52 protein-coding genes and 2 tRNA genes are annotated in these 57,671 nt (G+C 37.1%); 42 read left to right on the top strand and 12 right to left on the bottom strand.

The annotated features are described in order from the left end of the window. The first annotated feature begins 84 nt into the window (after positions 1-84). The 11 genes from ACLJX0_RS05815 (at position 85) to ACLJX0_RS05765 (ending at position 14,536) form a co-directional block, all read left to right on the top strand. The gene (locus ACLJX0_RS05815; RefSeq protein ID WP_410879140.1) at positions 85-450 is read left to right on the top strand and encodes a 3-hydroxyacyl-ACP dehydratase; all 366 of its coding nucleotides are present in this window, start codon (positions 85-87) and stop codon (positions 448-450) included. Positions 451-456: 6 nt separating this feature from the next. Beyond that, positions 457-933 carry a hypothetical protein gene (locus tag ACLJX0_RS05810; protein WP_410879139.1) on the top strand — a complete coding sequence of 159 codons (477 nt, stop codon included), beginning with the start codon at positions 457-459 and terminating at the stop codon, positions 931-933. Positions 934-944: 11 nt separating this feature from the next. Next, positions 945-2,135, top strand: a complete 1,191-nt coding sequence (locus tag ACLJX0_RS05805; protein ID WP_410879138.1) for a DUF2062 domain-containing protein — start codon at positions 945-947, stop codon at positions 2,133-2,135. Positions 2,136-2,137: 2 nt separating this feature from the next. Further along, positions 2,138-5,815 carry a 1-acyl-sn-glycerol-3-phosphate acyltransferase gene (locus ACLJX0_RS05800; RefSeq protein WP_410879137.1) on the top strand — a complete coding sequence of 1,226 codons (3,678 nt, stop codon included), beginning with the start codon at positions 2,138-2,140 and terminating at the stop codon, positions 5,813-5,815. Further along, positions 5,805-7,343: a phytoene desaturase family protein gene (locus ACLJX0_RS05795; RefSeq protein WP_410879136.1), complete on the top strand. Its 1,539-nt coding sequence runs from the start codon at positions 5,805-5,807 to the stop codon at positions 7,341-7,343. The genes ACLJX0_RS05800 and ACLJX0_RS05795 overlap by 11 nt, the downstream gene beginning before the upstream one ends. After that, complete coding sequence (locus ACLJX0_RS05790) at positions 7,324-8,991, top strand: C45 family autoproteolytic acyltransferase/hydolase (RefSeq protein WP_410879135.1); 1,668 nt, start codon at positions 7,324-7,326, stop codon at positions 8,989-8,991. The genes ACLJX0_RS05795 and ACLJX0_RS05790 overlap by 20 nt, the downstream gene beginning before the upstream one ends. Further along, positions 8,982-10,277, top strand: a complete 1,296-nt coding sequence (locus ACLJX0_RS05785) for a phenylacetate--CoA ligase family protein (RefSeq protein WP_410879134.1) — start codon at positions 8,982-8,984, stop codon at positions 10,275-10,277. The genes ACLJX0_RS05790 and ACLJX0_RS05785 overlap by 10 nt, the downstream gene beginning before the upstream one ends. Before the next feature lie 106 nt (positions 10,278-10,383). Further along, positions 10,384-11,895 (top strand): glutamate--tRNA ligase, encoded by a 1,512-nt coding sequence (gene gltX / locus ACLJX0_RS05780; RefSeq protein WP_410879133.1) that lies wholly within the window; start codon positions 10,384-10,386, stop codon positions 11,893-11,895. Positions 11,896-11,972: 77 nt separating this feature from the next. Further along, complete coding sequence (locus ACLJX0_RS05775; protein ID WP_410879132.1) at positions 11,973-12,488, top strand: hypothetical protein; 516 nt, start codon at positions 11,973-11,975, stop codon at positions 12,486-12,488. 79 nt (positions 12,489-12,567) lie between these two features. Further along, complete coding sequence (locus ACLJX0_RS05770) at positions 12,568-13,533, top strand: lipocalin family protein (protein ID WP_410879131.1); 966 nt, start codon at positions 12,568-12,570, stop codon at positions 13,531-13,533. 64 nt (positions 13,534-13,597) lie between these two features. Further along, positions 13,598-14,536, top strand: coding sequence for an SPFH domain-containing protein (locus tag ACLJX0_RS05765; RefSeq protein WP_410879129.1), 939 nt, complete (start codon positions 13,598-13,600; stop codon positions 14,534-14,536). A gap of 86 nt (positions 14,537-14,622) precedes the next feature. Here ACLJX0_RS05765 and ACLJX0_RS05760 read toward each other — a convergent pair whose 3' ends face one another. The 4 genes from ACLJX0_RS05760 to ACLJX0_RS05745 all read right to left on the bottom strand — a co-directional run bounded on the left by ACLJX0_RS05760 (position 14,623) and on the right by ACLJX0_RS05745 (position 17,390). Beyond that, positions 14,623-14,868: a DUF6327 family protein gene (locus tag ACLJX0_RS05760; RefSeq protein WP_410879128.1), complete on the bottom strand. Its 246-nt coding sequence runs from the start codon at positions 14,866-14,868 to the stop codon at positions 14,623-14,625. Positions 14,869-14,887: 19 nt separating this feature from the next. After that, positions 14,888-15,238, bottom strand: coding sequence for a hypothetical protein (locus ACLJX0_RS05755; RefSeq protein WP_410879126.1), 351 nt, complete (start codon positions 15,236-15,238; stop codon positions 14,888-14,890). 22 nt (positions 15,239-15,260) lie between these two features. Beyond that, on the bottom strand, positions 15,261-15,602 hold the full coding sequence (locus ACLJX0_RS05750) for a YtxH domain-containing protein (protein ID WP_410879125.1): 342 nt from the start codon (positions 15,600-15,602) through the stop codon (positions 15,261-15,263). Between the two features lie 105 nt (positions 15,603-15,707). After that, positions 15,708-17,390 carry a glutamine--tRNA ligase/YqeY domain fusion protein gene (locus ACLJX0_RS05745; RefSeq protein ID WP_410879124.1) on the bottom strand — a complete coding sequence of 561 codons (1,683 nt, stop codon included), beginning with the start codon at positions 17,388-17,390 and terminating at the stop codon, positions 15,708-15,710. A gap of 128 nt (positions 17,391-17,518) precedes the next feature. Here ACLJX0_RS05745 and folB point away from each other — a divergent pair, with 128 nt between their 5' ends. From folB to ACLJX0_RS05730, 3 genes are all read left to right on the top strand, one after another. Beyond that, the gene (gene folB, locus ACLJX0_RS05740; RefSeq protein ID WP_410879123.1) at positions 17,519-17,875 is read left to right on the top strand and encodes a dihydroneopterin aldolase; all 357 of its coding nucleotides are present in this window, start codon (positions 17,519-17,521) and stop codon (positions 17,873-17,875) included. A gap of 87 nt (positions 17,876-17,962) precedes the next feature. Next, positions 17,963-18,033, top strand: a tRNA-Cys gene (locus ACLJX0_RS05735). A 262-nt stretch (positions 18,034-18,295) separates the two neighbouring features. Next, positions 18,296-18,370, top strand: a tRNA-Pro gene (locus tag ACLJX0_RS05730). Positions 18,371-18,455: 85 nt separating this feature from the next. Here ACLJX0_RS05730 and ACLJX0_RS05725 read toward each other — a convergent pair. The 3 genes from ACLJX0_RS05725 to rnr form a co-directional block, all read right to left on the bottom strand. After that, positions 18,456-19,133: a LysE family translocator gene (locus ACLJX0_RS05725; protein ID WP_410879122.1), complete on the bottom strand. Its 678-nt coding sequence runs from the start codon at positions 19,131-19,133 to the stop codon at positions 18,456-18,458. A 106-nt stretch (positions 19,134-19,239) separates the two neighbouring features. Beyond that, on the bottom strand, positions 19,240-19,908 hold the full coding sequence (locus ACLJX0_RS05720; protein WP_410879121.1) for a head GIN domain-containing protein: 669 nt from the start codon (positions 19,906-19,908) through the stop codon (positions 19,240-19,242). Position 19,909: 1 nt separating this feature from the next. Beyond that, positions 19,910-22,087 (bottom strand): ribonuclease R, encoded by a 2,178-nt coding sequence (gene rnr / locus ACLJX0_RS05715; protein ID WP_410879120.1) that lies wholly within the window; start codon positions 22,085-22,087, stop codon positions 19,910-19,912. A gap of 632 nt (positions 22,088-22,719) precedes the next feature. Between rnr and ACLJX0_RS05710 the strand changes: the two genes are divergently transcribed. Together ACLJX0_RS05710 and rpiB are read left to right on the top strand one after the other, a co-directional pair. Continuing rightward, the gene (locus ACLJX0_RS05710) at positions 22,720-24,333 is read left to right on the top strand and encodes an AMP-binding protein (protein ID WP_410879119.1); all 1,614 of its coding nucleotides are present in this window, start codon (positions 22,720-22,722) and stop codon (positions 24,331-24,333) included. A 47-nt stretch (positions 24,334-24,380) separates the two neighbouring features. Beyond that, positions 24,381-24,812 (top strand): ribose 5-phosphate isomerase B, encoded by a 432-nt coding sequence (gene rpiB / locus ACLJX0_RS05705; protein WP_060874385.1) that lies wholly within the window; start codon positions 24,381-24,383, stop codon positions 24,810-24,812. An 8-nt stretch (positions 24,813-24,820) separates the two neighbouring features. On the opposite strand, the gene ACLJX0_RS05700 is transcribed toward rpiB, so the two are convergent. Continuing rightward, the gene (locus ACLJX0_RS05700) at positions 24,821-25,639 is read right to left on the bottom strand and encodes a DUF4846 domain-containing protein (protein WP_410879118.1); all 819 of its coding nucleotides are present in this window, start codon (positions 25,637-25,639) and stop codon (positions 24,821-24,823) included. Between the two features lie 179 nt (positions 25,640-25,818). Here ACLJX0_RS05700 and ACLJX0_RS05695 point away from each other — a divergent pair, with 179 nt between their 5' ends. Both ACLJX0_RS05695 and ACLJX0_RS05690 read left to right on the top strand, forming a co-directional pair. Then, positions 25,819-27,174: an AAA family ATPase gene (locus ACLJX0_RS05695; RefSeq protein ID WP_410879117.1), complete on the top strand. Its 1,356-nt coding sequence runs from the start codon at positions 25,819-25,821 to the stop codon at positions 27,172-27,174. Continuing rightward, complete coding sequence (locus tag ACLJX0_RS05690) at positions 27,167-27,703, top strand: hypothetical protein (protein WP_410879116.1); 537 nt, start codon at positions 27,167-27,169, stop codon at positions 27,701-27,703. Before ACLJX0_RS05695 ends, ACLJX0_RS05690 begins: the two co-directional genes overlap by 8 nt. 33 nt (positions 27,704-27,736) lie before the next feature. Here ACLJX0_RS05690 and ACLJX0_RS05685 read toward each other — a convergent pair whose 3' ends face one another. Then, a complete protein-coding gene (locus ACLJX0_RS05685; protein WP_410879115.1) occupies positions 27,737-28,000 on the bottom strand; it encodes a DUF1294 domain-containing protein in 264 nt (87 codons plus the stop codon). 56 nt (positions 28,001-28,056) lie between these two features. Here ACLJX0_RS05685 and ACLJX0_RS05680 point away from each other — a divergent pair, with 56 nt between their 5' ends. Beyond that, entirely contained in the window at positions 28,057-30,180 is a 2,124-nt protein-coding gene (locus tag ACLJX0_RS05680; protein WP_410879113.1) for a Tex family protein, read from the top strand. 231 nt (positions 30,181-30,411) lie between these two features. Here ACLJX0_RS05680 and ACLJX0_RS05675 read toward each other — a convergent pair whose 3' ends face one another. After that, entirely contained in the window at positions 30,412-30,630 is a 219-nt protein-coding gene (locus tag ACLJX0_RS05675; RefSeq protein WP_410879112.1) for a twin-arginine translocase TatA/TatE family subunit, read from the bottom strand. Between the two features lie 193 nt (positions 30,631-30,823). Between ACLJX0_RS05675 and ACLJX0_RS05670 the strand changes: the two genes are divergently transcribed. From ACLJX0_RS05670 to purD, 18 genes are all read left to right on the top strand, one after another. Then, entirely contained in the window at positions 30,824-31,699 is an 876-nt protein-coding gene (locus ACLJX0_RS05670) for a murein hydrolase activator EnvC family protein (protein WP_410879111.1), read from the top strand. A 5-nt stretch (positions 31,700-31,704) separates the two neighbouring features. Next, positions 31,705-33,195: a GH3 auxin-responsive promoter family protein gene (locus ACLJX0_RS05665; protein WP_410879110.1), complete on the top strand. Its 1,491-nt coding sequence runs from the start codon at positions 31,705-31,707 to the stop codon at positions 33,193-33,195. Between the two features lie 20 nt (positions 33,196-33,215). Beyond that, the gene (locus tag ACLJX0_RS05660) at positions 33,216-34,895 is read left to right on the top strand and encodes a DUF6909 family protein (RefSeq protein WP_410879109.1); all 1,680 of its coding nucleotides are present in this window, start codon (positions 33,216-33,218) and stop codon (positions 34,893-34,895) included. Position 34,896: 1 nt separating this feature from the next. Continuing rightward, entirely contained in the window at positions 34,897-35,862 is a 966-nt protein-coding gene (locus ACLJX0_RS05655; RefSeq protein ID WP_410879108.1) for a hypothetical protein, read from the top strand. Between the two features lie 3 nt (positions 35,863-35,865). Then, positions 35,866-36,414, top strand: coding sequence for a dTDP-4-dehydrorhamnose 3,5-epimerase (gene rfbC, locus ACLJX0_RS05650; protein ID WP_410879107.1), 549 nt, complete (start codon positions 35,866-35,868; stop codon positions 36,412-36,414). After that, positions 36,411-37,178, top strand: a complete 768-nt coding sequence (gene rfbD, locus ACLJX0_RS05645) for a dTDP-4-dehydrorhamnose reductase (RefSeq protein ID WP_410879106.1) — start codon at positions 36,411-36,413, stop codon at positions 37,176-37,178. The genes rfbC and rfbD overlap by 4 nt, the downstream gene beginning before the upstream one ends. Before the next feature lie 14 nt (positions 37,179-37,192). Next, the gene (locus ACLJX0_RS05640) at positions 37,193-38,713 is read left to right on the top strand and encodes a D-glucuronyl C5-epimerase family protein (protein ID WP_410879105.1); all 1,521 of its coding nucleotides are present in this window, start codon (positions 37,193-37,195) and stop codon (positions 38,711-38,713) included. 34 nt (positions 38,714-38,747) lie between these two features. Beyond that, a complete protein-coding gene (locus tag ACLJX0_RS05635; protein WP_410879104.1) occupies positions 38,748-39,977 on the top strand; it encodes a flippase in 1,230 nt (409 codons plus the stop codon). Beyond that, positions 39,968-40,921: a glycosyltransferase family 2 protein gene (locus ACLJX0_RS05630; RefSeq protein WP_410879103.1), complete on the top strand. Its 954-nt coding sequence runs from the start codon at positions 39,968-39,970 to the stop codon at positions 40,919-40,921. The genes ACLJX0_RS05635 and ACLJX0_RS05630 overlap by 10 nt, the downstream gene beginning before the upstream one ends. 3 nt (positions 40,922-40,924) lie before the next feature. Further along, positions 40,925-42,751 (top strand): asparagine synthase (glutamine-hydrolyzing), encoded by a 1,827-nt coding sequence (gene asnB / locus ACLJX0_RS05625; protein WP_410879102.1) that lies wholly within the window; start codon positions 40,925-40,927, stop codon positions 42,749-42,751. Positions 42,752-42,761: 10 nt separating this feature from the next. Further along, positions 42,762-43,889, top strand: coding sequence for a glycosyltransferase family 4 protein (locus ACLJX0_RS05620; protein WP_410879100.1), 1,128 nt, complete (start codon positions 42,762-42,764; stop codon positions 43,887-43,889). A gap of 13 nt (positions 43,890-43,902) precedes the next feature. Beyond that, the gene (locus tag ACLJX0_RS05615) at positions 43,903-45,138 is read left to right on the top strand and encodes an O-antigen ligase family protein (protein ID WP_410879098.1); all 1,236 of its coding nucleotides are present in this window, start codon (positions 43,903-43,905) and stop codon (positions 45,136-45,138) included. Next, positions 45,131-46,393, top strand: a complete 1,263-nt coding sequence (locus ACLJX0_RS05610; protein ID WP_410879097.1) for an O-antigen ligase family protein — start codon at positions 45,131-45,133, stop codon at positions 46,391-46,393. The genes ACLJX0_RS05615 and ACLJX0_RS05610 overlap by 8 nt, the downstream gene beginning before the upstream one ends. Then, positions 46,369-47,571, top strand: coding sequence for a hypothetical protein (locus ACLJX0_RS05605; protein ID WP_410879096.1), 1,203 nt, complete (start codon positions 46,369-46,371; stop codon positions 47,569-47,571). Before ACLJX0_RS05610 ends, ACLJX0_RS05605 begins: the two co-directional genes overlap by 25 nt. A gap of 3 nt (positions 47,572-47,574) precedes the next feature. Beyond that, on the top strand, positions 47,575-48,318 hold the full coding sequence (locus ACLJX0_RS05600; RefSeq protein WP_410879095.1) for a WecB/TagA/CpsF family glycosyltransferase: 744 nt from the start codon (positions 47,575-47,577) through the stop codon (positions 48,316-48,318). Then, positions 48,315-49,298 (top strand): UDP-glucuronic acid decarboxylase family protein, encoded by a 984-nt coding sequence (locus ACLJX0_RS05595; protein ID WP_410879094.1) that lies wholly within the window; start codon positions 48,315-48,317, stop codon positions 49,296-49,298. The genes ACLJX0_RS05600 and ACLJX0_RS05595 overlap by 4 nt, the downstream gene beginning before the upstream one ends. Next, positions 49,298-50,647 carry an exopolysaccharide biosynthesis polyprenyl glycosylphosphotransferase gene (locus tag ACLJX0_RS05590; protein ID WP_410879093.1) on the top strand — a complete coding sequence of 450 codons (1,350 nt, stop codon included), beginning with the start codon at positions 49,298-49,300 and terminating at the stop codon, positions 50,645-50,647. The genes ACLJX0_RS05595 and ACLJX0_RS05590 overlap by 1 nt, the downstream gene beginning before the upstream one ends. Positions 50,648-50,745: 98 nt before the next feature. Then, the gene (gene purD, locus ACLJX0_RS05585; RefSeq protein WP_410879092.1) at positions 50,746-52,017 is read left to right on the top strand and encodes a phosphoribosylamine--glycine ligase; all 1,272 of its coding nucleotides are present in this window, start codon (positions 50,746-50,748) and stop codon (positions 52,015-52,017) included. A gap of 9 nt (positions 52,018-52,026) precedes the next feature. Here the strand turns inward: purD and ACLJX0_RS05580 are convergent, their stop codons facing one another. Further along, a complete protein-coding gene (locus ACLJX0_RS05580; RefSeq protein ID WP_410879091.1) occupies positions 52,027-52,257 on the bottom strand; it encodes a DUF6341 family protein in 231 nt (76 codons plus the stop codon). A 108-nt stretch (positions 52,258-52,365) separates the two neighbouring features. Here ACLJX0_RS05580 and ACLJX0_RS05575 point away from each other — a divergent pair, with 108 nt between their 5' ends. Continuing rightward, entirely contained in the window at positions 52,366-53,304 is a 939-nt protein-coding gene (locus ACLJX0_RS05575) for a DUF6427 family protein (protein WP_410879090.1), read from the top strand. Here ACLJX0_RS05575 and upp read toward each other — a convergent pair. Continuing rightward, a complete protein-coding gene (upp, locus tag ACLJX0_RS05570; protein ID WP_410879089.1) occupies positions 53,299-53,952 on the bottom strand; it encodes a uracil phosphoribosyltransferase in 654 nt (217 codons plus the stop codon). The genes ACLJX0_RS05575 and upp overlap by 6 nt on opposite strands. A gap of 59 nt (positions 53,953-54,011) precedes the next feature. Between upp and ACLJX0_RS05565 the strand changes: the two genes are divergently transcribed. The 4 genes from ACLJX0_RS05565 to ACLJX0_RS05550 all read left to right on the top strand — a co-directional run bounded on the left by ACLJX0_RS05565 (position 54,012) and on the right by ACLJX0_RS05550 (position 57,644). Continuing rightward, the gene (locus tag ACLJX0_RS05565; RefSeq protein WP_410879088.1) at positions 54,012-54,617 is read left to right on the top strand and encodes a DUF4254 domain-containing protein; all 606 of its coding nucleotides are present in this window, start codon (positions 54,012-54,014) and stop codon (positions 54,615-54,617) included. 331 nt (positions 54,618-54,948) lie between these two features. Next, positions 54,949-55,992 carry a glycosyltransferase family 9 protein gene (locus ACLJX0_RS05560; protein ID WP_410879087.1) on the top strand — a complete coding sequence of 348 codons (1,044 nt, stop codon included), beginning with the start codon at positions 54,949-54,951 and terminating at the stop codon, positions 55,990-55,992. Positions 55,993-56,021: 29 nt separating this feature from the next. Next, positions 56,022-56,534, top strand: a complete 513-nt coding sequence (locus ACLJX0_RS05555; RefSeq protein ID WP_410879086.1) for an adenine phosphoribosyltransferase — start codon at positions 56,022-56,024, stop codon at positions 56,532-56,534. 240 nt (positions 56,535-56,774) lie between these two features. Further along, positions 56,775-57,644, top strand: a complete 870-nt coding sequence (locus ACLJX0_RS05550) for an RHS repeat domain-containing protein (RefSeq protein ID WP_410879085.1) — start codon at positions 56,775-56,777, stop codon at positions 57,642-57,644. The last annotated feature ends 27 nt before the right edge of the window (positions 57,645-57,671 follow it).

Here is a 57,671-nt window from a genome sequence, read left to right as displayed (position 1 = left end):
TTTACATCAATACGAATGGTTTTTCCATTACTATATGTATTTTTTAATTAGTTTTGTGAAATCAAAAACGCAATCTGATATTTTATGTTGATAAAGGATTTTTATCGTGTAGTTTCCATTCAAAATGAGGAAACTGGTTATCAAGCTGTCATTGAACTCAATAAAGAACATGCGGTATTTGACGGACATTTTCCCGACAATCCTGTGATGCCAGGTGTTTGTATGATACAAATAATCAAAGAGTTGGTTGAGAGTACAACACGTAAAATACTTTTTATGCAACAAGTATCAAATGTGAAGTTTATGGCACTCATCAACCCTCAGGTAGAACAGACCTTGGTTGTGAATTTCTCCATTGAAGAACAAGAGGATCTGCTAAAAGTGAAAAGCAGTATTCAATTTCAAGATGTTATAGCGCTCAAAATGAGCAGTGTGTATACCCAAAAATAAGAAAAGATGAAAGTAGCATTGATTTGGATAATCAGTTTTATTAGCTTTTTTCAAGTTTCAACAACTGATTTGAGTAAGAGTTTTCAGCAAGCGAGTTTGTCTGCTGAACAAGCACAAGCGTTTTATGAAAAAACCTTGACCAGTAAGGATGAATCAGCGATAGTTTACAAAGGGGCTGCCTTAGTAACCTTGGCAAAATTTGAAAAGAAAATCCGAGATAAAAAAGAATTGGTGAAAGAAGGAGCATTGATGATTGAAGCGGCTATTGAAAAAGAACCTACCAATGTTGAATTCCGATTAGTGCGCCTGATTATTCAAGAAAATACACCTAAAATTGTCGGCTATTATAAAAATATCGACAGTGATAAAACGATGATTGTCAAAGAGTATAGCCATCAATCGACAGCTCTAAAGAAATGGATTAAATCCTATGCTGAAGAATCGAAAGCCTTTACTGCTGACGACCGGAATAAACTGCTTTAACAAGCAAAACGATGATAACACAAAATCTTGAAAACGATACTAGTAAGCTAAAAGAATGGGGTATTTGTATCCTAATTCCAACCTATAATAACCACAAAACGGTAGCACGTGTTTTAGAGGGAGTATTCGCTTATACAACAGATGTGATTGTTGTAAATGACGGATCTACAGATCAAACGCCTGCTATTTTGGAGGCCTATCAGCAGCAAATGACGCTGATACACCTTCCTGAAAATCGAGGAAAAGGAAATGCTTTACAAGTTGGATTTGCCAAAGCAAAGGCCATGGGATTCTCCTATGTTATTACGATTGATTCCGATGGACAACATTATCCCGCGGATATCCCTGTTTTTGTTCGGGCTCTGGAACAAGCCAAAAATAAAAATCTTTTGTTGATTGGCTCTAGAAATATGAATCAAGAAGGAGTGCCTAGAAAAAGTAGCTTCGGAAACAAGTTTTCTAACTTTTGGTTTTGGTTTGAAACGGGAATTTCCCTTTCAGATACCCAATCGGGCTATCGTTTATATCCTTTACACCAACTAGCAAAGCGATACTATACACGTAAATTTGAGTTTGAAATAGAAGTTATTGTACGTGCCGCTTGGAACAATGTTGAGGTAAAAAACGTACCGGTACAAGTGCTATATGATAGCAGTGAACGCGTGTCTCACTTTCGTCCCTTTAAAGATTTTACGCGAATTAGTATTCTTAACACAATCTTGGTATGTATCACCCTATTGTATAGTATCCCAAGAAACTTTTTTCAAAGCTTTAAAAAAAAAAGTTTTAAAGCCTTTGTAACAGAAGATGTGCTAGGAAGTAATGATACGGCTTCAGTCAAAGCCTTGTCTATTGGACTGGGAACCTTTATTGGTTTATCGCCGCTTTGGGGGTTGCATTCGTTTTTGGCCATTTTTTTAGCCATTACTCTTCGACTGAACAAAGTGTTAGCGTTTGCTTTTTCCAATGTCAGTATACCACCGATGATCCCTTTTATCGTGTATGCCTCCCTGCAATTGGGCTATTTTATGGTGCCAAATGGAACACAGCATATCCTAATCAGTGAATTTAGCTTTACCGCGATTTCAGAGCATCTGTGGCAATATATTTTAGGTAGCTTTGCACTTGCTGTGATGGCCAGTTTTTTCCTGGGCTCTATCAGCTTCTTTATGCTCTCAATCGCTCAAAAACAGAAAAAGTAAAAATGGCAAATTGGTTTTATAAAATATATCAATGGGCAGAGAAAAATAAACTATTATTTTTCCTTAGCGTAGTCTTGTTTATCAGTTGCATGGCATTTGGGGCATGGAAAATTAAATTTGAAGAAGATATTACCCGCATTTTGCCCAAAAGCGAAAAATCCAATGTAACGGCAAAAGTATTGGAACAATTGCGGTTTTCAGATAAGATTACTGTTATTATTGAAAAACAGAATGGGGGGACAACAGATGATATGGTTGAGTTTGCCTCCAACTTACTTGATACTTTAGCCACAAAAGAGGAATATATCAAACATATTCAAGGTAAAATTGAGGATGAAAATATCAATGAAACGATTGCGTTTGTCTATCAAAATTTACCTTTGTTTCTAGATGAAGCTGATTATAACCTATTAGATCAGAAAATCCAATTGGATAGCGTAGCTCCGACAGTAGAAGCCAACTATAAAACCCTTGTTTCTCCTACAAGTTTGGTGGCCAAGCAATTCATTCAACAAGACCCTTTTGGCATCGGATTTATCGCCTTGAAAAAGTTGCAAAAACTCAATATAGGCGATGGATTTCAGTTGATTGATGGGTTTTTGTTTAACAAAGAAGAAGATAAATTACTGCTGTTTATTGATCCCGTTTACAGCGGAAGTGATACGGCGCATAATACGGCATTTATTCAATTTCTAAACGGCGTAAAAGACCATTACAATACCAAACAAGAGCAGGTTACCCTGGATTATTTCGGTGCCTCATTCGTCGCTGTTGCTAACGCTACACAAATTAAAAGTGATATTCAGCAAACCGTAGCAGTTTCCATCACCATTTTGATGATTTTGCTCATCGCCTTTTATCGAAGAATCACCATTCCGATTATTCTGTTTATCCCTACGTTTATTAGCGCCTTAATAGCTCTGTTCGTCTTGTATTTCACCACGGACGCTATTTCTGCTATATCGCTGAGTATTGGGGCAATATTGATTGGTATTACCATTGATTATGCCCTGCATATTATGACGCATTACAAGCATTGTAAGGACATCAAAGTGCTGTATCAAGAAATCACCAATCCGATTATGATGAGCGCTTCAACTACAGCAATTGCCTTTTTGTGCTTGGTTTTCGTCCACTCAGAAGCGTTGCGCGATTTAGGTGTTTTTGCTTCCATTACCGTCATGGGAGCGGGAGTAGTATCCCTTTTACTGATTCCTCATCTCTATAAACCTTCAGAAAAAGATCGACTAAATCAATCTCATTCGCTCTTAGATAAAATTGCTCATTTTCCTTTTGACCGTAGTAAAGTACTTTTAGGACTGTGTGGATTAGTGGTCATTATCAGTCTTTTTACCTTTAATAAGGTCAAATTTAATAGCGATTTATCCTCATTAAACTACTTCCCAGACGAATTAAAACAAGCGGAACAAAAACTAGAATCTACGGTTGATAGTGGTGCAAAATCACTTTATCTGACCTGTTTTGGTGATAATCTTGAGCAAGTGGTTGAACAAAATGTCGCCTTGGCGAAGCAATTAGAACAAGCTAAGGTCAAAGGAGAAATCTTGCATGTCAGTTCCTTAGGTGATTTTGTATTATCCACGCAACAACAGCGGGAGAAAATAGCTCTTTGGGAGTCTTTCTGGACAAAGAAGAACGCTCAGCTATTTCGAGATAAACTAATACAAGAAGGAGCTAAATATGGGTTTAATGAAACGGCCTATCAGCCTTTCTTTGCCTTGTTGAATAACAAGTTTGAACCCATAGGAATTCTCGATTATTCCGCTTTAAATCCAGAGATTATTGACGAATTCTTAATCGAAAAAAAGGGACATTATACCCTGAGTACCGTAGTCAAATTACCCGAAGAAAACAGAGCCGCATTTCTACAGCAGTTTCCTGCTACCGATCACTTTATTGTCATTGATCGAAAGGAGATGAACGAAACCTTTCTAGGTAATATTGTCAACGACTTTAATGACTTAGTTAACTATTCCTTTTTAGCTGTATTTGCAATTTTATGGCTGTTTTTTAAGCGAATTGAAATGGTCATCGTATCGATGATTCCCATCGTTATAACGGGTTTAATTACTGCAGGTTTAATGGGCTTATTTCACATCGAATTCAATATTTTTAGCACCATTGTGTGCACCATTATTTTTGGACAAGGGGTTGATTTTACCATTTTTATCACCAATGCGCTGCAAAAAGAATATACCACAGGAGAAGAAAGTATGCCAACGTATCGCGCTTCGATTATTTTAGCGGTACTAACCACCTTGTTGGCCGTGGGAACACTCGTTTTTGCTAAACACCCCGCATTGAAATCAATCTCGTTAGTTTCCATTATTGGTATGAGTGTTGCTGCGATTAATGCGTTTGTCATCTATCCTCGTCTTTTTAAAATATGCTTCGTCAATAGACAAAATAGAGGTAATTCACCCATTACCTTACGACTGTTTTTACACAGTATGCTCTCTTTTCTATACTTTGGCTTGTTTGGTTTTTTATATTCCTTATTTTCTAAAGTGTTCTTGCTTGTTGCACCCGGAAAAGAGCGAACGAAACTGCGTTTATTTAGCAAAGGAATGCAGGCCTATATGACTTCCGTCTTATACCTAAACGCATTTGTGCGTAAGAAGGTGAGAAACCCACATCGAGAGACCTTTGAAAAACCAGCCATTATCATTGCCAATCATACCTCCTTTTTAGATTCTTTAGTAATGGGTATGGTGTATCCCAATGTGGTGTACCTGGTGAATGATTGGGTATATAAATCGCCTATATTTGGTAAAGCCATTCAATCAGCTGGTTTTTATCGTGTCTCTGAAGGGGTGGACAACAGTATTGACCACCTCAAGAAAAGAGTGGAAATGGGCTTTTCACTTATGATTTTCCCAGAAGGAACACGTTCGCATTCTAACCAAGTACAACGCTTCCACAAAGGCGCTTTTTTCTTAGCAGAAACGCTACAACTGGATGTAGTACCCGTTTATATTCACGGAAATTCGGAAACAATACCTAAAGGAGATTACATCATTTACGATGGACATATTATCGCAACTGTTGGCAAGCGTATTCCACACAATGATCCTGCTTTTGGAACAACATATGCACAGCGAACCAAGGCGATTAGCAAGCATTATAAAGCGGAGTTTGCTCAAATTCGTACGGAGTTAGAAGGCGTGGACTATTTTAAAAAGAAATTATTTTTAGCTTATTTGTATAAGTTTCCTTATGTGGTGAAGGCTGTGAAAACAGACTATAAACAATACCGTCAGACGTATTTTGAATTAAATCAGCACCTTGGCGATGCTGCCCTTATTCATCATATAGCGGATGATTATGGACAACTTGATATGCTACTGGCGTTACAGCAAAGCAAGCGAAAAATTTACTGCTATATTGCAAATCAAGAATGCCGTGCAGTGGCGGCCACCCTCTATATCAACAAGAAAAGAAAAATTTACTATCTCGATCAATTGGAGGTGCACAAAAAATGTGATACTTTATTAATTAGTAGCGCGAATGTTGAATTAACAGCTGATTTTATTGCGGGGTATCAAACGGTCGTTGCCGTGAAAAAAGAAGGAGTACAAGTAGAAATAGAAGAAGGATTTACAAAAATTAGGGAGAATAACCACCTCGTGGTTTGGAATAGAATACAAGATGGAAAATAAATACGATGTAGTCATTGTGGGAAGTGGTATTGGAGGACTTGCTTCTGCCGTCATTCTTGCCAAGGAAGGGAAGAAAGTATGCGTATTGGAAAAAAATAACCAATATGGAGGAAACCTACAAACGTTTTCGAGAGAGAAATCTATTTTTGATACTGGAGTACACTACATTGGAGGGCTAGGAGAAGGACAAAACCTATACAAGTACTTCTCTTATTTAGGCATCATGGACAAGCTCAAACTCAAGCAAATGGATCCCAATGGCTATGATTTAATCTCTTTTGGAGAGGAGGGAATTCAATATCCGCACGGACAAGGATATGAAAACTTTGTTCAACAACTGCTGATTTATTTTCCAGAAGAAGAAAAAGCACTGCGTCAATACGTCGAGAAAATTCAAGCAATTTGCGACAGCTTTCCCATGTATAACCTCGAACAAGGAACAGGCTATAACGATCAGATTGTCTCGTATAAATTAAGCGATTTTTTAGATGAAATCACCACAAATGAAGAGCTTAAAGCAGTATTGGTTGGATCAAACTTTCTCTATGTCGCCAATAAGGAAAAAACGCCTTTGTATGTGCATGCCTTGACCGTTAATTCCTATATTCAAAGTGCTTGGCGCTGCATCAATGGTGGAAGTCAAATCAGTAAATTACTCATTGCCGAATTAAAAAAATACGGAGGTGAAATTTATAAAAATACAGCCGTAGTTAGTTTTGAATTTGACGGAGAAAAAATTATCTCTTGTACAACGAAAGAAGGAAAAGTAGTTGTCGGAAATCAATTTATCTCGAATATGAACCTGAAGGAAACCATCCGAATGGTAGGACCCAATCACTTTTCAAAACCGTTTGTCAAGCGAATTATGAGCTTGGAGGAAGTGACTTCTGTTTTTTCGCTCTACATCGTGTTCAAAAAAGATCAATTTCCTTATCACAATAACAATATTTACCATTATAAAAACAAAGAAGATATTTGGGATACGAATGGAAAGTGTATTCCAGGATGGCCCAATCTAGTGGTAGCATCGATGAATGCCAATAGTATGGAACAATCCTTTGCAGACAGCATGACAGCTATGACCTATATGGATTTCTCGGAAGTGGAACAATGGCAACATACGTACAACGTATCAACCATCAAGCAACTTGAAAAGCGTGAGGAGGACTACGAGCAATTTAAGGCAGAAAAAGCAGAATTACTTCTGCAAGAACTCGAGAAAATATATCCAGGGATTCGCCCTGCTATTCAAGGGATGTATACCTCTACCCCACTAACCTATCGCGACTTTATTGGGTCAGAAAAAGGAAATATGTACGGATTTATTAAAGATGCGAATAGTCCAATGAGGACCTTTATCTCCCCGCGTTCTAAAATCGGAAATTTATTTTTTAGTGGGCAAAATGTGCGTATGCACGGCATTATGGGGGTGACAATTGGAGCGTTTGTTACCTGCATGGAGATGATTGACCGCGAAATCTTAACCGAAAAACTAAATCAATATCGCGATGACACGGACCATACATAGAATTTTCTGTTGTATTCTACTTGCGCTATTGGTTGCAAATTGTGGAATTAAAAAAGGACTCAAAGATTTTCCGCACATTGAAAAATACGACACAATTGTGCCGCGGTTAACCTATGATACAGACTCTTTAAAAAGAACGACACAAGCCTATCTATATCACAACAAGCAAAAATTGTGGGAACTCTATGTACAAGGAGACCCTTATCAAATTGGTTTGCAAACAGGTGTCTTAACTCAAAAACTATATCAAAAGCAAGAAACGGTATTCTTTGCCAAGGTAGAGGAATTTGTTCCATCGGCGTTTAAGCAAAAAATGTTGGTTAAAATGCTCAAATTTTACAACCGACACCTCTATCGCTATATTCCAGAGGAGTTTAAAACAGAAATTTACGGAATATCACAGTATGCCACCGACCGTTTTACTTATTTAGGAGATCCTTATCACCGAAATTTATACCTCCATGGAGCACATGATATCGGGCATGCCTTTCAAGATTTGGCGCTAGTGGGCTGTTCTTCTTTAGCCGTTTGGGGGGAGAACTCCGAAGATGGTGGTCTGCTTATTGGCCGTAATTTTGATTTTTATGCAGGAGATGAATTTGCGGAAAATAAAATCATAGCTTTTGTTAAACCCAACAAAGGTCATGCTTTTATGTCCGTGACTTGGGGAGGAATGACGGGCGTGGTTTCTGGAATGAATCAAGAAGGGTTAACTGTAACGTTAAATGCGGGTAAATCAGCAGTCCCTTTAAAAGCTAAAACGCCAATATCTATCGTTGCCCGTGAAATTTTACAATATGCAGCTACCATTGAAGAAGCTATTGCGATTGCACAACAGAAAGAAGTGTTCGTCTCTGAATCAATTTTAGTGGGAAGTGCCCACGATCGAAAAGCTGTAATTATCGAAATAGCGCCTAAGAATTTTGGCGTCTATGATATGCCTAACGTCTCAACCGTTATTTGCTCCAACCATTTCCAAAGTGAAGCCTTTGCTCAAGACAAGCGAAATAATAAACAAATAGAAGAAAGTCACTCCCAATATCGCTGGGATAAAATAAAAGAAATTGTAGCGGAGGAACAACAACTATCTCCGCTAAAAATGGCACATTTACTGAGAAATACAACAGGATTAGACAATAAAGCACTAGGCTATGGCAATGAAAAAGCGCTAAATCAACTTCTCGCCCATCACGGAATTATCTTTCAACCAGAAAAGCGATTGGTTTGGGTGTCTTCGAATCCCTATCAACTAGGAGAATTTGTCGCCTATGATCTCAATGCCATTTTTTCCAATACCTTTGAACAAGTCCAAAGGTATGCCATTGATAGCCTAACGATTGCAGAAGACCCTTTTATACATACTCAAGCCTATGCTGATTATGAAACATTCAGAACGAAAAATCGCAAGATAGAACAGCAAATAAAGAACAAAGAGAAAATAGATACGGCGACCATTCAGGCCTATCAACAATTGAATCCAGAGTATTGGTGGGTTTACTACCAAACTGGCGTATACCACTACCAGCAAAAGGAATATCAATTAGCCAAACAAGCATTTGAACAGGCGTTGACTAAAGAAGTGACTACTGTAAATGCAGAAAATGAAATCAAGAAATACCTCAAAAAAATAAAGAGAAAATGGAACTAAATTCGTCAGTAATGAATCAATCCGTTGATGAGATAAAACATTTTCAGGAGCAAAAACTCAAAGAAGTTTTGCTTTATGTCACCCAATATTCACCCTATTATAAACGGTTGTATCAAGAACAACAGGTGGACCTCTCTGCGATTCAAACGCTGGAAGATCTTCCTCTATTGCCACTAATTACCAAGGATGACTTGCAGCGCCATAATGATGATTTCTTTTGTGTAGACAAAACGCAAATTATCGATTACGCTACCACATCAGGTACTTTAGGAGATCCAGTTACGTTTGGATTGACCGATAAAGATCTTGATCGCTTGGCGTTTAATGAAGCCACTTCGTTCTCCATTGCGGGCATTCAAAACGGGGATACGGTTCAGTTAATGACGACTATTGATCGTCGTTTTATGGCAGGACTAGCTTATTTTCTAGGGTTGCGAAAACTCGGAGCTGGTGTGATTCGCGTAGGTGCAGGAATTCCACAATTGCAATGGGATTCCATCCTTAAATACCAACCCAAATACCTAATTGGTGTTCCTTCTTTTTTGCTAAAACTTATTGATTATGCTGAAAAAGAGGGAATTGATTATAAAAATAGCAGTGTAAAAGGGGTAATCTGTATTGGAGAAGCGTTGCGTACTGCCGATTTACAACCGAGTATTCTCGCCCAACGCATTTTGGAAAAATGGCCGTTGGAGCTCTTCTCTACCTACGCTTCAACTGAAATGGGAGCAGCCTTTACGGAATGTCAGTATCACCTGGGAGGACACCTAATCCCAGAATTGATTATCACTGAAATCTTAGATGAAACCAATACCCCGGTGCAAGAAGGTAAATTGGGCGAATTGGTCATTACTACCCTTGGAGTGGAAGGGATTCCCTTGGTGCGCTTCAAAACAGGGGATATGGTTAGAAAACACACCGAAACTTGTGCATGTGGCCGTCACTCTTATCGATTAGGACCCGTAGAAGGACGTAAAAAACACATGATCAAGTACAAGGGAACGACCTTTTATCCACCAGCGATTCACGATATGTTAAACGAATTTAAGGCTATTCAAATGCATCTTGTAGAAGTACAAACCAACGAAATCGGAACGGATGAAATCCTTATCCGCATTGTGAGTACGGATACGTCTACTGAATTCATGAAACACATTAAAGATACGTTTCGTGCTAAACTAAGGGTAACACCTCGCGTGGCGTTTGAAACAAGAGAAGCCTTACAACCCATTGTGTTTAACCCATTAAGTAGAAAACCGATTACCTTTATTGATAAACGGGTGTAAGAAAATGAACAAAACAAAGTTTTAAATTTTATATATGATTTTACAGGCATTACAACTTTATAAAAACGATAGTTGTAGTATCTTTGTAAAAAATTAAGGAATCAAAATGGCTAATCAAGTTCGCGTGCGTTTTGCACCTAGTCCAACAGGACCTTTACACATTGGTGGTGTTAGAACAGCATTATTTAATTATTTATTTGCTAAACAGAATAACGGTGTTTTCTATGTGAGAATTGAAGATACCGATCAAAATAGATTTGTGCCTGGTGCAGAAGCCTATATTTTAGAAGCATTGGAATGGTTGGGTATTTTACCGGATGAAACGATGGGGAAAAACGAAAAGTTTGGTCCTTACAGACAGAGTGAACGCAAAGCACTTTACAAACAATACGCCGATCAATTGATTCAAAGCGGTTGGGCATATTATGCTTTTGATACAGCAGAAGAATTAGACGAACTGCGTAAAAACGCAGAAGAAGCAGGACAAACATTTATCTACAATCACAGCAATAGAGAGCAATTGAAAACCTCGTTGAAGCTGACTAAAGAAGAGGTCGATCAGTTGATTGCTACTGATGTACCTTACGTAATCCGCTTTAAAACACCTGTGAATGAAACACTTTATTTGAATGATATCATTCGTGGGGATATTAAATTTGAAACCAATCTATTAGACGATAAAGTGTTGTTTAAAAGCGATGGAATGCCAACCTATCACTTAGCGAATATCGTGGATGACCATTTAATGGAAACCTCCCATGTTATTCGTGGAGAAGAGTGGTTGCCTTCTATGCCTCTACACGAATTGCTATACAAAGCTTTTGGATGGGAAGCACCTAAATTTGCACACTTACCACTTATTTTGAAACCTGTAGGAAATGGTAAATTGTCCAAACGCGATGGAGATAAATTAGGATTCCCTGTATTTCCATTAGATTGGCAAGATCCTGTGTCAGGAGAAAAATCTTCGGGCTACCGCGAAAAGGGATTTTATCCTGAAACGGTGCTGAACTTTCTAGCGCTATTAGGCTGGAATGACGGTACAGATCAAGAAATCTTCTCTTTGGATGAATTGGTCGCTAAATTTGACCTAGGACGCGTCCACAAAGCAGGGGCTAAGTTTGACCCAGAAAAGAACAAATGGTTCAATCAGCACTACCTAAAACAGCAAAAAGACGTAGATCTAGCACAAGCGTTCCAAGTAATCTTAAAAGAAAAGGGAATTCAAGCTGCAGACGCTTATGTTGAACAAGTAGTCGCGCTAATTAAGGAACGCGCAACGTTTGTGTCGGATTTCTTTGAGTTGAGTGATTTCTTCTTCCAAGCACCTGTAACCTATGATCCAAAAGCATTAAAGAATTGGAAAGAAGATACTGGAGCATTGATGCAACAAGTAGGACAAGTGATACAAAAGATTGATCATTTTGAGGCAAGTAACATTGAAACAACCGTGAAAGCGTGGATCAACGAACAAGGCATTGGAATGGGGAAAGTTATGCAACCGCTTCGCGTAAGTATGGTTGGGGAACTAAAAGGCCCTGATTTATTTCAGATTATCGAATTAATCGGCAAAGAAGAAACGCTAAAGCGAATCAAACAGGCCATTACAACCCTATAAATAGAAAGAGAGCTACGCGTTAGCTCTCTTTTTTGTTAAAAATAATGTGTAATTTTATTCGCATAAATCTCAATCGCATGAAAAAATTAATTGCTCTTCTAACTGGAATCCTTCTGCTTTTTTCCGCTTGTGAAAAAAATGACAATGACACGGCTGATCGAGCAGAAAAAGAATGGACGAAGTTTATTCAAAAACACCTTATAGGCGAATGGAAACCCAATGGTATTGAAGTAAAACCTCTACTAGGAGCAGTTGTCCTGCAAAAAGATTATGCGGATTTACAACCTCCAGGAACCCAAGATATTTTAATCTTAAAGCAAGACTATACCGGCCAGTTCAATACGTTTTTACAACAAGGCCAATTGAAATCGATTCATTTCAAATGGTACCATAAACTAGAAGAATTAGGTGTGATTCTGGATGATAAACGCGAATTTAAAACCATACTCTTGCGCAAATCAAGCGAAGAACTTCGTGTGTCTATTCCGTTACAAGCGGTAATTGCTGATTTGGTAGCTTTTATTCCTGAATTAGAAGAAATTGATGCAACAGAAAGAGGACTTTTGTTTGTTCATTTTAATTTTGTTAAATAAATAATATTTATACGTTAAATTATTTTTAATTTATAGTAATAATAAGTTGTATATTTGAGGGTTAACTAAAAATGATTTTATGAAAAAACTAGTATTAACCTTTTCATTGGCTGCTCTTGTATTAGCAGGAACCGTTTCATGTAGTAGTGATGATAACAGTTCAGAGCAACAACAAAAACAAACCTTGGTGTTGGCTTCGGTTAATGGTACGGATGTAACAGTGAATGAGGAAGTTACTTTTGTGGTAACGGTTGGAACAGAAGTAGTTGAAGGCGTTCAAATTGAAGTAAACGGAAAGGCGGTGAAAAATCCACATGTCTTTGATGAAGGGGGAACGTATAAAGTGGTCGCCAAGAAAAATGGCTATAATCAAAGTAACGAGATTACCATCACGGTTTCGGAAGTCGGTATAGCTAAACAATTAAACTTGGAGGCTAGTCGATCTACTGTTACTGTTGGTGAAACAGTTACATTTACTATAACGGATGGCGTTGAAGCCGTGACAGGAGCAGAATTATTTATCGATGATACTAAAATTACCTCGCCTTATACATTTGCCGAAGAAGGAGAATTTCACGTTATCGCCAAAAAACAAGGCTATGCGACTAGTAATCGTGTAACGATTACCGTAGAAGCCGTTGTGGATGATAGACCTATTGTGGGTACTTGGATTCCAGTACACGTGAAGGTAGATGCTCTAGGAATGACTGTAGCGGATATGGCGTATCCTAAAAAGGAAAATTGTGATGATGATACCTTGGCGTTTAACAGTGACCAAACAGTTAAATTTGACTATCACGAGGAAAACTGTGACCTGAAAACAACGGGAGCGGATTGGTCAATCAATGGAAGTGTCTTGACGATGACTTTATTCGGTCAGGCGATGACGGTTGATGTGGTAGAAAACTCAGCGACAAAATTGGTGATTAAAGCGAAAGGAACGCAATTCGAAGCCTTAATTCCAATTTTAGTACCGGATTTAGCGAGTAGTATTCCTCCAACTTTATTAGGTTTAGCAGATGTGCAATTAGAATTGAAGAAATAAGCATGAAAATCTCCAGCAATGGAGATTTTTTTGTATTTTAACCTACGATTAAATAAAATTTGTTATGTATTTACTATTTCTTATTCCCGTACTGATTATCTTTTTTATGAGCTTCTTTACGGTCAAACAACAATCTTCCGCTATTGTCGAGCGCTTTGGTAAGTTTAACAGTATTCGCCACTCAGGTTTACAGCTAAAAATTCCTGTAGTGGATCGTATTTCTGGCGTGGTGAATTTGCGTATCCAGCAATTGGATGTGATGATTGAAACCAAAACCAAAGACAATGTTTTCGTTAAGCTTAAAGTTTCGGTTCAGTTTAAGGTAATTGCTGATCGCGTATATGATGCCTTCTATAAATTGGAATACCCACATGATCAAATTACGTCTTATGTATTTGACGTGGTACGTGCAGAGGTGCCTAAATTGATTCTAGATGATGTTTTCGAGCGAAAAGACAATATTGCCGTAGCTGTAAAACGCGAATTGAACGAAGCCATGACAACCTATGGATATGATATCATCAATACGTTAATTACGGATATTGATCCTGATATTCAAGTGAAAAATGCGATGAATCGTATCAATGCTGCTGATCGTGAAAAAGTAGCAGCAGAATATGAAGCGGAAGCAAGTCGAATTCGAATCGTAGCGAAAGCGAAAGCCGAGGCAGAATCGAAGCGCTTACAAGGACAAGGGATTGCAGATCAACGTCGCGAGATTGCACAAGGATTGGTAGAAAGTGTAGATGTATTAAATAAAGTGGGAATCAATTCACAAGAGGCTTCTGCTTTGATTGTAGTGACGCAACACTATGATACCCTACAGGCAGTGGGAGCAGATTCAAGATCGAACCTTATCTTATTGCCGAATTCACCTACAGCAGCAAGTGATATGCTAACTAATATGGTGACGTCTTTTGCGGCGAGCGCAAAGGTCTCCGAAATGAATAATGCGGCAACTAATAAGCCCGCTAAGAAAGAAAATACCGACAAACGAGAGTAACTCTCAAAAAAAAATAGGAAGCCTTAAAAAGGCGTAAAATAAAAAAGCGTTGCTTGTTTATCACGAGCAACGCTTTTTTTATGTGATTATTTTCTAAACTTTCGAATGAAATACTTGAGAATAGACGTCACAAGTAAGGTCTGAATACCTCCTGAGTTTTTTAATAAAGAACCCGCTGAACCCAATGCATTGCGAAGTAAGTTCTCGGGAGCAACCTCGTCCCTTAATTCCTCTAAGGCTTGGTTTATTCTTTGATAATGGATTTCTTTCTCGAGACGCAAAATCTGTAAATCGCGATTAATTTGTTCAATGGATGAATAACTCTTTCTCATAGTACTAGTATTTGCAATCTTACTCATTAAAAATAGCTTCGGAAAGCTTTTTAATTAAAGGTCTATCAACAATGTATTTTCGACAAGTAAAGACAAGAATGCTGATTAATAAATAAAACAATCCCACATAAAGAAAACCAAGGGATATGCTTCCTATTTGCTCTCCTATTGCAAAAGCTACAGACAGCGATAAAAACAATAGAGAGAGAAGAAGAAATACACCTACTACAAAGATTGTCATAAAAATAATCGCTGTCTTAGCTGTAATCTTAAATCCCCACAAGCGGAAGTAATCCAAACTCGTATTGACATACTGTTCAGAATGCTCCTTAATCTCGTTGATGTTGTTTTTTATTTCTTGGAATGCCATGCCTTAGTCTCTGTATAAAGGATTATTTCTTTGTGTTTTCTGCTAATTCTTTGCCTTGCTTTTTAAGCTCCGCTAATTTTTGCTCTAAAGCCGAAATAACTTCATCTCTTTTTTTACCAGCAGAATTAATGAATTCCTCAATTCCGTCTTCAATGCTTTCGGATTTGCGATTCACTACACTCTTTACTTGTTTTTTTAAATCCTCAATTTTATCGGATAACTCATCTTTAGACTCATCAAACGATCTTTTGATTTTTTTTCTTGTCTTTTTTCCTGAATCTGGAGCAAAAAGTACTCCTATCCCTACTCCTATTGCTGTTCCTGCCACTAAGGCCGCTAATGTACTACCTAAACGATCTGTCATAATAATTATTTTTTATGGTTATAACATAAAGTTAATAAAAAAAAGACACTTTTACGCGTTAATATAACGTTAAAAGTGTCTTTTTTACTTATTTTCTTGTGAAAATTAATTTTGATCAAGCTTCGCCCATGTATCTCGTAGTCCTACTGTTTTGTTGAAAACCAACTGGTTAGCTTTACTGTCTTTATCTACACAGAAGTATCCCATGCGTTGGAACTGGAATTTGTCTCCTTCTTTTGCTTCTTGTAAGCTCGGCTCAACATAACCCTTAATTACGGCTAGTGAATCAGGATTGATGAATTCTAAGAAGTCAACCTCCTTGTTACCATCAGGATTTTCGTTGATAAACAAACGATCATAGATGCGAATCTCAGCTTCTACTGCATGTGGAATAGAAACCCAGTGAATCGTTCCTTTTACTTTGCGTTTGCTCGCCTCAGAACCACTTCCACTTCTGCTGTCTGGATCATATGTAACGTGAATTTCAGTAATAGTACCGTGCTCGTCTTTTACTACGCTTTCCCCTTTAATGATGTAGGCGTTTTTCAAACGCACTTCTTTTCCTAAGGTTAAACGGAAAAATTTGCTATTTGCTTCTTCTTTAAAGTCTTCTCTTTCAATGTATAGCTCTTTTGAAAAAGGCACTTTTCGGAATGTCATTACTTCTTCCTCTGGATTGTTTTCTGCATCTAACCATTCTTCTTGACCTTCAGGATAATTGGTAATCACCAATTTAACTGGATCGAGAACTGCCATTACACGAGGAGCAATTTTATTTAAGTCTTCACGTACACAGAATTCTAGAAGAGAAACGTCAATTAAATTATCGCGTTTTGCAATTCCAATCGTATCTGCATAGTTGCGAATGGATGCTGGAGTATACCCCCTTCTTCTTAAACCAGAAATGGTTGACATTCTCGGATCATCCCATCCCGTTACGTGTCCTTCTGCTACTAACTTGGCTAGTTTTCGCTTACTCACTACGGTGTGGGACAAGTTTCTACGTGCAAATTCACGCTGTTTTGGACGGATATTCCCCTCTTCTACTACTTGGTCTAAGAACCAGTCATAGAGTTCGCGGTGTGGTAAAAACTCAAGTGTACAGAACGAATGTGAAATGCTTTCTAAGTAATCACTTTCTCCATGTGCCCAGTCGTACATCGGATAAATACACCATTCGTTTTGTGTACGGTGATGCGCTTTATTGATGATGCGGTACATAATGGGGTCACGCATTAACATATTGGTGTGTGCCATATCAATTTTGGCACGTAAGATATGTGTTCCTTCTGCAAATTCCCCTTTTTTCATGCGCTCGAATAAATCCAAATTCTCTGCTACACTGCGATCTCGATAAGGACTATTAACTCCTGCTGTGGTAGGGGTTCCTTTTTGTTGGGCCATTTCTTCAGAAGTTTGGCTATCTACATAAGCCTTACCTGCCTGAATCATGCGTATAGCCCAATCGTATAATTGCTGGAAATAATCGGATGCATACACTTCATTTGCCCATTGATATCCTAGCCATTCTACATCGTATTTGATTGCGTCAACAAATTCCTGCTCTTCTTTTGAGGGATTCGTATCGTCAAAACGCAAGTTTACTGGCGCATTGTACTTTAACCCCAATCCAAAGTTTAAACAAATAGAACTCGCATGACCTACGTGTAAATAACCATTAGGCTCAGGCGGAAAACGGAAATGTAGTTTTTCTGTTGGCAAACCATTTTTTAAATCTTCTTCAATGATTTGCTCAATAAAATTTAATGATTTCTCTTTTGTTGACATGGATATAAATATTATAACTACAAAGGTATCAAAAAACTATAGAAGTTAGATGTATTTTGCCTGGACAAAAGCGGATATCTAACTAAAAATAGTCGTAATTTTAGCTTTTAAATTAAAAGAAGGACACTATGGGAATTATTAGGCTCAACAATATCAGAACATTTTCGTTCCACGGCTGTATGCCAGAAGAAGCAAAAATCGGATCGGAATACCGCGTGGATGTAACGGCAGCGGGAAGTTTTAGAGATGCTGCAGCAACGGATCAACTCGTGCATGCTATCGACTACGTACAGGTGAACCAAATTGTCAAAGAAGAAATGGATAAACGTGCGAATTTGTTAGAAACGGTTGTGCAACGTATTATCGATCGCATCTTGTTAGAAATACAACTGGTAGAGAAAGTAACCGTAGCTGTTTCAAAAATTAATCCCCCAATTGGTGGAGATGTTGAATACGTAACAGTTGAAATGCAGGGAGTTAGATAGTGTTGTCACGATTGGAAGCAAAAAACTCACTAAATAGGTTTTTAAATTTAAAAAATAGTAGTAAGTTTGCATCCAATTAATGGATACGGCATCGTGTCCGAGTGGCTAGGAAGCGGTCTGCAAAACCGTCTACAGCGGTTCGAATCCGCTCGATGCCTCAGAAAAAAGGATAGCATGTGCTATCCTTTTTTTGTTTACAGTGTACGGTTAATTTTTTTAGAGACTAATTTAGCTAGTCAGATAATTCACTCATCACGGTTCACCCTCCCTACACCTATCACGGTTCACGCATCACGCATCACGCATAACTATATAATTCTCACTAGGATATAAATAAATTTCATTTTTATGTAAAAAAAATACGTGAAACTATTGACAGATTGAATTTTTGCCGTATATTTGCACTCACGATACCGAAAGCGGGGTGTAGCGTAGCCCGGTCATCGCGCCTGGTTTGGGACCAGGAGGTCGCAGGTTCGAATCCTGCCACCCCGACTTACTAAAAGCTCTAACGAAAGTTAGGGCTTTTTTTGTTTAGTTAACTGTAAACTAAAAAAGGATAGCGCAAGCTATCCTTTTTCTATTTTCGTTCCAATCGAGGAATCGGTAAGTTTAATTCTTTATCTGAAGTTGGAATAAAAGCTTTGGCCATAATTACCAACCCAAAAATCATGAGTAATATACTGCTGATTTTTTTCACTTTTAAAATGTTTTCTGCCGTTAACTTCTTTCGCAATTGTTTGGCTAAAAGAATTTTGAACACATCCGTGACAAAATAAGCCGCTATGGCAAATAAAAAGAAGATAAACATCCGCTCAGTATCCATATCCATTTTAGGTCCCAACGTGATGATAATAGCCAACCAAAAGCCTAAAACACCTACATTGATAAAGTTCAATAAGAATCCTTTGACAAAGAGGTTGAGGTATTCTCTTTTTAAGTTAGGTGGCGCAATCTGAATGGTGTGTACTTGTACTTTCTTGAGCTTAACGAAGGAAATAATTCCATAGGTCAGCATTAATAATCCGCCAAAAATAAACAGAGCTGGATCATCTTTAATAGAGTTTATTAAGCGAAAACTACTGAAAAAGGCAATGGTGAAAAACAGGGCATCGGCTAAAATTACACCCATATCAAAAGCTAGAGCTGCCCGAATTCCCCTCGTTATACTGGTTTCAATAAGAATAAAAAAAACAGGTCCAATCATGAAACTTAGGAAGAATCCTAAGGTAACCCCTGTAATTAAATCATCGATCATGTACCACAATTAAAAATGCCAATATAGTTTATATATTGGCACCTATGTTTATTACCTATGGCAAGGTACGGCTTTTTATAAGAAAAGTATCAAAAAATAAATACTTTTAGTCCTCTTTTTTGATACTCCCCCCCATGACTACCTTTTCATTTATTTGTTTTGGTTTTCCAAAGATGATGATCTCCCCTCCTGCTCTAGTCTTTGCATCAACTAAATCCGTGGCATTCACTTTGGCAATTCCCCCTGCATTAACCGTCACCGTGGTTGTTTGGCTCTTGAGTTTTTGGTTGTAAACCGTAGCTCCAGCATTGGCCAGGATATCTTGGGTATTCGTTTTACCTGTTAAGGTAATTGTCCCACCAGTATAGCTTCGAACAACTAGTTTCTCCGCCTCTATCTTTAAAGCAACCGCAGCACCTGTTTTGCTGTGAATTGTTAAGTCTTTCGCTTTTACAACCTCTTTACTTTCAATAGTAGCTCCTTCTTCTGCAATAATTTCTTCCAGTTCCTTGTAGTACAATTTTACTTGTGTATTGCTCCCCTGAAAACTATTAGCAAAGTTCATTTTAATCTTTAAGTTTCCATTCTTATTGACAAAAGTAACCTCTTGGGTATTACTTCCAGAGACTTCCATTTTGGTTTCTTTGGCAGGAATTAACGTCAGCTCGATTTTATCGAAGACATTTACGCGTTTAAATTCCCCCACTTCTCTTACATCCTGTGCAAATCCTATCGTGCCATAAAGGACAACAAATAATAAAGCGATTTTTTTCATCTTAGCTTAGTTTTTGTACGTAATTAAAGTCTAATTGTTTTTTGACTAAATCAGCCTTTTTAACCGTAACCACAACTGTATCTCCTAATTGGAGCGTGTTGTGTGTGGCTTGGCCAATCAGTGCATATTGCTTTTCGTCATACACGTAATAATCTTCTTTAATTTCGCGTATGCGTACCATACCCTCACATTTATTCTCGATAATTTCCACGTAGATACCCCATTCTGTAACACCGGAGATAACACCCGTGAATGCTTTGTCCTGTTGGTCTTGCATGTATTTTACCTGCATATACTTAATACTGTCTCGCTCCGCATTAGCGGCTAAATTTTCCATAGCTGAACAGTGTTTACATTTTGTTTCATACTCCTCTACATTAGCGGAATTTCCACCCTGTAAGTAGAATTCCAATAAACGATGAGCCATCACATCGGGATAACGACGAATAGGCGACGTAAAGTGCGAATAGTAATCAAAGGCCAACCCATAATGGCCAATGTTTTGCGTCGAATAACTCGCCTTACTCATACTTCGAATCGCTAAGGTATCTACCAAATTCTGTTCTTTTTTCCCTTGTACGTTTTTCAGTAATTCGTTGAGGGATTTGGAAATTGTATCTCTTGATTTAAAGTTTAACGAGTGACCAAATCGAGAAATAACCGCTTGTAAACCAAATAATTTGTCTTGATCAGGTTCATCGTGAATACGATAAACAAAGGTTTTCTTTTGTTTACCAATGAATTCAGATACTTTGCGATTCGCCAAAAGCATAAACTCCTCAATGAGGTGATTCGCTTCCTTGGCTTGTTTAAAGAATACACCTACAGGTTCACTTTCTTCATTTAAGTTGAATTTCACTTCTACTTTATCAAAGGAAATCGCCCCAGCTTTCATGCGCTTCTGACGCAAGACAATCGCTAATCGATTTAGCGTTAGTACGGCATGGGCCACTTCTTCACTTACTTCTTGTGCTTCACCCGTAATTGAAACGGATTCGGGAATCGTGCGGTCTTGGGTTTCGATGATGTATTGCGCTTCTTCGTAAGCCATGCGTTGATCCGAATGGGTGACAGTACGTCCAAACCACGAATTAACGAGTTCTCCTTTGGTGTTCATCTCAAATACAGCTGAAAAAGTGTATTTATCTTCATGTGGTCGAAGGGAACAAGCGAAATTGGATAGTACTTCTGGTAACATGGGAACAGTACGATCCACTAAATATACAGACGTAGCACGGTGAAAGGCTTCGTCATCTAAAATGGTTCCTTCTTGTACATAGTGCGAGACATCAGCAATGTGTACCCCAATCTCGTAGTTTCCATTTTCTAAGGTTTGGAAGGATAACGCATCATCAAAATCTTTCGCATCTTTTGGGTCAATAGTGAAAGTCAGAACTTCACGCATATCGCGACGTTTGGCCACTTCCTCTTCCTGAATCGAAGTATCGAGCTTGTTGGCAAACTCCTCCACTTCTTTTGGGAATTCACTCGGTAAACCATATTCCGCAAGAATCGCATGGATTTCCGTATTGTGCTCTCCTTGTTTACCCAAGACTTTTACGACTTTACCAAACGGACTATCTGCTTTTTCTGGCCAATCTTCTAAATCAACCAAAACAACATCTCCCGGTTGTGCATCCAAAAACTTGTCTTTGGGAATGAAAATATCTGTGTACATCTTGGCATCTGCCGTAGTAACAAAAGCAAAGTTTTTCTGCATTTCAATTACTCCAACAAATTGAGTACGGTGACGTTCCAATACTTCAACAACTTCGCCTTCTGGCTTTCTGCCCTTGCGCTTGTTGTAGATATAAGCCTTCACTAAGTCGCCATCTAATGCTTTGTTTAGGTTGTTTGTCGGAATGAATACATCCTCTTCTAATTCTTCACTAACCAAATAAGCCGTTCTCTTGCTGGTCATATCAATATGACCTTCTACATAGTTTGCTTTCGGTACAAAGCGGTATTTACCCACTTCGACTTCTTCAATTAAGGTTTTGGAAAGTAAGAATTTAAGTTCTTTAATAATCTCGTTTCTGCCTTGGGTGTCCACTACTTCGAGTTGGGCAGCAACTTGTTTATAGTTAAAAGATTTAGAAGGATTTTTTCCTAAAAATTTTAAAATCTTGTTCGAAAAATCAAATTGTTTTTTCTTTTTATGTCTAATTTTTTTTGCCATTTTTTTTGTTTTTTTCCCAGCTTTTTGGCCATGGAAAGTTGTTTAAATGTACGAAATACTCTTTATTCTAAGGAATAAAAGGCTATTTTTTGTGTTATTATTGTGAATTACAGGGGCTAAAAAGTGTGCTAATCTCAACTATATCTACAAATAGTTTTTCATTTTTTGGTAGAGGAAACAAGAGGAATCAGTTGAGGTCTAAGTCTTTTCAATGAGTTTCTTCTTGTTGTATTCCTTCAAAGTGTAATTCACCCAGAAAACTAAGGGCAAAAGTATTTCTTTTTTCTCATTTAGACGGCATTTATTTCTTTTTTCTCCCTTTTCACTTTCGGTTTTGGCCTTGTTTGGAGGCAAGATTGTTCGAGAATCCTTCAAGTATCCTTCGAGTTTACTTGGATATAATAGGTATTTGTCGAAGGATACTCGAAGAATGCTCGAAGGACTCTCGAAGGACTCTCGATGCATACTAGAAGCAGTATGCTTGCGGTATTTCGTTAACGAGAAGGAATATGATAAGTCGTGTAGTTTCAAAAAAAGGCATTGTGGAGGGGGACAAGATATTTTTGAAGGAAGTAAAACCTCTACTTTTTTTTGTACTTTAGGGAACCAACCAATAAAAACAAAAACAATTCATGAAAGCAATATCCTATGTGCACGGCGCTTCTAATATTCCACTATTAGGAGAGACGATCGGAGAGAATTTGAGAAAAATAACGGAATTATATCCCCAGAATGAGGCACTAGTAAGTGCACATCAAAAGTATAGAGCCACCTACCGCGAATTTTTTGAACAAACTGGCCAAGTGGCTAAGGCGCTTTTAGCGTTGGGAATTGAAAAAGGAGATCGCGTGGGGATTTGGGCTCCCAATTGTTATGAATGGGTGCTCTTGCAATATGCAACGGCGCGCGTGGGGGTGATTTTAGTCAATCTGAATCCAGCTTACCGTGCGCATGAGTTAGAGTTTGCCGTCAATCAATCGGAAATCAAGGCTATTGTCTCTGCTGAAGCGTATCGAAGCAGCGATTATCGCAAGATGATTTCACTAGTACGCGAAGATTGTCCTTCATTAAAAGAAGTTGTCTTCTTGGGACAAGAATGGGATGATTTCTTAACGAATGGGCAGGCGATTGACTCCACTGTATTGGCAGAGATAGAGGAATCTGTACAATTTGGTGAAGCTGTAAATATTCAATATACTTCTGGAACTACGGGGTTTCCTAAAGGGGTGACGCTAACGCATCACAATATTTTAAACAATGGTTATTTTATCGGTATTCGATTGAAATACACTGCAGAAGATCGCGTGTGTATTCCTGTTCCTTTTTACCATTGTTTTGGTATGGTAATTGGCAATTTGTGTTGTACCTCCCATGGGGCAACCATTGTTATTCCCAACGATAGTTTCGATCCTGCATTAACCCTAGAGGTAGTGGAACGCGAAAAATGTACATCGCTTTATGGAGTTCCTACGATGTTTATTGCGGAATTGCAGTTGCCCGATTTTAAGCAGTATGATTTGTCGTCTTTGCGCACAGGGGTGATGGCAGGGTCGCTTTGTCCAGAGCACGTGATGAAACGCGTGAAAACAGAGATGAATATGGATGAAATCAGTATTTGTTATGGGATGACCGAAACTTCACCAGTATCGACACAAACGCATATTGGCATTGACATTAAAAAACAAGTCAGTACGGTAGGGACGGTGCAAGATCACTTGGAAATTAAAATTGTTGATCCAGAAACGGGAGGTATTGTTCCGCGTGGAGAAGCAGGTGAATTGTGTACCCGTGGGTATTCGGTGATGCTAAAATACTGGAATAACCGCACCTTAACTGCTGAAGTACTGGATGAAAATCGATGGATGCATACAGGAGATTTGGCGACCATGGATGAAGAAGGATTTATAGCCATCACAGGGCGAATTAAGGATCTGATTATTCGTGGCGGAGAGAATATCTCACCTAAGTGGATTGAAGATTTCTTGTACACCCATCCCGATGTGGCCGATGTACAGGTAATTGGCGTACCGAGTGAAAAATACGGAGAAGAAGTTATGGCGTGGATCATCCTCAAAGAAGGAAAAACGGCAACAGGAGAGAGTATGCGTGCTTTTTGCGACCAGAAAATCGCCCATTATCGCATTCCCAAGTATTGGAAGTTTGTAACATCCTTCCCGATGACCATTTCGGGTAAAGTTAGAAAGGTGGAAATGCGTCAAATAGCCGTAGAAGAATTAGGATTATAAAAGGCAAAAGTTTTACCTTTGTCGTTGAATAATAACCCACAACACACATGAAAATAGCAATCGGAAATGATCACGCGGGGCCAGCTTATAAAAAGGCCATTGTCGATTTTTTACAAGCCAAAGGATATGAAGTAACAAACTATGGAACAGATAGTTTTGATTCAGTGGACTATCCAGATTTTGGGCATCAAGTAGCCACAGCTGTGGAAAACGGAACCGTAGATTTCGGTATTGTGATTTGTGGAAGTGGAAATGGAATTGCCATGTCAGCAAACAAACACCAAGGCGTGCGTTGTGCGTTGTGTTGGACCAAAGAAATTGCAGAATTAGCGCGTTTGCACAACGATGCAAATGTGATCAGTATCCCTGCGCGTTTTACGTCAATTGAACAAGCTGTTGCGATGGTAGAAACCTTCTTAGCAACCGCTTTTGAAGGAGGAAGACACGCCAATCGAGTGAATAAAATCGCTTGTTCGTAACTTGCCTTTTACCAGGTTTTCCAATCAGCTGAAGTAAACTTCCATTCAGGAGTGATGATGTGATCGCGGTCTATTCGATACCACGGATTGCCATCAGGAGAGGAGGGATTTTCTAGTACTTGGAGTTCTTGCGCAGGCATATAACTTTGGGCAAGCAATACGAGGCGATCTCCAGCTTCATTTTCAGCCATATCAATGACGATTACGGCATGACCATAAGGCCTGCCAGATTGCAATAAAATATCTCCAATTTGTACTTCGTTTTTGGGTACAGATTGGAGTTGTTGTTTTAAGGAACTCGTATTGGCGTACATGAAGATGTGTTCCAAATAGTTCCAATATTTTTGCGCAGAATAATCCCCCTTGACATAATCGGTATATGCACGTGGCTTTCCATCGTTAAAATGGAAGGAAATGGCGCTGTATTGCTTTTGTTGGTATAAGAAATCAGCGCGTAAACGCATGGCAGCATCCGCGCATTGATGCAAATCTTTGGTGCCAATGGGCAAATCCACCACAGAAGAATACACCTGAGGGGTATTCTTTTCTTTTCCATTGTAGTACTTTACTTTTTCACCATAGGCTTTTAACGGCAATTGTTGTAAATGATAGCCAAAATCTTGGGAGCTATAGGTCATTCGCGTGTAATTTTCAGGGACGTTATACCGCGTTTGTACCGTCATCCCATCAGGATTGATGTAGGTTATTTGAGGAGGAACTACTGCTGTGGCTTCGTCTTTAACAAAGAGAGATAAATTGGCTTTTTTTGTATTTTCTCCACAAGAAGCCAAAATACTAGCAAACAATAAAAAGAGACAGAGCTTCATAATAGGTGTTTTAAGCAATTTAATTCAGTTGAGAATTAAAGATATTGAAAAACAAGAGATTATGAAACGGTGTTTTTTGATTTTAGTGTAGGTAAAGAAATGAGGCAGGTGCAAGTTTAGGATATGTTTTTTTTAATAGAAAGCTTATATTTGTTAGATTATAGTTGATTGTATAGGATATGGCAAAGATTAGAGTAAAGAATTTTGGACCCATTCGAGGTGGTTTAACTGAAAACGATGGATGGATGGAGGTAACAAAAGTTACTGTTTTTATTGGAAACCAAGGATCGGGGAAAAGTACGATTGCCAAGTTAATTTCCACTTTTTCCTGGTTGGAAAAAGCCATGGTTAAAGGGGAAGTGTCAAAAGAGCAGTACACCTTAAATCATTTTAAAGAGCGACTAGCCTATCAAAATATAGCCGAGTACCTGATTGATAAAGAGGAACAACGAAGTGAAATTGAATATAGAGGAGAAGCCCTACACTTTCATCTAGTTAACAATGAAATTAGCCTTGCTTTGGATGAAGAGCTCTTGTTTGATAGCCCTAAAATTATGTATGTTCCCTCGGATCGAAATTTAATTAGTGCTGTAGACAATATACGTACCTTAACAGGGTTACCTCGTACTATCTACACTTTTGCTGATGAATTTTTTAAAGCAGTTGACAAGATAGAAAAAGAATGTATATTACCAATCAATGCAGTCGAATTTGAATATGACACTTTTACAGAAAAAGCGTTTATCAAAGAACAAGATTATAAATTAAAACTATCTAGTGCATCTAGTGGTTTTCAAGCCTTAGTGCCCCTGTATATTGTTTCCTCCTATTTATCTAAATTAGTAAAAGAAGTACAAGATAAGCGCGATTTAGATTTCTTTTTTGATAGTGATTATTTCAGTCTGAACGATAAAAAGAGAATACAAAAAGAAATAGAATTAAGTTTTCAAAAAAGACTAGTAAGAAGCGTTACGGATGATGTTAAAAATCGTACTAATACAGATGGGAATAAGCTAGATTTAGATGATATTGAAATAAAAAAAATTATAGATTTGTCGATAATAGATAGGTTATCAGAGTTAACTGAAAAAACTCTTAAAAAATATATCTATTCTTATTTCTTCAATATTGTAGAAGAACCCGAACAAAATTTGTATCCAACTTCCCAACGTAATATCGTCAATAGCTTAGTGGAGTTTGCTAATGATTTACCAAAGAATAAACTGGTTTTAACCACCCATAGTCCTTATCTAATTAACTACCTCACTTTAGCAATAAAAGCACAACAAGTTGTCAGTTTATTTGAAGAGGGTGATGAAAAATTGCAGCAAGTTTTTGAGATTGTTCCAGCAAAGTCTTTATTGTTTGGTGTAGATGTAAGGGTCTATGAATTAAGTGAAGAGGGTAGTATATTTCGCTTAGAAACTTATCAAGGGATGCCCTCAGATGAGAATTGGTTAAATAAAGAGTTAGAAGAGTTTAATGACTTGTTTATGGATTTGTTGGAGATTGAAAATAAGAACCGCCATGCATAGTTTTGAAGATTTTGAAATCAGTTTTAGTTCTGAGCATGAAATCTTTGGTTTGTGTGATCATGAGAACAATGAGGAGTATGCGTATTTAGATGAAGAAAATGGAATAACTTGGATTGCAACGGTACACAATGTACATCAAGAAGAAGTTTGCTTTTATCCTATCGATCACTGTGATTTGATTCCTCCTTTAGCTAAAGGACGTGACTCTAAGCAGTGTGACGGTCTTTTGAAGTTTACAGATAGTATCGCCTTTGTTGAATTAAAAAACCGAAAAGGCAATAAGGCAAGTTCATGGATTCCTGAAGCAGAAGAACAGCTAAAGGTGACGATTGCTTACTTTATGCAGTTTGGATTTATTGCTGAGAGAAGAAATAAAAATGCCTATATCGTTAATAAGCAAAGACCTAGAGCACATAGTTCTCAAGTAATAAGAAGTGCAAAGTTTGAAGAAGAAACAGGTTTCTTATTGAAAATAAAGGCCAATATTTATACAGATGAGCATTTGAATAGAGAGAGAAGAAAAGTATAGTAGGTATTTACGCAAGTAAATGCCTTTTTTTGTTTATCTACGAAACAACGCCATAAACAAAACCACCTGGATAATAAAAACAGCGTAAAACTTCAATTTAAAACTTTGTTTGGCATTTTTGTGACGCAACTGTCGCATGGCCAACCATCCGCCAAGGCTACCACCTAAGAAGCAAAGCGTCAATAGATTCTTTTCTGAAATTCGATTCTTTTGTTTTTGCGCCCGCTCTTTGTCTATCTTAAACATAGAGTAGGTGATGTAGTTGATGGCAAAAATGTAAAAGAATAAAAACTTCATCTCATTTATTTATTGGCGCAAAGGTAGTATTTTAGCTATTCTTAAAATAATATATTATGACGTTGATTCATTTTATTCAACAAGCGCTAGATGCCTCTGCCAAGAGTATTGAAAATACTTTAGCCTTGTTAGATGAAGCCTGTACAATTCCCTTTATCGCGCGCTATAGAAAAGATAGAACTGGAAATTTAGACGAAGTAGCCATTGAAAAGATTGCCAAGTACCGCGATTTATATACGGGCATTGTCAAACGCAAAGAGTCTATTCTAGCATCCATTGAAGAGCAAGGAAAATTGACAGACGAATTGCGTACTAAAATTGAACAGAGCTTTGATTTAATTGAGATCGAAGATTTATACTTACCCTATAAAAAAACGCGTAAAACCAAGGCTGATACCGCTAGAGAATTCGGATTAGAACCCTTGGCTAAAATCATCATGGCACAAAATGCTACCGATATCGAAGGTATTGCGGCCAAGTATATCAGCAAAGAAGTGGAAGATGAAGAAAAAGCCATTCAAGGGGCTTGTGATATCATTGCTGAATGGGTGAATGAACATTTGTTTATTCGCAAGACGTTGAGAAGAAAATTTCAACGTGAAGCTGTGGTAAAGACTAAGGTAGTCAAAGCAAAAATAGAAGAAGAAGGGGCACAGAAATTTGAACAGTATTTCGATTGGTCTGAGCCATTGTATAAGATGCCAGCTCACCGTTTGTTAGCGGTTTTACGCGCAGAAAAAGAAGGGTATATTCGCATGAATATTGCCGTTGATAAAGAAGAAGCGATACAGTTCATCGAACAAACCATCATCAAAGGCAAAAGCGATGCGATGTCTTATTTGCAAAAGGCCATTGCCGATAGCTATAAGCGCCTATTAGAACCTGCCTTGTCCAATGAAGTATTAGGAGAAGCTAAAGCCAAAGCAGATGCTAATTCGATTGCAGTATTCTCTGATAACTTAGCTCAATTGTTATTGGCCTCTCCTCTAGGTGAAAAGCGTATTTTAGCGATTGATCCGGGATATAAGACGGGATGTAAAATCGTATGCCTGGATGAAAATGGAAATTTGTTGTACAACGAGACTATTTATCCACATCCGCCTCAAAAAGATAGTGTAATAGCCATGAAAAAGGTGCGTTCGATGGTCAATTCATATCGCATTGAAGCAATCGCCATCGGAAATGGTACGGCTTCAAGAGAAACGGAATTCTTTATCAAGAAGATTGCCTTTGACAAACCAGTCCAAGTCTTTGTGGTGAACGAAGCAGGAGCCTCGGTTTATTCTGCATCCAAGATAGCGAGAGAGGAATTTCCCAATTACGACGTTACCGTAAGAGGATCGGTCTCAATCGGAAGGCGATTAGCGGATCCTTTGGCTGAATTAGTAAAGATTGACCCTAAATCCATTGGTGTAGGACAGTATCAACACGACGTAGATCAGACGCTATTGAAAAGCGAGTTGGATGCTGTAGTAATGAAATGTGTAAATAAAGTGGGAATCAACATCAATACGGCAAGTAAATCGCTGTTGAGCTATGTCTCGGGAATTGGGGAGAAGATGGCTGAAAATATCGTACAGTATCGCGCAGAAAACGGAGCGTTTACTTCGCGTACGGAGTTGAAAAAGGTGCCGCGTTTAGGCGAAAAGGCATATCAACAAGCGGCAGCCTTTATTCGCATTAAAAATGCTGTAAACCCCTTAGATGATTCTGCTGTGCATCCAGAAGCCTATCCAATTGTACAAAAGATGGCTAAGGACCTTAAAATAACTGTAGATCAACTGATTTCCAATCCAGAAACCATCCGAAAGATCGATGTGAAACAATATGAAACGAAGGATATTGGTATTTTGACTTTGACGGATGTTGTCAAAGAGTTAGAAAAGCCAGGACTAGATCCTCGTAAAGCAGCAAAAGTCTTTGAGTTTGATCCATTCGTAAAGCAAATGTCCGATTTGAAAATAGGGCAAGTATTGCCAGGTATCGTCAATAATATCACCAATTTCGGTTGTTTTGTCGATGTGGGAATCAAGGAAAGTGGCTTGGTTCATATTTCTCAACTCAAAGAAGGCTTTGTTTCTGATGTCAATGAAGTAGTAAAACTTCACCAACACGTACAAGTCAAGGTCGTGGATGTCGATCAGGCGAAAAAACGCATCCAATTATCCATGATTTTATAAGATTGTAACAAAAAAGCACAGCTTGGCACAGTATTTGTGACTCTATAAAGCAAGAAAAAGAAAATCTTTTATTAGATAGAGCGAAGATATAAGTTAAGTAGTGTTTTTATTATGTTTTATAAGTGAAGCGCCCGTTAGAGAATTATTTAACGGGTGTTTTTTTGTGGCTATGCCATAAAAAATGCGCTATACCTCAGGCATAGCGCATGTCAATATCTAGATTCTACTGAATTACTCTGTTTTAGACGGGTCTTCTTTTGTTGTTTCTTTCTTAGATGTTTGTTGGGCATTCTCATCCTTTGTTGCATCCTTGAATTCTTTGATTCCAGTTCCTAATCCTTTCATCAATTCAGGAATTTTCTTACCACCAAATAACAACAGGATTAAGGCAATAATAATTACAACTTGCCATGGCCCAACCATTCCTAAAAAAATATGTAATGCGTTCATATTAATTTGTTTGAAGATTTTAATAAAAACAAAGATAGGAAGAAAAACCGGTTCCGTTTATTGTTCGATTCGATTATTTAACTTTTTAACTAATAATATTAACATTACCTCGGATTTAATATGTGAATAAAAGCAAAAAAGACAAGAAGTCAACTTTTTTAATGTTTATATTTGTGTAGAAAACAGCGGATTTATGTCTAAGAAAGGACTTCAATGGAAGAAATGGAAGAAAAGACTTCTAGATAAATATAGGGTAGTAGTAGTGAATGATCGCACATTTGAAGATGTGAGTTCATTTAAATTAAATCTTTTGAATGTGGTTGGTGCTACGACAACCATGGTTTTTTTGTTACTCGTATCCAATGTCATTTTATTGATTGTAACACCATTAAAGGAATATATTCCAGGCTATTCTTCTTCGGAATTGAAGCAACAGGCGGTGGATTTGGCTTTAAAGGTAGATTCGTTGGAATCGGAGATAAAGAAAAATGAACACTATGTTGCAGCAGTGAAACGCGTGTTGCTGGGGGATATTGAAATCACCGCTGCCAGTGTAGATTCACTAAGAAAAACCGAAACTCCTCTGCACGCCATTGAACATACACAACCCAGTGAAAAAGACTTAGAATTGCGCGAATATGTACGTTTAGAAGATAAGTACAATATTTTTACCCATGCAGAAGCTCGTGTAAATACAGTGTTGTTTTCGCCAATTGAAGGGACAGTCGTCCGTAAATACGATCCCAAATCAACGCATTTTGGTCTTGATTTTACTGCAGCGAAGAATGCCATGGTGAAATCGGTAGCGAAAGGAACTGTGATTTTTGTGGATTGGACGATTAACGACGGATATACCGTTATTGTTTTACACGAAGAAGGAGTAAGCTCGGTGTACAAGCATTTATCGTCTCTGACGAAAAGCGTGTATGAAACCGTACAAGCTGGGGATGTCCTAGGGCTCTACAATCAGGAAGAGGTAAAGGCGAAAATAAGTCAACCGTATCTGCATTTTGAATTGTGGAAAGATAACTATCCGCTAGACCCAACCTTATTTATTGATTTAGAATAAAAATTATGTCTATAAAATCTTTTGGAGCAAAGGTATTTGCTTCGATTATTCACAAAAAAACACAGAAGTGGCTTAAAAATCCAGTAGAAACCCAAGCCAAGGTATTGGCGGATTTAATTGAGCAAGCCAAACATACTGCCTTTGGTCAGGATCACGCTTTCAATGTTATTGTAGATGCTAAAAGCTTTGCACAGCAGGTGCCTATTCGAGATTATGAAGGATTAAAGCCCTATGTAGATCGCGTAGTCAAAGGAGAAGAGGATGTATTGTGGAAAGGTAAACCCCTGTATTTTGCGAAAACTTCAGGAACTACTTCGGGAGCAAAGTATATTCCCTTGACTAAAGAGTCTATGCCGTATCATATTGAAGCGGCTCGAAATGCAATCTTAGCCTATGTACATGAAACAGGAATTGCCGATTTTGTCGATGGGAAGATGATTTTCTTACAAGGAAGTCCTATTTTAGAACAAAAGAATGGGATTAATCTCGGTCGATTATCGGGTATTGTTGCCCATTATGTACCAGCTTACCTACAAAAAAATCGATTGCCAAGCTGGGAGACCAACTGCATCGAAGACTGGGAAACCAAAGTAGATGCCATTGTAGAAGAAACGGTACAGGAAGATATGACGGTGATTTCTGGAATTCCAAGTTGGGTACAGATGTATTTTGAACGTCTAAAAGCAAGAGAAGGCAAAGGAGTAGGTGCTATTTTTAAGAAATTTAATCTATTCATATACGGGGGAGTGAATTATGAACCCTATCGTGCTAAATTTGAACAGCTAATTGGAAGAAAGGTACCTTCTATTGAGTTATTCCCTGCTTCGGAAGGATTCTTTGCGTACCAAGATTCACAAACAGAAAAAGGATTGCTGTTGTTGTTGAATGCAGGAATCTTTTATGAGTTTATCAAAGTGGAAGAATTCTTTGCAGCTAACCCAAGACGCTATACCATTGGAGAAGTTGAACTAGGCGTTAACTATGTGTTGATTATTTCAACGAATGCCGGATTATGGGGGTACAACATTGGTGATACGGTTCAATTTGTAAGCTTGAAACCTCACCGAATTGTTGTTTCAGGACGTATCAAGCACTTTATCTCTGCTTTTGGTGAACATGTAATTGGAAAAGAAGTAGAAACAGCTTTGCAACAAGCGATGGAGGGAACAGGAGTACAAGTGAATGAATTTACCGTAGCCCCGCAAATTACACCAGCAGATGGATTGCCTTATCACGAGTGGTTTATTGAATTTGGTCAAGCACCAGAGGATATGGAAGCATTTGCGTTGCGAATTGATGAGGCGTTGCGCAAACAAAATGTTTACTATGATGATTTAATTGTAGGGAAAGTATTGCGTACCCTAGTCATTCGATCGGTTGAAAAGGATGGTTTTCAAGCCTATATGAAAAGCATTGGAAAGTTAGGAGGGCAAAATAAATTGCCGCGATTGAGCAATGATAGAAGCATTGCCGATCAATTAAAAATAGAAGAATAAAGAAATAAAACAGGAAGACTATGAGAGAGATTAAAAATATTTCAAGAACAAGAGCACAAGTTTCTTCAGCTGCTATTGAGCGTATTTATATTACGATGCGTCATTTGTTTAACCGAGGTTTTTACAAGCCAATGGGCGTTTCTGGAGATACATTAAGAGAGGCTTTGCTTGAATTACGCCCGGAGATTTATGGTACTATTGCAGAGGAAAAGGTAGAGTTAGACGGATTACTGTATGTGATTGAACGTTTACCTATTGGGATTGAGGAGTGCCGATACATCAATTTAACTTCGGATGAAGGGTATTCGTTTTCTCATTTCCAAGCACTTGTACCACCGAAAAGAAGACGAAACTGCTACCGCATTGACGAGGAACAAATGAATATTGAAATCACCAGAGGACGTTCGGATATCTATGATGTATTAACGCATTTGACCTTTATCTTCATTGAGTCCCATAAAATTAAAAACAGAGTTTTAATTGACGAAGAGGGAAAAGTCACCCGCGATTGGAAAAAGATAGAATTAGCAGCGAAGCAAGCAGAACCGTTGGAATTACGAGATAAAGAAGTGACGATATCGCATTTAGCCAATGTATTAGGACGTTCTTTTGCTGAGGTTTTAGCTGTGTATGAGAAATTTTCCATTCCAGAAAATCCAGATCGTTTTTTAGACGTCATCTATTGGTTGGGAAAACTCGCCATTGAAGAAGAGGTAGACAATAATAAGCGTACTATTACATTTAGTCCGTTGTTGCGTGAACGATTGGGACATCATATTTACGGAGAAATTTGGTCGGATCGCATCAAAGAGGTATTGGTAGAAAAAGGACTGTTAGAACGCCCGATTCATATTATCAGCGCCAATATGCACAGCGTGATGAACTCCATTTTTGCACCTCATGTCGTACAAGGAGAGATGGAAGTTGGGGAAGAAGTGGAGATTTATGAAGAATTAAGTAAACCTGAAAATAAAGCTTTGCGTAACTTAGTACGCGAACGCGCGGAAAAAGAGGGAATGATATTTTTATCTGGTGATTCAGGAACCAATATTGATGTGCAAATTTTCGATACTGCTAAGATTAAGTTTGATCAAACGAATTTCAAAGGAGCTACTTTTGACAAAGAATTCCCCGTGATTATCGTAATGGATTATGCTTTTGGAGAGCAAGCCTATGAAACCATCGATGAATTGTTGAAACCCTATAAAAAACAAATTCGCTTAAATGTGGAATCTGTATCGATTATGGGAAAAGCAGGTATTTTGGAAGGAGGAAAAGGCGATATCATGATTCCTTTTGCTCATATTAATGAGGGGACAGGAGACAATTATCCTTTTGACAATGAATTAAGTGTAGCCATGTTTGAAAATTACGGAATTCCAGTGGTGGGCGGAACAATGGTTACAGTACTGGGAACTTCCTTACAAAATAAAGATTTACTCAAGTTTTTCCACGATTCTACGTGGGGAGTAATTGGATTAGAGATGGAAGGATCACATTATCAAAAAGCCATTCAATCGGCTTCTAAAATACGCAAAAGTATTAATCCTGAAGTAAAAGTGCGTTATGCGTATTATGCTTCGGATAATCCGTTAGAAACAGGAAGTACTTTGGCATCTGGAGGATTGGGAACAACAGGAGTAAAACCGACTTATTTGATTACCATAAAAATATTAGAACAAATTTTCAATAGTAAGTAAGATGGAACAGCAAGACAAGCTAGAACATGGTGAATTTGACGACGCTAACCTGCTTGATATAAAAAAAGCCACAGTATCACTTTTAGATACTGTTGGTTTTTTTGTGTTTAAACTAGGAGCCTATATTGCCAGTAAATGGATGTACCTTACGCTTGGGCTAATTATCGGAATAGTCCTGGGTTATGTCAAGTACAACAATTATCAAAAAATGTTGCAAACAGCTGAGTTTAGTGCTAGTAATGGACAAGAAGAGTATGCTATTTTACTTGCGTCAAAATATAAAAGCATCGACTATTTAAATCAACTGGTTGAAGTGAAATTTAGCGATAAATTAGGGTACAAGGGTATTAAGACGGTCAAATTGGAAGGGGTAGAGGATCTCTTTTCTTTTTTGCGTCAAGATAGTTTATATCCGACCATATTCACACCGTTGGCAACAAAAGCAGAATCGTTGAATGAGGCTGTTCACAATTATACGGTTAGCAAAAATTATCCGTATCAAATGCTAAAAATTAAAGCAGAGCAACCTTTCGATATCGATCAGTTTATATCGGATTTGCAAACGCACTTTAATCAACATCCTTATTTTGCTAAGCGTAAGCAAATTGAACAAACTGCTTTAGCTAAGGAAAAAGAGGTACTTGAGGCAGAATGGAATGGAATTAAAGCGTATGCTACGTTGCTAGAGCAAAAAGGAAGTAATAATCTGTCTGAACAAGAGAAGTATTTGGCTCTTTTAGCTAAGAAAAGAGATATTCTCACTCGTTTAAATAAGGTTGAAGTAGCTGAACTTGAATCAAAAGAAGTGCTATTTGTAGTGGATTATGTTACAACAAATTCAATCTTAGGTAAAGAAGAAAGCTCGATAACAAAGACAATCGCTAAGGATATAATCAAAATTGTACTTTTGTTCTTTGTGATAGGATTGATTGTTGATTTTGTACTGTATTATAAAAAAAGAGTGTAAGTCATGAGAGTTGAATCGACGGTATTTGCCGATTGCTTTGTGTTATACCCACGCGTATTTAAAGATGAACGAGGGTATTTTTTTGAAAGTTATAATCACGCTGTTTTTGAAGCGACAACAGGGTTAAAAGTCAATTTTATACAAGATAATCAATCGCATTCACAAAGGGGAACATTAAGAGGTTTACATTTCCAAACAGGAGCACATCAACAAGCAAAGTTAGTACGTGTTATTCAAGGAGAGGTACTTGATGTTATTGTTGACTTACGTCGAGATTCACCCACTTATGGGCAGCATTTGTCTATTGTACTCAATGATTCGGAACAGCAGCAATTATTTATTCCTAGAGGGTTTGCTCATGGATTTTTAGCGTTGAGTGAAACGGTAATTTTTGCTTATAAATGCGATAATTATTATGCTAAAGAAGCAGAACAGGGCTTGTTTTACAACGATCCTGCTTTAGCTATTGATTGGCCAGTGTTGGGCGAGGACTTTATCATTTCTGATAAAGATGCTCATTTACCTTATTTAAATCAGGTGGATCCCTTATGAAACAGATTCTTGTAACAGGAGCTCATGGACAGCTAGGGCAGGCTTTGCAATCTATTAGTAATCAATTTATTGGTTTTAATTTTGTCTTTTTGTCAAGTCTGGCTTTAGATATCTCAAATAACGAGGAGTGTCATCGTGTTTTTGCTGTATATAAACCGAATTTTTGTGTTAATTTTGCTGCTTACACAGATGTAGAAAAAGCGGAAGATGAGGTGGAGCTAGCGTATCAAGTAAATGCTGAAGGATGTAAAAATCTAGCTGAAGTGTGTTTACAATATGATACAACATTGGTGCATATCTCTACGGATTTTGTATTTGATGGCAAGCAAAATAAACCCTATAAAACAACGGATATACCTAATCCAATTAATGTGTATGGGGCGTCAAAGCTAAAGGGAGAACAGTATATTCAACAATTATTAGTTCATTATTATATCATTCGAACCTCTTGGGTCTATTCTGAATTTGGGCATAATTTTCGCAATACAATGTTGAAGTTGGCCAAAACAAAAACAGAACTTAACGTTGTTAATGATCAAATAGGGTGTCCAACACATGCAGTTTCAATTGTTCATTTTATAATGAATATAGTACAGACAAAATCATATGGATTATATCATTATCGAGGAGAAATAATCTGTAGCTGGTATGATTTTGCTGTAGCAATCTTTAAAGAAAACAAAATAAAAATAAAAGTAAACCCAATACCAACGGAGGAGTATCCTACCAAGGCAAAGCGACCAAAATACAGTGTTTTGGGGTAAAATATAAAGGCATTATGAATAGAAAAGTATATGGTTTATTAGTTGTAGCTTTATTGATTTTAGCTAGTTGTGCAAAGAAAACAGAAGAGAAATTCGCTGATGCTTCAAAGATTGAATACGATCAACTATTCAATGAGTCGTCAACTGCTGAGGTATCGCGTAAGATACTAGCTACTACAATAGGTTCGTTATTTAAAATCAAAGATCAATATAAAGATTCTCTCCCTATTTTTCCTTTTTCTAATTCGAACGTCGCCATTTTTAGTTCTTATCCAAAAGATGCTAAGGGTATTCCAATGTTGTCTTACGATGATGAAAACTACTATTATCCGATTACATATACTAGAGCGGCCTTAAGTAATTATCAAAATTTCATCGAAACAAAGGATCCTCAAGCCAAAGAAAATTTCCTTACGATTGTTCAGTATATAGAAGAGCATGTAAAAGATATAAAAGATTTTAGCGTGCTAACGACGTCGGTGTTAGTTCATGATTATCAGTTAAAGGGGGATTGGACTTCCGCTATGGGACAAGGTTTTGCGATTGGTGTAATGATTCAAGCATACCATATGACTCAAGAGGAAAAATATCTAAAATTGTCCCAACGCATGGTACGATCTTTTGATTACCCCATAGAAGAAGGCGGTGTACAAGCAAACTGGGATGGATATCCATTTTATGAAGAATATGCAGATCCTAATTCTCATGTGCTCAACGGATTTATCTTTTCTTTAGGAGGATTATATTACAGCTATAAAGTGACGGGTAATGAAGAAGCTCGTCTTTTGTTTGAGCAGGGAATTAATAGTTTAAAGGCTAGAATTAATCGTTATGATGCTAGTTTTACATCGAATTATAGTAAAGTCACCCACAATGGCATTGATAAATTTGCTTCTGCTATTGGCAATGATCCTGATCACTACCACGAATTGGTCATTTATCAGCTTTTGACGCTTTATAATTGGACGAAAGAAGAGGTATTGAAAGAATATGCGCATAAGTTTTTGAAATATGATACAGGTAATGTTACAGAGTATTATGATCAAAATAAATACAAGGCTATTGAAGCATCGCATAGTATAGATAGTGAAGCGTTTGGAGTTAATCACTTGAATGACGAACTGTGGTCTTGGGGGAATTATTGGAGTACCAATAAAGTAGGTACAACACTTACCTTTGAATTTTGGAGGGAAACAAAAGATATTGAAGGTATTGTTTTTTATGCCATATCAGAAGATACTTTACCTACCGATTATGAAGTATATGTCTATGATCAAGGCAAGTGGGTGAAGGTTTGCCATAGCAGCGAAATCCATAAGAAACATACCAATTACTATAAAACGGATAATTACGAAACATTCATTGTCACCAATTATTTTCCTACCAGCGTGAAAGGAACGAAAGTAAAGCTCGTTTTTAACTCCTTAGGTAGTACAGGTCTGATAACTTTAAGAGAATGTAATCTTTTGTTTGATCGATCACACGAACTAGAGATGATAGAAAGAAATACCGATAGATATCTAATACAACGCTAAATTGTCTATTAAAAAAATATTCAAAAGTGATTTAATGAAGAATATGTCTTCATTGACACTGATTCAGCTCGCAAATTATGCCGTACCGCTTATTTTAATTCCTTATATCAGTAGGATTGTAGGGGTAGAAAACTATGGAAAATTAGAATATGCTCGTGTATTTGTACTATACTTTACGGTGCTGATCGATTACGGATTTAATTATACTGCTACCAGGGAAATCTCGTTAAATCGAGACAATAAGGTGCAGTTAAATAAAATTTTCACTCAGGTAATTCTATGTAAAATGCTGTTGTTTATAGTAGCAACGCTTATCTTTTATTCCTTGATTTATTACGATGAGAGTTTATATGAATTGCGTAAAGTTTTATGGGTTACCTATATTATCAACATCGGTTTTGTTTTTTTTCCTATTTGGTTTTTTCAAGGAATTGAAAAAATAGCCTTTGTATCGATCGTAAATTTTGTTATTAAAATAGGTGTATTAGCCCTCGTTATCTTTTTGCTGAGAGATAAATCGTCCTATTGGATTTATAACCTTTTACAATCGTTAGCCCAAGTTTTGGCAGGAGGATATGCTTTTTATCTCGTCATAAAACGCTATAAAGTGCGATTAGTTAAGGTATCTTTTACGGATATTCGCACTCGTTTTAAGGAAGGCTTAGCCGTCTTTGTGTCCACTTTATTAGTTTCTGTAATTGCTTCTTTTTCGTTTATTATTATGAAACAATATGTGAGTGAGGCCGAACTAGGGGTTTATTCCACTGCATTCAAGTTGGTAATCACGATACAAACTATTTTATTGGTTCCTTTTAGCCAATCGTTTTTTCCTTTTATGGCGGGTCTTTTTGCTAAAGATACTGCCGCTTTTAGGCAAAAAATGAAGAAAGCAGCTCAGTTGCTAATTCTTTTAAATTTGGGAATTGCCCTGTTCTCTTTTGTATTTGCGGAATGGATTATCAAACTATTATTTGGAGAAGAATACCTAGATGCAACAATTCCTTTTCAATGTTTTTTACTGCTTCCCTTGTTTGCTTGTTTAACCAACTTGTATTCGTATCAAGGGTTGTTAAATATGAAGAAGGATAAGGTTTTCTTGGGAATACATATTGTGTTTGCGTTGTTGACTATTGGTCTGAGCTATATTATTATTCCTAGAATGGGGCTTTATGGAACCATCGGTTTGAGGGTAGCGCTAGAGTTAGGTCTATTTGTGTTATCTTGGTTTTATTATCGAAAATATATTGTTAAAGTATGTCCGTAGCCTTGTCTATTATTATTCCGGTGTATAATGCAGCGCAGTATTTACCGAGTTGTATGGAATCGATTTTACAACAGGAAGAAATTGATTTGGAAATAATCGCTATTGACGATTGTTCTACAGATCATTCCCTTGCTGTCTTGCAGAAATATCAACAGGATAAACGCGTAAAGGTGCTCGCATTAGATCAAAATGGTGGACAAGGAAATGCAAGGAATATTGGCCTTTTGGAGGCAAAAGGTGAATTTATTCTATTTATTGATAGTGATGATTATTTGACAGCAGATAAACAGGTACTTCAGAAGCTTTTTTGTCAAATGAGACAGGAGAATTTGGATATTTTAGATTGTTCGTACTACCAAATGGAGGGGAATCGAATAGAAAAGAAAAATGCACAAATACCCAGAAGAAAAACCGGTAGAGACTATTTAAATACAGTGGATGTTTTATCCGTAGTTGTTTGGAACAAGTTGTATCGTCGATCATTTTTAATTGAACATCAATCGTCTTTTAAAAAGCGAAAATATGAAGATGTAAATTTTGTTGTTGAAAATTTCATAGTGGCCCACCATGTGAATACGGCAGATGTTCCGTTTTACAATTATGTAATTCGAGCAAATTCCACGATGACCTCAGTGCCTAAAAAGCAAAATGTACAGGATGTTATTGCTTTAGTACAAGATCTCGAAGTATTATACAGTAAAAACAAGGCGTTATTTCAAGTGGAGAAAACGTTTTTTTATAGCTTTATTGGAGCTGCTAGAATTATAGCAAAGTACACAGGAGAAAAGAAGGAACTTGGGGAATCACTAGCGGAATACCAAAGGTTGTTTAAAAAATATAGGTTTGATATTATTAAATCTAAAACGATAAATAAGGGATTAAGGATGGCTTTGTTTCTTTCTCCTTTTATAGCGAACAAAGTATTGTTGACGTTAAAAAAATAAGCGATGTGTGGTATTTTAGGTAGTATTAATTGGCCCTTGAATGAAGAAATTTTAAATACGCTTATTCATCGTGGGCCAGATAGCGGGGCGTTAGAATCTGTTGTGATTGGACAGAACAGCGTGTATTTAGGCCATAGACGATTAGCTATTGTGGAGCTAACCGAAGCGGGACATCAACCAATGAGAACAAAACAAGGTGATTTTGTCCTCGTATTCAATGGTGAAATTTACAACCATCGAGAGCTTCGCGCTAAGTTGCCACTGGTAGAGTTTAATGGAGAGTCAGATACAGAAACAATACTGTATTATCTAGCGACTTTTGGTATTCAAGGGGTAAAGGATTTTAATGGAATTTTTAGCTTATGCTTCCTCGATGTAGTTCAACAAAAAATGTATTTAGTTCGTGATCCTTTTGGTATAAAACCACTGTATTATACCCAAGATTCAGAGGATCGACTTTGTTTTGCTTCTGAACTAAGACCGCTACACAAAATTAGACAAGAGGCATCTCTAGCGAAAGAAAACATAGCTTCACTTTTGAAGCTTCGCTATAATCCCGCTCCTGATACAATTTATACTCATATTCAGAAATTGAGACCCGGCCATATTTTGCATTGTGATTTGACTCAGCCCCTACAACATTTAACGATAACCACCTACTTAAAGCCTGTTGAATTATCAAAACATTATAGTTTTACTCAAGCGGTTGAAAAATATGGAGTATTGTTTGAAGCGGCAGTAAAACGCCAATTGATGGCAGATGTAGAAATTGGTTCTTTGTTAAGTGGAGGAATTGACTCTGCTTTAGTGACTTATTTTGCACAAAAACATACGCCAACAAAAATGAAGACCTATACCATTGGTTTTGTAGATCATGCATTTGCTAATGAGTTAGAAGAGGCGCAGCGTTCTGCAGATTTCCTTCAAACGGAGCATCATAGCCTCGTGATTTCTGCAGATAATTTTCAGCAAATATTTGAAGAAACTTGTAAAATTGTTGAAGAACCATTAGGAACAACGTCTATTTTACCCATGTATTATTTGAATAAAGCCGTTAGTAAGGATGTAAAGGTTGTTTTGACAGGACAAGGAGCAGATGAACCTTTAGGAGGATATACGCGTTATAGGGGGGAAATGCTAGCTCAACGTTATCCTGCGTTCTTATTTGATTTACTGCGACCCGTTGCCAGATTTTCTAAAAAAGAATCGTGGATTCGCGCCACTCAATCGCTATCAATTCACGACCCGATTAAACGCTGGGAACAGATTTATGCGCTGTTTTCAGATGAGGAGATTCAAGCGCTACTCGGTATTCAAGATACCAAGAGCAAAAGCCGCATTCAGTATTTTTATGACCTCTTAGCTTGTCAAAACAAAAAAGGGGTAGAGGGGATGATGACTATTGATGCAAGAATGAACCTCGCGGATGACTTGCTCATGTATACGGATAAAGTTTCCATGAATTTTACTGTAGAAACGCGCGTACCGATGTTGGATCTAGAATTGGTTGCTTTTTTAGAGTCCTTACCTGTGGACTATAAAATTTTGGGAAATCAAACCAAGCGAATTCATCGAGCTTTTGCTGCAGAAGTATTGCCAAAGGAGATTATACATCGTCCTAAAAAAGGATTTTTATCTCCGACAGAAAAGTGGTTTAGAGAAGATTTAGGTGATTATTATATAAATTTATTGAGTAATACCAAGAAAAGTGTTTATTTTGAACTATTCGATAGGAAAGCCGTTTTGCAAGTGTTCAAAGAACACCAAGCAGGGTATAATAGAGAAAAACAAATATTTACCCTATTGTCTCTGTACTATTTGATTCAATAATTTAAAATTCATGAAGTTAGCCCTGATTACATCTAGATATCCGAAAGAAAACCAACCATATAATCATATGTTTGTTCATGTTCGTGCACTGTATTTTCAGTCACAAGGAGTAGAGGTAACAGTATTGGTTCCAGCAAAATCAGAAGAAAATTACACGTTTCAAGGCATTGCGGTGAAAGAAGCGCCTGCTAAAGTCCTAGTCCGCTTATTGACACAATTTGATGTGCTGTATTTGCATCTTTTAAATCAATATCCACTTGTTGATGGAGGCTTTTCTATTTATAATGCCATTAGAAAAAAGCAGTATAATACGGCAATTTATCTGCATGGGGCAGATGTTTTACTCTATCCAGATGGTTTTTTTGACTTTAAGTGGAAGCTAAAAAGCATGGTTAAAGTCTGCTATACAAATGGGTGGAAAAGATATGCAATGGCTCGATTTTTCAAGAAAATAATGCAAAATAAAAAGTATGCAATTCTCACACCTTCAAAATGGCTAGCCTCTAAATTGCAAGGAATTTATGGCGTAGATCAACAGGCAATTTCGGTTATTCCCAATGGCATTGATGTCGATTTCTTTACAAGTAGTGGAGGATTTGAATCCAGATACAAAATGTTGTGCATTCGCCCTTTGAATAGCGAATATCCCGTAGAGGATTGTGTGCGTTTGATGCAATTTATGCCAGATGCCTTTACCTTGGATATTTATGGTGAAGGAGAAGATTACCCAAAAATTAATCAGCTGATTCAAGAATTAAAACTGAATCATCGCGTTCGTATTGTAAAACAATTCTTTGTTCGAGAAGAATTGCCCCAATTGTTTCAACAATATGGGATCTTTAATGCGTTTTCTAAATCAGATACGCAAGGGGTTACCATGTGTGAAGCAATGGCTTCTAAGTTATTGGTTCTTAGTACAAATAAAACGGCAATACCTGAATTCATTCAAGATAATAAAACCGGTTTGTTATATGATGAACAAGAAGGAATGGAGCATTTTGCTCAAAGAATTGTAACGATATGTAAAGATAGGGAAGCCTTTGATCACATGATTACTTCGGGAAGGATAGCTATGCAACAAATCAATTGGAATACACAAGGAGAAAAAGAGTTAACGCTATTGCGTAAGCTGATGTAAAAGTATAAGAAAATTGAAAATAAAAATTCAAGATATCGATATAGTTATATGGGCACTGTTATTGCCTATTTTGATCATTGATTCCATCAATGGAATGCTGTATGAAAACAATATAGAAACTCCTTTTTCTATTAGTCAAGTCTATAAATTAGGACTTGTTGGTCTTTTCTTGTTGCGCTTGCTAAAAACACCGAAGTACCTTGGGATTGTTTTTGCCTTGTTTGGCTACATGATTTTACCCTCTGTCGTGCGGTGGAGTAAGGGAATGATTGATGCAAAGATTATTATTCAAGACTTAATATTCGCTTTTAAGTATTTGATAATCGTTATATCCTTTTTTTATTTTAAGGTTGTACTGTCAACGCTACCCCGGGCTGAAATTCCCAAATATTTTATATGGATTAAGTTGTCATATTTCGTATTAGCAGTGAATTTAAGCCTGAAATTAGTTGGTTTAGGCTATCCGATGTACCTCACTGGCAATATTGGGTCAAGAGGTTTTTTTATTGCAGGAAATGAGATTTCTGCCTTATTGATTATTCTTTCCTGTATTTTGGGGTACTACTATTGGGTAGTTAATAAAAATGTTCGATTATTTGTCACGTACGGCGTGATTAGTTTTTTTCTAGGGCTTCTAATTAGTTCGAAAACAGGTATGTTGGGTATTATATTAGTCTATCTCCTAATCATCGGAAGCACTACTAGGTTTGATTTACGTAGTAAAAAAACGGTAAAACGCTTGTTGTATATTCTAACGGTCTGCCTTGTTTTTTTAGGTGGGATTGTTCTTTTTGTTCAAAATTCGGCCATTATGAGCCGTTATTTGTTCTTTTGGCATAAGATGGATTTCTTTACGTTTATGCTTTCAAGTCGAAATATCTTTTTAGCCGAAATGTTGCCTATCTTTGAATCGAGTTATACAACCTTAGAAAAGTGGATTGGCGTTGGGAATACAAGCTTTGAAGAGCTAGCGAATCAAAAGATAGAAATTGATTTTTTAGATATTTTGTTTACTTATGGCTATCTGGGTGCACTACTTTTCGGTGTATTATTAGGGGTATATTATAACAAAGTTTTAAAACTGATAAAGAAGAAAACAAGTTTTGTCTATGCAAAGTTGAGTTTACTATGTGGATTCATCCTTGTTTTACTGTCTTGCCTTTCGGGGCATATTTTTAATTCTGGTATTGCTGGTATATTCATCGGTTTTGTCTTGTCTTTAGCTTATTATAAAAAATCAGATGGATAGAAAATTTGTTTTTTATGCTGCTGGACTTTTTGGAGTCGTAACCCCTATTTACACCAAATTGGGCAATGTTGCATTGGGTATCTTTGCGGTGTTTATTGCTGTTCATTTACTTAAAAACAGGCAAGCAGTTCCAAGTACGATTGCTAATTGGAGTAAATTTATTTTTGGTACTACTATCTTTATCATCGTCTTGTTGCTTCTTGGATTAACCTACACTGACTATACGAGTCGGGCGTTTAAGTTATTTGGCAATTATTTTTCCTACCTCTTAGTTCCCTTCTTATTCCTTTTCGCTCCCTTTGATTTACTTCAAGGTATACGCGAAAAAGCCACGCAGTATTTTGTTTATGGCTGCGTGATAAGCAGTGTTATTTTACTAGGACACAATTTTTATGACTACTTTTTAGCTAAAGGAGGATGGATTATTGAAGAAGATTTATTTGGGTACTATTACACCTACCATGAATTCGCTACTTTTTTAAAATTTCATCCAACCCTTTTAGGAACGTACTATATTTTTGCGCTTTTGGTGCTCCATGAATCTAAATATTGGACGAACAAAGTATTGAAAATAATCTTTAGTTTCATCTTGATTCTCTGTATTATTTTCTTGAATTCAAGAGCTGTTTATTTGCTATTAGCCCTCTATGGGATGGTTTATTCTTTTCAACGGGGTAGTGCACTATTTCGAAAGAGTAAAGGTCGATTTGTCGGATTACTTGTTTTAGGAATTGCAATGGCTACAGGGGGATTAATGTTGCTGAAAGATACTTATATCTATGAGCGTATGACGGATCAGTTGATCTGGGAATTGAAAGAAAACAATGGAACTTTTTATGACGATCAGCATCAAAACGATAGTAGAGTTTCGCGTTGGGAGGCAATTTATAAGCATGCCCTACAAAAACCTTTGCTGGGATTTGGTGCTGGTAGTGAAGATCAAGAGGTGCTAGTTGCATATAAAGAAGCGGATTTACAGCATGCCTTAGCCTATGAATATGGTCCTCATAATCAATATCTATCCTTTTTGGTAGCCTATGGTTTTCTGGGGTTAGGTTGTTTTGTGTTTTACCTCTATTATCAGCTGCGACTCGCTTGCTTGGGTAGAGATAGGGTATATTTTGGTTTGATTATAGCTGTTGCACTATCGTGTATGTTTGATTCTGTGCTTTATCTCAATACTACTATTATCTTTTTTGCGTTTTTTGGAAATCTATTTACCTTTTTAAGTTGGAAAAGCAAAATAACAGATTAATTCTAGTAAGCGGTATATTTTTACTACTGCAATTGCTGTTAGATTTTATTGGAACGCGTCTACTTGATCCACAGGTGGATACTATTTTTATAAATGTAGCAAAAGGCATTAAACTATTATTTTTAGTACTGATGTGTAGGGGTTTACTCAAACGCAAGGTATACCAACCCCTCTATGGTGCATTGATTTTAGGAGGAATGGTCCTCGTGGGACAAGGAGTGTTGTATCCTAGCTGGAAAGCGATTCCTTGGCTGACTATATTGCGCGAGTGGATGCTGTATAGCGGTGGAATTAGCATGGCTTTTTTTTTCCAATCCTTGTATTTGAAAGCGACTCCATCTACTTTTAGTAAGGCTTTGCGCTTGACACTTGGAGTGATTTTAGTTGTTTGTTTCTCTATAATTTTAGGTCTTCTCTTTGAGATTACGCTGTTCAAAACATACCGTGGAGGAATGCGATTTGGCTATACCGGACTACTTCATAAATCAGCCGCCGCAACGTACTTTTTTATTGGGAGTATTTGCCTTAGCTTCTACTATACCCATATACTGAAAATATGGAATTCTTGGATTTTTTATTTTATTTTAGGATGCTCTCTCTTGGTAGGTACAAAAGGTATTTACTTGTTTAATGGGCTTTTTATTCTTTATATGTGTTGGGTAAATCAAGGATATAAAAAGAAGGTTTTTTATTTGAGTATTTTAGGGGCGACTGCCAGTATTATTCTTTTGGGAATAAGTGGAGTTGCTACGCAAAGCAGTACATTTCAGCTGTTTAAATCCATTTATTCTGAACATGGCTTGTTAACTAGTTTGATGAGTTTTCGAAATGAAATCTTTGTAGAAAAAGGAACCTTGTACCTTGAAAAGTGGCAGTGGGAGAACTATTTTATTGGCGGAAAACTACCAGAACTCGGATTGTTTGAGATGAGTCTCGTCGATTTGTATGTTTTTTTTGGTGGTTTTGGCTTGATTTATGTACTGTATTTATACTATAAAAGTGGAATAGTTCTCGGAATGGAACCTAATACAAAACAATATCTCTCTTTTTGTTATTTGAGTATTTTAATAATTAGTATTTTTGTAGGGCAGTTATTTGTTAATTTTTCATCCATATTTTTTATTCTTTGGGTTTTATTTTTAATAAATAACGGAGAAATGGTAAAAAAAATAGACTAATTAGTGGAAGCGACACAACACTTTTTTGATATAGATATTGCTAATTTAACGATGGCTGAAACTATTGCTGTTATCAATGAATCCATTGATAATAAACAACCTATACTACACATTGTTGTTAATGCAGCTAAATTGGTCAATATGCAACACGATGCTGAACTAAAAGAAAGCATCCTCAAGGCAGATTTGGTTAATGCTGATGGAATGGCTGTGGTATGGGCTTCTAAACTCTTAAGAAAACCACTAAAAGAAAGAGTAGCGGGTATTGATCTTTTTGATCAATTGGTTCAAAATGCTAGCAAAAGAAAGGAAAAAATTTTCTTATTAGGAGCAAAAGAGGACGTTGTCACGGAAGTAGCGAGGATTTATTCCTCAAAATATGGGGAAGAAATAATCGGAGGGTACCGAAATGGCTATTTTACAGCAAAAGAAGAGCACGAAATAATTGAGGCTATTGTACAAAGTCAGTCCACGTATCTTTTTGTAGCCATGAGCTCACCAAAAAAGGAAATCTTTTTATCCACGTATAAAGAGGCCTTGCAAACGGTGGGGTTTATTATGGGAGTAGGCGGAAGTTTTGACGTAATTTCAGGTAAAGTAAAGAGGGCACCTGTATGGATGCAGAAAATAGGTATGGAGTGGTTTTATCGCTTTTTACAAGAACCAAAACGAATGTGGAAAAGAAGTTTTGTCGATAATGGCAAGTTCCTAGGTTTAATAGCAAAAGAACTAATACAAAAAAAATGAAACGAATTTTAATAACTGGAGCAGCAGGTTTCTTAGGATCTCATTTATGTGATCGATTCCTCGCAGAGGGATTCCATGTCATAGGCATGGATAATCTCATTACAGGTGATTTGAAGAATATCGAACATTTGTTTTCAGAAGCTCATTTTGAGTTCTATCATCACGATGTAACAAAGTTTGTGCATGTTCCTGGTTCATTGGATTATATTCTTCATTTTGCCTCTCCAGCAAGCCCAATCGACTATTTAAAAATACCCATTCAAACCTTAAAAGTAGGATCTTTAGGTACACATAACTTATTGGGCCTAGCACGCGTAAAAAAGGCGCGTATTTTAATCGCTTCAACTTCCGAAGTATATGGAGATCCTTTAGTTCATCCACAGACCGAAGAATATTATGGCAATGTCAATAGTATTGGTCCAAGAGGGGTTTACGACGAGGCAAAACGCTTCCAAGAGTCCATGACGATGGCGTACCATACCTTTCACGGTTTAGAAACGAGAATTGTGCGTATTTTTAATACGTATGGACCTCGTATGCGACTCAATGACGGCAGAGTAATTCCAGCCTTTATTGGACAAGCCTTGAGAGGGGAAGACTTAACTGTTTTTGGCGACGGAAGTCAAACGCGTTCGTTTTGTTATGTAGACGATCAAGTGGAAGGGATCTATCGCTTGTTGCTGTCAGATTATCATTTACCAGTGAATATTGGTAACCCAGATGAAATTTCCATCTTAGATTTCGCTCAAGAAATTATCCGCTTGACAAATAGTGAACAAAAAATAATTTATAAAGATTTGCCAATAAATGATCCTTTGCAGCGTTGTCCTGATATAACCAAAGCTCAAATGATTTTGGGATGGGCTCCTACAGTTGGTCGTGCAGAAGGAATGCAACGAACTTTAGCTTATTTCAAGGCATTTACAACAGCTGATTTGGCTAAAGAAGAACACAAAGATTTTTCAAACTACATTTATTAATGAGTAAAAAAGCAGGGAGGTATTCTTATATCATCCGCCCATTAACAACTTGTATTGATTTAATTACAATCAACATGATGGCTCAGGTGTGGTTTTCCACCTTGACGGAGCAACATTATTTGTTTCATCTTGTATTGTCTTTAGGATGGCTCATTGCCGCAGGATTAAGCGACTATTACGAGGTATATCGACATACCAAGACCGTTCACGTAGCCGAAAAAGTATTCAAGCAATTTGTATTCCAATTTATATTGGTTGCGTCGTATAATGGCGTTTTTGAGCGTTTTGCCGAAATTAGGGATCTCATTGGTTATGGAATCTCGATTTTTGTCATTATCTGTACGATAAAATTTACCATTTTCTTCCTGCTGAAGTACATCCGAAAATTTTTGGGTGGTAACTTCAGAAATATTGTGCTTTTGGGGAATGACAAAGAAATTAATAACCTTAAATCTGTATTGTTAAAACGAAAAGATTTAGGTTATCGCATTAATAATCACTTTTTTAATTTGGAAGATGAGAGTTTAGAAAGCCTTAAAGCTTATTTATCTCAAAATTTGGTGGATGAACTTTTTATGCAGTTCTCTTTGACCAAGGAGAAAAACTTTCTGGAAATTCTCGAATTTGCAGACAATAGTATGATTACAGTACGCTATGTACCTACACAAAAGGATATTCTAAACAATAATTTAACCATTGAATACTACGATTTAATCCCCGTAGTGCCTAGACGTGTTATTCCGTTGGATAAACCCTACAACAAATTGTTGAAACGCTTATTTGATCTGGTTTTTTCTTTCCTTGTTATCGTGTTGGTTTTATCGTGGTTGGTTCCTCTAATTGCTATTTTGATTAAGAAAGAATCCAAAGGACCTGTGTTCTTTAAACAAAAACGAACGGGATTAAACGATGAAGATTTCTGGTGTTACAAGTTTCGATCCATGCGAATCAATGATGAGAGTGATAAACAACAAGCTACACGAAATGATCAGCGAATTACGAAAATTGGCGCTTTTTTACGCAAGTCGAGTTTGGATGAATTTCCGCAGTTTATCAATGTGTTTTTGGGTGATATGTCCATTGTAGGGCCACGACCCCATATGGTTGTACACACCAAGATGTATTCCAAACGCGTGAGTCGATTTATGTTGAGACACTTGGTTAAACCGGGTATTACAGGTATGGCTCAAACTCACGGTTATCGCGGAGAAATTGAAAATGATCGCGATATTATCAATCGCTTCAAATACGATTTGTTTTACCTGGAAAACTGGTCCATTTTACTAGATATGAAGATTATCTATCTGACGGTGTACAACGTTTTTGCTGGAGAAGAAAAAGCATACTAGTTGCTTTTTATCCACTTGCGCTTCTTATTCTTAGGAAGTTTTTCTTTATTCGTTTTTTTATAATTATTTTTGAACCATAATAACAAACAACACACGTAATGAAAATTTTATTATTAGGTTCAGGTGGACGCGAACATGCACTTACTTGGAAGATGTTACAAAGTCCACAGTGTGAAGCTGTATTTGTAGCTCCTGGAAATGCTGGAACAGCACAGATTGCACAAAATATAGCAATCAATCCCAATGATTTTGACGCGGTAAAACAGACCGTTCTAGCGTATCAAATTGACATGGTAGTGGTAGGACCAGAAGATCCTTTAGTAAAGGGAATTGTTGACTTCTTTAAACAAGACTCAACAATTCAGCATATTCCAGTTATAGGACCTTCAAAAGAAGCAGCTCAATTAGAAGGTAGTAAGGATTTTGCAAAGGAATTCCTCATGAGGCATCAAATCCCTACAGCAGCCTATCAAAGTTTTACAAAAGATACGGTAGAAGAAGGAAAAAAATTCTTAGAAACAGTAAAAGCACCTTATGTTTTAAAAGCTGACGGACTTGCAGCGGGTAAAGGTGTGGTGATTTTGGAAGATTTAGATGATGCAAAAGCTGAATTAGAAAACATGTTAGTAGACGCCAAATTTGGTGATGCTAGCTCTAAAGTAGTCATTGAAGAGTTCTTGTCGGGGATTGAGTTAAGTTGTTTCGTTTTGACTGATGGAACATCCTATAAATTATTACCTACAGCCAAAGACTACAAACGCATTGGCGAAGGAGATAAAGGATTGAATACTGGTGGGATGGGAGCCGTTTCTCCGGTACCTTTTGCAACAGCTGAATTCTTGAAAAAAATAGAAGATCGCATTGTAATTCCTACAGTAGAAGGCATTAAAAAAGATCAGTTAGACTATAAAGGATTTATATTCATTGGTATCATCAAAGTAGGTGATGATCCTATGGTAATCGAATATAATGTTCGCATGGGAGATCCCGAAACAGAGGTAGTAATGCCAAGGGTAAAATCAGATTTAGTGGCGTTATTTCAAGCTATGGCAAACGAAGAGTTAGCTGCTATGACCATTGAATTAGACGAACGTACAGCAACCACTGTTATGCTTGTGTCTGGAGGATATCCAGGGGATTATGAGAAAGGAAAAGTAATTACAGGAATTGAAAGCGTAGAAGATTCAATTGTTTTTCACGCAGGAACCACAGTAAAAGAGAACCAAATCGTCACCAATGGAGGACGTGTTTTAGCCGTTACATCCTATGGAAACTCGTACGAAGAGGCATTAAAAAAATCTTATCAAAATATAGATAAACTAAATTTTGATAAGATTTATTATCGTAAAGATATCGGATTCGATCTTTAAGATAGTTGATTACTTTAGAAAGGAGTGGGCTGTCGTATCTTGTGTATCTTCGTCATTTGATTTAAACAGTTGTAATTGTTTTAACCAAAATACAAAGTAGTAGCACGTAATTAGGATGAAAATCCAAGTAATGATGTTTGCAGTCCACCAGTTCTCAAGTTCTAGTTTTGCAAAGAAATCCATTGGGATGAAAAGTACCTTTTCAAACAAGAATCCTAAACCATTAAAAAATGAAGTCATTTTCCTTTATTTTTAAATTAGATAATAGTATTTGAATGCTATAATATTTAGTACGAATACAAAATACCCAAAGAAACAAATTATACTACAAAAATATAAAATATATACATGTTAGCAAGTATTTTTAGTAAAACTAGACCGATTAACTATATCATGCTTACGCTTTTAATCGTAATAGGCTACAGTTTATTTATTGGTTTAGATTTTAGCATTGAATGGACTACTTTCGAAATCATCAAAAGAGGAAGTGTTTTATTGTTGCTATTGCTGATGATGTATGTCTCTCAATTTATTGTTTCTAGGAATCGATTAGTGGATGATTCGGCTTATGTACCGCTTATTTTTACCAGTTTTTTGTTCCTTTTTCCCACTTCGTTTGAGAATGTAAGGGTCATTATTGCGAGCTATTTTATTTTGTTAGCCCTGAGACGTATTTTTTCTTTACACTCGTTAAAACAGTCAAAAGAAAAGTTATTAGATGCCTCATTATGGATTTGTATGGCTAGTTTGTTTCACTTTTGGAGCATTCTTTATTTTGCACTTTTGTTTTATGCTATTGCCTTCTTTGGAGTAAAAGATTATCGAAACTGGATTATCCCTTTAGTCGCGTTGTTAGGGGCGTCTATTTTTCTGAGCCTCTATTTGCTTATGCAAGAGATGCACTTTCTAGATTGGTGGATGGATCGCGTTCAAGTGAGTTTCGATTTTATGTATTTTGACAATGTATTTCAAAATATTGCTTTAGCCGTCTTTGTGTCTATTGCCTTACTCTATGCGGTTTCTCAAGCCTTAGCAATCAAAAGCAAACCATATAATATGCAAAACACCTACAAGAAAATTATTTTGTCTTTTCTCATAGGTGCTGTGATATACTGTATTTCTGCAGATAAATCCAACGGATTACTATTGTTTACTTTTTTTCCTTTGGCCATCTTAGGGGCAAACTATATTGAAAGTATTCCACAACGTTGGCGAAAAGAGGCAAACGTGTATAGTATCTTCTTTATTGGATTATTTTTCTACTTTATGCAATTGATAATTTTATAGTTTTTGACCATACGCTAAATCACCCGCATCGCCTAAACCTGGAACAATGTAATTGTTTTCATCTAGTTTTTCATCTAGCGTAGCGACCCATAAATGAACGCCATCAGGTAAACTTTGTTCTAAGTATGCAATCCCTTCTGGAGCTGCAATAACAACTGCAAGATGCAATTCTTTGGGTTGTTCTTCCGTCATTAATTTGTTGATTACGGCAACTAACGATTGTCCTGTGGCTAGCATCGGATCAATAAGAATTAGTATTTTATCTTGGAATGAAGGTGCTGCTTGGTATTCTACTAAGATTTGACCCGCTTCTCCATGTTTTCCATGACGGCGATAAGCCGAAACAAATCCATTTTCCGCATCGTCAAAAAAGTTCATAAACCCAGTGTGTAAGGCTAATCCTGCGCGCAGGATCGAACAAAGTACCACGTTGTCTTCGACACAAGTGGTGTGTTTTACTCCCAGAGGGGTTTGAACAGCAACTGATTTATAAGGTAAGGTCTTACTCAATTCATAAGCCATAATCTCCCCAATGCGCTCAATGTTTTTTCTAAAACGCATGCTGTCTTTCTGAATGTTAACATCGCGAAGCTGTGCTAAGAAATGATTTAAAATGCTGTTTTCCTCTGAAATATAGTGAATTTTCATAACGGTATAATTAGTACCATAAAAGTATTAAAACTATATTTGTAAATAAAATTATTCATATGTTTTCAGACTTAGCATTTCCGATATTCGAAGAGAGTATTCGCGATTATCATAAATACGACAATGTAGATCAGCCAATTAACAACCCTTATCCGAAAGATGATATTAAACATTTATTATATCTAAAAAACTGGATTGATACGGTTCAATGGCATTTTGAGGATATTATTCGCGATCCACAGATTGATCCAGTTGCGGCTTTAGCCTTGAAAAGAAGAATTGATGCGTCCAATCAAGAGCGCACGGATATGGTAGAATACATTGATAGCTATTTCTTGAATAAGTATCAAGATGTAGCAGTAAAACCCAATGCGAAGATTAATTCAGAAAGTCCGGCTTGGGCAATTGACCGTTATTCTATCTTGGCCTTGAAAATTTACCATATGCGCGAAGAAGCAACAAGACCTGAAGCGACACAAGATCACCGCGATAAATGTCAAGCAAAATTAGACGTGTTATTGGAACAAAAACAAGATTTATCTACAGCAATTGACGATTTATTAAACGATATCGCAAATGGAGATAAATACATGAAAGTTTACAAGCAAATGAAAATGTATAATGACGAGGAACTAAATCCAGTCTTATACCAAAATAAAAAATAAGATATTCAACGATACGGAACCAAAGAGGCTAACGATAGCCTCTTTGGTTTTTTTAGCCAGTTGCATACTTCTTCTGGATTCACTACGGATAAATTTAATTCTATATTTAGTTTCTTGTCTTTTCCTCTACTTTAGAGTCAGTAATCAACCTATATTACCCTAGTTGGAGTGTAATCCTTTTTCTGTGCTTTAACGTTTTACTGATTCTAGCATGTCAAAAGAAAGACGTAAGAGGTAAAATATCATTTTTTTGTATGAGTAAAAAAAATTACTTTTGTTTGCTAAAGCGTGGATAATCACGCTTTTTTTGTTTCAATTAAATAGCAAATTAGTGAAAGATTTAAAACATATTGTCATCTTTAGATTATCCGCTATGGGAGACGTGGCCATGACTGTGCCTGTTGTCCGCGCATTAATCGAACAACATCCGAATGTACGAGTAACGGTTGTTTCCCGCCCTTTTTTCAAACCTTTTTTTAAGGGAATTGATCGTGTCGATTTCTTTCCCGTAGATGTAAAGAAAAAACACAAAGGTTTTTTGGGGTTGATTCGCTTATACAAGGACATAAAAAAATTGAAACCACATTATTTTGCCGATTTCCACAATGTATTACGCGCACAAGTCGTGCGTACCTTATGTGCGTTTTCTGGGATTCCCACGGCAGCGTTGGACAAAGGCAGAGCAGCCAAAAAAGCCCTGACTCGAGCAGAAAACAAAGTATTTAAACCGGTTCAAACGATGGTCGAAAACCACGTACAAACCCTACAAAAATTAGGTTTTAGCGTGAAGCTATACCATCCGCATTTTCCAGTAAAACCCGCCTTAGCTCCCGAGTTGGAAGGATATAGCAAGGATCAACACAAAACGTGGATTGGGATTGCTCCTTTTGCTCAATATGAAAGTAAAGTGTATCCGCTTGATCTCATGCAAAAAGTAGTGGATGAATTAGCAGAACAAGAAAATAGCTTGGTTTTTTTATTTGGTGGCGGAGAAAAAGAAATTGCTTTATTAAATCAACTAAAACGCGATAATGACAATGTGGTTGTCATGGCAGGTAAAGTGAAATTAGAGGTAGAAATGAATTTGATGCGACACTTAGATGTGATGTTATCCATGGATTCTGGAAATGCACATATCGCCGCAATGTTAGGTGGAAAAGTCGTAACTTTATGGGGCGCTACGCATCCCTATGCGGGGTTTGCACCATTCAATCAGCCGGAGGACTATTGTCTTACTGCAGATCGAAACCAATACCCTTTATTACCTACCTCTGTGTATGGAAATAAACAGGTGGAAGGCTATCAAGAGGCCATGCGTACCATTGATCCTCGCCTGGTTTGTAAAAAAGTGATGGAAGTAGCAAATAAAAAATAACATAGTAGATAGAACGAATAATGGACGTTATGAAGATAGAAAATTACATCAGGGATATTCAAGATTTTCCCAAAGAAGGCATTGGTTTTAAGGATATTACGCCTTTGTTGAACGATGCTCTAGCCATGGAAGAAGCAACTAAACAATTGCTTGAGTTAGTGGGAAATAAAAAAGTAGATCGCGTAGTAGGAATGGAAAGTAGAGGTTTTTTCTTTGCTACCTTGCTAGCTAAAGAACTACAGGCAGGCTTTGTCCCTGTTCGTAAACCAGGTAAACTTCCGTTTGATACCTTGGCGCAAGAATATCAATTGGAGTATGGAATGGATGTATTAGAAATTCATGCAGATGCAATTAAGCCCGGTGAAAAAGTATTGATTCATGATGATGTACTAGCTACCGGTGGAACTGCTGAAGCCGTTTGTAAATTAGTTGAGCGTCTTGGAGGTGAAATAGTACAAGTGAATTTTTTAATGGAACTTTCTTTTTTACACGGACGTGATAAATTAGCTTCGTATGAAGTAAAGAGTTTATTGACGTATTAAATACAGTATTGTTTGACGAAAAGTGTGGAACCAAAAATAACCCGAGGAGTTTAGTAGATGCTAAACTCCTTTTTTTTGACTATGTGTTTGTATTTTTCGGTCTATTTTCAACGGATTAAATTAAACTTAGTATAAATTGATGTTGTTTGCATCTTCTCAACTGATATTTCTTCTAATATATGCAATAAGAAGGTTGTTTTTTTGTTATTTATTCTTAATTTTGCATAAAATTAAATAACTATGAAAAGATTTTTAAAAACAGGAGGACTTTGTTTGATGCTAGGTCTTGCTTTTAGTTGTTCATCCGATGATAATAAGGGAGGAACGCCCAACGAAGACGAGATTACTTTACTTGTATTGGATAAGATGGAGGAGCTACAGTATGATTCAAATTACAATACAACAGAGGGATCCGGTGAACTTGCTTTATTTAGTAAAACAACAACTGTATTTCACTATGATGAAAAAGGAAGAGTTATTGTGCTTGATATAGATAATGAAGATGAAATTTCTTTACCTGAAGAATCAAAGAGCATGATAAAATGTACCTTGACGTATAATGATGCAAATCAGCTTACGAGAATCCATTCAGTAGAAGTGAGTAGTGGAGAAGATTGGATTGATGAGCAGTTTGAGTACAACGCTCAGGGAGTGTTAGTTCAATCGGTAGAAAGTGTAGATAACGAGGTAAAGCACTATGAGGTTAACGATAAAAAGCAAGTGGTGTCGTTAAAAGTGGTGACGGATCATGATTATGAGGAGCACTATGCGTATGAATATGACGCTAGAGGAAATGTTATTCGTGCAACTGATGTAGACAATTCCAGTCACTTTCATACGTTTACATATGATACAAATAAGACTCCGTATGAGCACATGAATCTTAATTTAATGTATGAAAATTTTGATTTTACGCATTATCTTAATTTTTTAAATTTAGCGAAGAATAATATACTTTCTTTTGAAGATTATTATGGTAAATGGACAATAAAACATGAATTGAATGCAGATGGGTTTCCAATAGAATCAATAGGTACGATGATAACAGAAAACAGAACAGGGCGTTTCGTATTTAAATATACGTACAAAACGATTAAGATTAAAAAGTAATATACTATTAGAATAAAGTGAAAAAAG

Origin of the sequence: Myroides sp. DW712, from assembly GCF_046557355.1 — a bacterium.
Lineage (GTDB): Bacteria > Bacteroidota > Bacteroidia > Flavobacteriales > Flavobacteriaceae > Flavobacterium.
Note: the sequence above shows the minus strand (reverse complement) of the source record. Positions and strands in the feature narration are given on the sequence as shown.

Bases quoted from the DNA above. Each gene is read 5' to 3' on its own strand.
- ACLJX0_RS05815 (WP_410879140.1), top strand. From the start codon at position 85: ATGTTGATAAAGGATTTTTATCGTGTAGTTTCCATTCAAAATGAGGAA.
- ACLJX0_RS05810 (WP_410879139.1), top strand. From the start codon at position 457: ATGAAAGTAGCATTGATTTGGATAATCAGTTTTATTAGCTTTTTTCAA.
- ACLJX0_RS05805 (WP_410879138.1), top strand. From the start codon at position 945: ATGATAACACAAAATCTTGAAAACGATACTAGTAAGCTAAAAGAATGG.
- ACLJX0_RS05800 (WP_410879137.1), top strand. From the start codon at position 2,138: ATGGCAAATTGGTTTTATAAAATATATCAATGGGCAGAGAAAAATAAA.
- ACLJX0_RS05795 (WP_410879136.1), top strand. From the start codon at position 5,805: ATGGAAAATAAATACGATGTAGTCATTGTGGGAAGTGGTATTGGAGGA.
- ACLJX0_RS05790 (WP_410879135.1), top strand. From the start codon at position 7,324: ATGACACGGACCATACATAGAATTTTCTGTTGTATTCTACTTGCGCTA.
- ACLJX0_RS05785 (WP_410879134.1), top strand. From the start codon at position 8,982: ATGGAACTAAATTCGTCAGTAATGAATCAATCCGTTGATGAGATAAAA.
- gltX (WP_410879133.1), top strand. From the start codon at position 10,384: ATGGCTAATCAAGTTCGCGTGCGTTTTGCACCTAGTCCAACAGGACCT.
- ACLJX0_RS05775 (WP_410879132.1), top strand. From the start codon at position 11,973: ATGAAAAAATTAATTGCTCTTCTAACTGGAATCCTTCTGCTTTTTTCC.
- ACLJX0_RS05770 (WP_410879131.1), top strand. From the start codon at position 12,568: ATGAAAAAACTAGTATTAACCTTTTCATTGGCTGCTCTTGTATTAGCA.
- ACLJX0_RS05765 (WP_410879129.1), top strand. From the start codon at position 13,598: ATGTATTTACTATTTCTTATTCCCGTACTGATTATCTTTTTTATGAGC.
- ACLJX0_RS05760 (WP_410879128.1), bottom strand. From the start codon at position 14,868: ATGAGAAAGAGTTATTCATCCATTGAACAAATTAATCGCGATTTACAG.
- ACLJX0_RS05755 (WP_410879126.1), bottom strand. From the start codon at position 15,238: ATGGCATTCCAAGAAATAAAAAACAACATCAACGAGATTAAGGAGCAT.
- ACLJX0_RS05750 (WP_410879125.1), bottom strand. From the start codon at position 15,602: ATGACAGATCGTTTAGGTAGTACATTAGCGGCCTTAGTGGCAGGAACA.
- ACLJX0_RS05745 (WP_410879124.1), bottom strand. From the start codon at position 17,390: ATGTCAACAAAAGAGAAATCATTAAATTTTATTGAGCAAATCATTGAA.
- folB (WP_410879123.1), top strand. From the start codon at position 17,519: ATGGGAATTATTAGGCTCAACAATATCAGAACATTTTCGTTCCACGGC.
- ACLJX0_RS05725 (WP_410879122.1), bottom strand. From the start codon at position 19,133: ATGATCGATGATTTAATTACAGGGGTTACCTTAGGATTCTTCCTAAGT.
- ACLJX0_RS05720 (WP_410879121.1), bottom strand. From the start codon at position 19,908: ATGAAAAAAATCGCTTTATTATTTGTTGTCCTTTATGGCACGATAGGA.
- rnr (WP_410879120.1), bottom strand. From the start codon at position 22,087: ATGGCAAAAAAAATTAGACATAAAAAGAAAAAACAATTTGATTTTTCG.
- ACLJX0_RS05710 (WP_410879119.1), top strand. From the start codon at position 22,720: ATGAAAGCAATATCCTATGTGCACGGCGCTTCTAATATTCCACTATTA.
- rpiB (WP_060874385.1), top strand. From the start codon at position 24,381: ATGAAAATAGCAATCGGAAATGATCACGCGGGGCCAGCTTATAAAAAG.
- ACLJX0_RS05700 (WP_410879118.1), bottom strand. From the start codon at position 25,639: ATGAAGCTCTGTCTCTTTTTATTGTTTGCTAGTATTTTGGCTTCTTGT.
- ACLJX0_RS05695 (WP_410879117.1), top strand. From the start codon at position 25,819: ATGGCAAAGATTAGAGTAAAGAATTTTGGACCCATTCGAGGTGGTTTA.
- ACLJX0_RS05690 (WP_410879116.1), top strand. From the start codon at position 27,167: ATGCATAGTTTTGAAGATTTTGAAATCAGTTTTAGTTCTGAGCATGAA.
- ACLJX0_RS05685 (WP_410879115.1), bottom strand. From the start codon at position 28,000: ATGAAGTTTTTATTCTTTTACATTTTTGCCATCAACTACATCACCTAC.
- ACLJX0_RS05680 (WP_410879113.1), top strand. From the start codon at position 28,057: ATGACGTTGATTCATTTTATTCAACAAGCGCTAGATGCCTCTGCCAAG.
- ACLJX0_RS05675 (WP_410879112.1), bottom strand. From the start codon at position 30,630: ATGAACGCATTACATATTTTTTTAGGAATGGTTGGGCCATGGCAAGTT.
- ACLJX0_RS05670 (WP_410879111.1), top strand. From the start codon at position 30,824: ATGTCTAAGAAAGGACTTCAATGGAAGAAATGGAAGAAAAGACTTCTA.
- ACLJX0_RS05665 (WP_410879110.1), top strand. From the start codon at position 31,705: ATGTCTATAAAATCTTTTGGAGCAAAGGTATTTGCTTCGATTATTCAC.
- ACLJX0_RS05660 (WP_410879109.1), top strand. From the start codon at position 33,216: ATGAGAGAGATTAAAAATATTTCAAGAACAAGAGCACAAGTTTCTTCA.
- ACLJX0_RS05655 (WP_410879108.1), top strand. From the start codon at position 34,897: ATGGAACAGCAAGACAAGCTAGAACATGGTGAATTTGACGACGCTAAC.
- rfbC (WP_410879107.1), top strand. From the start codon at position 35,866: ATGAGAGTTGAATCGACGGTATTTGCCGATTGCTTTGTGTTATACCCA.
- rfbD (WP_410879106.1), top strand. From the start codon at position 36,411: ATGAAACAGATTCTTGTAACAGGAGCTCATGGACAGCTAGGGCAGGCT.
- ACLJX0_RS05640 (WP_410879105.1), top strand. From the start codon at position 37,193: ATGAATAGAAAAGTATATGGTTTATTAGTTGTAGCTTTATTGATTTTA.
- ACLJX0_RS05635 (WP_410879104.1), top strand. From the start codon at position 38,748: ATGAAGAATATGTCTTCATTGACACTGATTCAGCTCGCAAATTATGCC.
- ACLJX0_RS05630 (WP_410879103.1), top strand. From the start codon at position 39,968: ATGTCCGTAGCCTTGTCTATTATTATTCCGGTGTATAATGCAGCGCAG.
- asnB (WP_410879102.1), top strand. From the start codon at position 40,925: ATGTGTGGTATTTTAGGTAGTATTAATTGGCCCTTGAATGAAGAAATT.
- ACLJX0_RS05620 (WP_410879100.1), top strand. From the start codon at position 42,762: ATGAAGTTAGCCCTGATTACATCTAGATATCCGAAAGAAAACCAACCA.
- ACLJX0_RS05610 (WP_410879097.1), top strand. From the start codon at position 45,131: ATGGATAGAAAATTTGTTTTTTATGCTGCTGGACTTTTTGGAGTCGTA.
- ACLJX0_RS05595 (WP_410879094.1), top strand. From the start codon at position 48,315: ATGAAACGAATTTTAATAACTGGAGCAGCAGGTTTCTTAGGATCTCAT.
- ACLJX0_RS05590 (WP_410879093.1), top strand. From the start codon at position 49,298: ATGAGTAAAAAAGCAGGGAGGTATTCTTATATCATCCGCCCATTAACA.
- purD (WP_410879092.1), top strand. From the start codon at position 50,746: ATGAAAATTTTATTATTAGGTTCAGGTGGACGCGAACATGCACTTACT.
- ACLJX0_RS05580 (WP_410879091.1), bottom strand. From the start codon at position 52,257: ATGACTTCATTTTTTAATGGTTTAGGATTCTTGTTTGAAAAGGTACTT.
- ACLJX0_RS05575 (WP_410879090.1), top strand. From the start codon at position 52,366: ATGTTAGCAAGTATTTTTAGTAAAACTAGACCGATTAACTATATCATG.
- upp (WP_410879089.1), bottom strand. From the start codon at position 53,952: ATGAAAATTCACTATATTTCAGAGGAAAACAGCATTTTAAATCATTTC.
- ACLJX0_RS05565 (WP_410879088.1), top strand. From the start codon at position 54,012: ATGTTTTCAGACTTAGCATTTCCGATATTCGAAGAGAGTATTCGCGAT.
- ACLJX0_RS05555 (WP_410879086.1), top strand. From the start codon at position 56,022: ATGAAGATAGAAAATTACATCAGGGATATTCAAGATTTTCCCAAAGAA.
- ACLJX0_RS05550 (WP_410879085.1), top strand. From the start codon at position 56,775: ATGAAAAGATTTTTAAAAACAGGAGGACTTTGTTTGATGCTAGGTCTT.